The 57,671-nt window shown below is 57.6% G+C and carries 45 protein-coding genes; 35 read left to right on the plus strand and 10 right to left on the minus strand.

Annotation, left to right across the window (positions count from 1 at the left end):
* Positions 1–10: 10 nt before the first annotated feature.
* From J7413_RS10260 to J7413_RS10275, 4 genes are all read left to right on the plus strand, one after another.
* Positions 11–1,006 (plus strand): ABC transporter substrate-binding protein, encoded by a 996-nt coding sequence (locus J7413_RS10260; protein WP_209097983.1) that lies wholly within the window; start codon positions 11–13, stop codon positions 1,004–1,006.
* A gap of 109 nt (positions 1,007–1,115) precedes the next feature.
* Positions 1,116–1,922, plus strand: a complete 807-nt coding sequence (locus tag J7413_RS10265) for an ABC transporter ATP-binding protein (RefSeq protein WP_209097984.1) — start codon at positions 1,116–1,118, stop codon at positions 1,920–1,922.
* A gap of 1 nt (position 1,923) precedes the next feature.
* Complete coding sequence (locus J7413_RS10270) at positions 1,924–3,261, plus strand: ABC transporter permease subunit (RefSeq protein WP_209097985.1); 1,338 nt, start codon at positions 1,924–1,926, stop codon at positions 3,259–3,261.
* A gap of 60 nt (positions 3,262–3,321) precedes the next feature.
* Positions 3,322–3,969 (plus strand): GNAT family N-acetyltransferase, encoded by a 648-nt coding sequence (locus J7413_RS10275; protein WP_209097986.1) that lies wholly within the window; start codon positions 3,322–3,324, stop codon positions 3,967–3,969.
* On the opposite strand, the gene J7413_RS10280 is transcribed toward J7413_RS10275, so the two are convergent.
* On the minus strand, positions 3,955–4,845 hold the full coding sequence (locus J7413_RS10280; protein ID WP_209097987.1) for a helix-turn-helix domain-containing protein: 891 nt from the start codon (positions 4,843–4,845) through the stop codon (positions 3,955–3,957). The two genes, J7413_RS10275 and J7413_RS10280, sit on opposite strands and share 15 nt — an antisense overlap.
* 95 nt (positions 4,846–4,940) lie before the next feature.
* Between J7413_RS10280 and J7413_RS10285 the strand changes: the two genes are divergently transcribed.
* Together J7413_RS10285 and J7413_RS10290 are read left to right on the plus strand one after the other, a co-directional pair.
* Positions 4,941–5,741 (plus strand): MBL fold metallo-hydrolase, encoded by an 801-nt coding sequence (locus J7413_RS10285; protein ID WP_209097988.1) that lies wholly within the window; start codon positions 4,941–4,943, stop codon positions 5,739–5,741.
* Between the two features lie 139 nt (positions 5,742–5,880).
* Positions 5,881–6,432 (plus strand): TetR/AcrR family transcriptional regulator, encoded by a 552-nt coding sequence (locus J7413_RS10290; protein WP_209097989.1) that lies wholly within the window; start codon positions 5,881–5,883, stop codon positions 6,430–6,432.
* Positions 6,433–6,460: 28 nt separating this feature from the next.
* Here J7413_RS10290 and J7413_RS10295 read toward each other — a convergent pair whose 3' ends face one another.
* Positions 6,461–9,913, minus strand: coding sequence for a translocation/assembly module TamB domain-containing protein (locus J7413_RS10295; RefSeq protein WP_209097990.1), 3,453 nt, complete (start codon positions 9,911–9,913; stop codon positions 6,461–6,463).
* The gene (locus J7413_RS10300) at positions 9,913–11,646 is read right to left on the minus strand and encodes a BamA/TamA family outer membrane protein (RefSeq protein WP_209097991.1); all 1,734 of its coding nucleotides are present in this window, start codon (positions 11,644–11,646) and stop codon (positions 9,913–9,915) included. Before J7413_RS10300 ends, J7413_RS10295 begins: the two co-directional genes overlap by 1 nt.
* A 208-nt stretch (positions 11,647–11,854) precedes the next feature.
* On the opposite strand from J7413_RS10300, the gene J7413_RS10305 reads away from it, so the two are divergent.
* The 7 genes from J7413_RS10305 to J7413_RS10335 all read left to right on the plus strand — a co-directional run bounded on the left by J7413_RS10305 (position 11,855) and on the right by J7413_RS10335 (position 19,486).
* Positions 11,855–12,598: a lysophospholipid acyltransferase family protein gene (locus tag J7413_RS10305; RefSeq protein ID WP_209097992.1), complete on the plus strand. Its 744-nt coding sequence runs from the start codon at positions 11,855–11,857 to the stop codon at positions 12,596–12,598.
* 111 nt (positions 12,599–12,709) lie between these two features.
* Positions 12,710–13,555: a flagellar motor protein MotB gene (locus J7413_RS10310; protein WP_209097993.1), complete on the plus strand. Its 846-nt coding sequence runs from the start codon at positions 12,710–12,712 to the stop codon at positions 13,553–13,555.
* Positions 13,556–13,649: 94 nt separating this feature from the next.
* On the plus strand, positions 13,650–14,954 hold the full coding sequence (locus J7413_RS10315; RefSeq protein ID WP_209097994.1) for a flagellar hook-basal body complex protein: 1,305 nt from the start codon (positions 13,650–13,652) through the stop codon (positions 14,952–14,954).
* Positions 14,955–14,994: 40 nt separating this feature from the next.
* The gene (gene flgK / locus J7413_RS10320; protein ID WP_209097995.1) at positions 14,995–16,449 is read left to right on the plus strand and encodes a flagellar hook-associated protein FlgK; all 1,455 of its coding nucleotides are present in this window, start codon (positions 14,995–14,997) and stop codon (positions 16,447–16,449) included.
* 2 nt (positions 16,450–16,451) lie between these two features.
* Complete coding sequence (locus tag J7413_RS10325; protein ID WP_209097996.1) at positions 16,452–17,462, plus strand: flagellin; 1,011 nt, start codon at positions 16,452–16,454, stop codon at positions 17,460–17,462.
* Positions 17,463–17,470: 8 nt separating this feature from the next.
* Positions 17,471–18,571, plus strand: coding sequence for a flagellar basal body P-ring protein FlgI (locus tag J7413_RS10330; RefSeq protein WP_247743441.1), 1,101 nt, complete (start codon positions 17,471–17,473; stop codon positions 18,569–18,571).
* A 204-nt stretch (positions 18,572–18,775) separates the two neighbouring features.
* The gene (locus tag J7413_RS10335; protein WP_209097998.1) at positions 18,776–19,486 is read left to right on the plus strand and encodes a porin; all 711 of its coding nucleotides are present in this window, start codon (positions 18,776–18,778) and stop codon (positions 19,484–19,486) included.
* 69 nt (positions 19,487–19,555) lie between these two features.
* On the opposite strand, the gene J7413_RS10340 is transcribed toward J7413_RS10335, so the two are convergent.
* A complete protein-coding gene (locus tag J7413_RS10340; RefSeq protein ID WP_209097999.1) occupies positions 19,556–21,826 on the minus strand; it encodes an ATP-binding protein in 2,271 nt (756 codons plus the stop codon).
* 287 nt (positions 21,827–22,113) lie between these two features.
* On the opposite strand from J7413_RS10340, the gene J7413_RS10345 reads away from it, so the two are divergent.
* The 4 genes from J7413_RS10345 to J7413_RS10360 all read left to right on the plus strand — a co-directional run bounded on the left by J7413_RS10345 (position 22,114) and on the right by J7413_RS10360 (position 27,479).
* On the plus strand, positions 22,114–22,584 hold the full coding sequence (locus J7413_RS10345) for a MarR family transcriptional regulator (protein WP_247743442.1): 471 nt from the start codon (positions 22,114–22,116) through the stop codon (positions 22,582–22,584).
* On the plus strand, positions 22,581–23,651 hold the full coding sequence (locus J7413_RS10350; RefSeq protein WP_247743443.1) for an efflux RND transporter periplasmic adaptor subunit: 1,071 nt from the start codon (positions 22,581–22,583) through the stop codon (positions 23,649–23,651). Before J7413_RS10345 ends, J7413_RS10350 begins: the two co-directional genes overlap by 4 nt.
* A gap of 8 nt (positions 23,652–23,659) precedes the next feature.
* On the plus strand, positions 23,660–26,722 hold the full coding sequence (locus J7413_RS10355; RefSeq protein ID WP_247743444.1) for an efflux RND transporter permease subunit: 3,063 nt from the start codon (positions 23,660–23,662) through the stop codon (positions 26,720–26,722).
* 157 nt (positions 26,723–26,879) lie between these two features.
* Positions 26,880–27,479 carry an exonuclease domain-containing protein gene (locus J7413_RS10360; protein WP_209098000.1) on the plus strand — a complete coding sequence of 200 codons (600 nt, stop codon included), beginning with the start codon at positions 26,880–26,882 and terminating at the stop codon, positions 27,477–27,479.
* Between the two features lie 53 nt (positions 27,480–27,532).
* On the opposite strand, the gene gyrB is transcribed toward J7413_RS10360, so the two are convergent.
* From gyrB to dnaA, 4 genes are all read right to left on the minus strand, one after another.
* Positions 27,533–29,950 (minus strand): DNA topoisomerase (ATP-hydrolyzing) subunit B, encoded by a 2,418-nt coding sequence (gene gyrB / locus J7413_RS10365; protein WP_209098001.1) that lies wholly within the window; start codon positions 29,948–29,950, stop codon positions 27,533–27,535.
* 94 nt (positions 29,951–30,044) lie between these two features.
* Positions 30,045–31,151, minus strand: a complete 1,107-nt coding sequence (gene recF / locus J7413_RS10370; RefSeq protein WP_209098002.1) for a DNA replication/repair protein RecF — start codon at positions 31,149–31,151, stop codon at positions 30,045–30,047.
* Between the two features lie 57 nt (positions 31,152–31,208).
* Positions 31,209–32,327 (minus strand): DNA polymerase III subunit beta, encoded by a 1,119-nt coding sequence (dnaN, locus tag J7413_RS10375; protein WP_209098003.1) that lies wholly within the window; start codon positions 32,325–32,327, stop codon positions 31,209–31,211.
* A 183-nt stretch (positions 32,328–32,510) separates the two neighbouring features.
* Positions 32,511–33,905, minus strand: coding sequence for a chromosomal replication initiator protein DnaA (dnaA, locus tag J7413_RS10380; protein ID WP_209098004.1), 1,395 nt, complete (start codon positions 33,903–33,905; stop codon positions 32,511–32,513).
* Positions 33,906–34,666: 761 nt separating this feature from the next.
* On the opposite strand from dnaA, the gene nth reads away from it, so the two are divergent.
* The 10 genes from nth to J7413_RS10430 all read left to right on the plus strand — a co-directional run bounded on the left by nth (position 34,667) and on the right by J7413_RS10430 (position 45,590).
* Positions 34,667–35,311, plus strand: a complete 645-nt coding sequence (gene nth, locus J7413_RS10385) for an endonuclease III (protein WP_209098005.1) — start codon at positions 34,667–34,669, stop codon at positions 35,309–35,311.
* Positions 35,308–36,294 carry an adenosine kinase gene (locus J7413_RS10390; protein ID WP_209098006.1) on the plus strand — a complete coding sequence of 329 codons (987 nt, stop codon included), beginning with the start codon at positions 35,308–35,310 and terminating at the stop codon, positions 36,292–36,294. Before nth ends, J7413_RS10390 begins: the two co-directional genes overlap by 4 nt.
* Positions 36,295–36,529: 235 nt before the next feature.
* On the plus strand, positions 36,530–37,711 hold the full coding sequence (locus J7413_RS10395; RefSeq protein WP_209098007.1) for an acyl-CoA dehydrogenase family protein: 1,182 nt from the start codon (positions 36,530–36,532) through the stop codon (positions 37,709–37,711).
* Between the two features lie 10 nt (positions 37,712–37,721).
* The gene (locus tag J7413_RS10400; RefSeq protein WP_209098008.1) at positions 37,722–38,837 is read left to right on the plus strand and encodes an acyl-CoA dehydrogenase; all 1,116 of its coding nucleotides are present in this window, start codon (positions 37,722–37,724) and stop codon (positions 38,835–38,837) included.
* A gap of 159 nt (positions 38,838–38,996) precedes the next feature.
* Positions 38,997–39,872, plus strand: a complete 876-nt coding sequence (locus J7413_RS10405; RefSeq protein WP_209098053.1) for a branched-chain amino acid ABC transporter permease — start codon at positions 38,997–38,999, stop codon at positions 39,870–39,872.
* 4 nt (positions 39,873–39,876) lie between these two features.
* The gene (locus J7413_RS10410) at positions 39,877–40,962 is read left to right on the plus strand and encodes a branched-chain amino acid ABC transporter permease (protein ID WP_209098009.1); all 1,086 of its coding nucleotides are present in this window, start codon (positions 39,877–39,879) and stop codon (positions 40,960–40,962) included.
* Positions 40,959–41,729, plus strand: coding sequence for an ABC transporter ATP-binding protein (locus J7413_RS10415; RefSeq protein ID WP_209098010.1), 771 nt, complete (start codon positions 40,959–40,961; stop codon positions 41,727–41,729). Before J7413_RS10410 ends, J7413_RS10415 begins: the two co-directional genes overlap by 4 nt.
* The gene (locus J7413_RS10420) at positions 41,729–42,502 is read left to right on the plus strand and encodes an ABC transporter ATP-binding protein (RefSeq protein WP_209098011.1); all 774 of its coding nucleotides are present in this window, start codon (positions 41,729–41,731) and stop codon (positions 42,500–42,502) included. Before J7413_RS10415 ends, J7413_RS10420 begins: the two co-directional genes overlap by 1 nt.
* A 13-nt stretch (positions 42,503–42,515) precedes the next feature.
* Positions 42,516–44,408, plus strand: a complete 1,893-nt coding sequence (locus tag J7413_RS10425) for a long-chain fatty acid--CoA ligase (RefSeq protein ID WP_209098012.1) — start codon at positions 42,516–42,518, stop codon at positions 44,406–44,408.
* 27 nt (positions 44,409–44,435) lie between these two features.
* Positions 44,436–45,590: an ABC transporter substrate-binding protein gene (locus tag J7413_RS10430; RefSeq protein WP_209098013.1), complete on the plus strand. Its 1,155-nt coding sequence runs from the start codon at positions 44,436–44,438 to the stop codon at positions 45,588–45,590.
* Between the two features lie 300 nt (positions 45,591–45,890).
* Here J7413_RS10430 and J7413_RS10435 read toward each other — a convergent pair whose 3' ends face one another.
* Together J7413_RS10435 and J7413_RS10440 are read right to left on the minus strand one after the other, a co-directional pair.
* Positions 45,891–46,595 carry a response regulator transcription factor gene (locus tag J7413_RS10435; protein ID WP_209098014.1) on the minus strand — a complete coding sequence of 235 codons (705 nt, stop codon included), beginning with the start codon at positions 46,593–46,595 and terminating at the stop codon, positions 45,891–45,893.
* Positions 46,596–46,605: 10 nt separating this feature from the next.
* Positions 46,606–48,519 carry a PAS-domain containing protein gene (locus tag J7413_RS10440; RefSeq protein WP_209098015.1) on the minus strand — a complete coding sequence of 638 codons (1,914 nt, stop codon included), beginning with the start codon at positions 48,517–48,519 and terminating at the stop codon, positions 46,606–46,608.
* Between the two features lie 210 nt (positions 48,520–48,729).
* Here J7413_RS10440 and J7413_RS10445 point away from each other — a divergent pair, with 210 nt between their 5' ends.
* The 8 genes from J7413_RS10445 (at position 48,730) to J7413_RS10480 (ending at position 57,519) form a co-directional block, all read left to right on the plus strand.
* Complete coding sequence (locus tag J7413_RS10445; protein WP_209098016.1) at positions 48,730–50,700, plus strand: AMP-binding protein; 1,971 nt, start codon at positions 48,730–48,732, stop codon at positions 50,698–50,700.
* Positions 50,697–51,518: an ABC transporter ATP-binding protein gene (locus tag J7413_RS10450; protein ID WP_209098017.1), complete on the plus strand. Its 822-nt coding sequence runs from the start codon at positions 50,697–50,699 to the stop codon at positions 51,516–51,518. The genes J7413_RS10445 and J7413_RS10450 overlap by 4 nt, the downstream gene beginning before the upstream one ends.
* Positions 51,519–51,559: 41 nt before the next feature.
* The gene (locus J7413_RS10455) at positions 51,560–52,561 is read left to right on the plus strand and encodes a branched-chain amino acid ABC transporter permease (protein WP_209098018.1); all 1,002 of its coding nucleotides are present in this window, start codon (positions 51,560–51,562) and stop codon (positions 52,559–52,561) included.
* 20 nt (positions 52,562–52,581) lie between these two features.
* Positions 52,582–52,839, plus strand: coding sequence for a hypothetical protein (locus J7413_RS10460; protein WP_209098019.1), 258 nt, complete (start codon positions 52,582–52,584; stop codon positions 52,837–52,839).
* Entirely contained in the window at positions 52,839–53,915 is a 1,077-nt protein-coding gene (locus J7413_RS10465; RefSeq protein WP_209098020.1) for a branched-chain amino acid ABC transporter permease, read from the plus strand. The genes J7413_RS10460 and J7413_RS10465 overlap by 1 nt, the downstream gene beginning before the upstream one ends.
* Positions 53,916–53,994: 79 nt before the next feature.
* A complete protein-coding gene (locus J7413_RS10470) occupies positions 53,995–55,278 on the plus strand; it encodes an ABC transporter substrate-binding protein (protein ID WP_209098021.1) in 1,284 nt (427 codons plus the stop codon).
* 75 nt (positions 55,279–55,353) lie between these two features.
* The gene (locus J7413_RS10475; protein WP_209098022.1) at positions 55,354–56,172 is read left to right on the plus strand and encodes an ABC transporter ATP-binding protein; all 819 of its coding nucleotides are present in this window, start codon (positions 55,354–55,356) and stop codon (positions 56,170–56,172) included.
* Positions 56,173–56,298: 126 nt separating this feature from the next.
* The gene (locus J7413_RS10480) at positions 56,299–57,519 is read left to right on the plus strand and encodes an AMP-binding protein (RefSeq protein ID WP_209098023.1); all 1,221 of its coding nucleotides are present in this window, start codon (positions 56,299–56,301) and stop codon (positions 57,517–57,519) included.
* Positions 57,520–57,671 lie beyond the last annotated feature (152 nt).

A 57,671-nucleotide genomic window follows, 5' to 3' on the forward strand; every position in this document is an offset into this window, starting at 1 on the left:
AGAAATAACGATGAGCTTGAAGAAGACGCTTTTGGGCGCCACAGCCGCCACTGCGATGCTGATGGGGGCCCAGGCTGCGACCGCAGAGATTACTGTTGCCTACTTCTTAGAATGGCCGATGCCGTTCCAATACGCAAAACAGATGGGCACCTATGAAGAAGCGCTGGGCACAGAGATCAACTGGGTCAGCTTCGATACGGGTACGGCCATGAGTGCTGCGATGGCGTCCGGGGATGTGCAGATTTCTGTCAGCCAGGGTGTGCCGCCGTTTGTTGTCGCCGCGTCCGCAGGTCAGGACATTCAGATTGTCGACGTTGCCGTGTCTTATTCAGACAACGACAACTGTGTGGTGGCGTCCGGTCTAGAAATTGACAAAGACAGCGCGGCAGAGTTGGCAGGTAAGAAAGTGGCTGTGCCGCTGGGCACCGCAGCGCACTATGGCTTCCTCAGCCAGATGAACCACTTTGGCGTCGATGTCGGCGGCATGGAAGTTGTGGATATGGCCCCTGCAGAAGGGGCAGCTGCGTTGGCGCAGGGCTCGCTGGACATGGCTTGCGGCTGGGGTGGTGCGCTGCGCCGTATGAAAGAGCATGGCAATGTACTGCTGACGGGGGCTGAGAAAGAAGAGCTGGGCATCCTGGTTTTTGACGCCACAACCGCGCCTGCATCCTTCATTGCCGAAGAAAGCGAAATGCTCGCGAAGTTCCTCAAAGTGACAGCAGATGCAAATGCGATGTGGGCGGATGAAGCCAATCACGCCAAGATGCTTCCCGTGATCGCGAAAGATGCAGGTATGGACGAAGAAGCCACCGCCGCGACGCTGGCGACTTTCAAATTCCCAACCGTTGATGAGCAATTGGGTGATGCTTGGTTCGGTGGCACTGCTCAGAACTTCATGAAGGGTGTCGCAGGTGTCTTTGTGGACGCAGGCTCCATTCCGAGTGCGCTTGACAGCTATGCTGGCACGGTGAATACCGGCCCTCTCGAAGCCGCTAAGGGTATGTAAAGACTACCAAAGAAGGCCCGCTGTCAGGCGGGCCTTTGACTTAGAGCCAGACAAGAGGTGGGCCAACCACCGCGGCCCATAGACATGGGCGAACAAGCAGTTGGGAAACATGACTGGATTATCGATCGAAAACCTGTCCATGCGCTTTGATTTGCCAAACGGGGGGCATGTTCAGGCACTAAAGGACGTGAGCCTTGATCTCAAACAGGGTGAATTGCTGAGCGTGCTGGGGCCTTCGGGCTGCGGCAAGACCACATTGTTGAACATTGTCGCCGGTTTCTTGGCCCCAACCGAGGGGCAGATCGTGATGAATGGCCACAAGGTCATGGGGCCAGACGCAGAGCGCGGTATGGTGTTTCAGCAGGGCGCGCTTTTTGAATGGATGAGCGTGCGCGACAACGTGAGCTTTGGTCCTGACATGAAGGGTATGCCTAAGTCGGAAAGCGCAGACATCGTTGACCACCTCCTCGAAGTGGTTGGTCTTCAGGACTTCAAAGAAAAGATGGTTTATGAATTGTCCGGCGGGATGCAGCAGCGCGTGGCCTTGGCCCGCTGTTTGGCGAACGATCCGGATGTGATCCTGATGGACGAACCGCTGGGCGCGCTTGATGCGCTCACGCGAGAAAAGATGCAGAGCCTTGTGCTCAAATTGTGGAAAGAGACTGGCAAAACGATCATTCTGATCACCCACTCGGTGGAAGAGGCGCTCTTGCTCGGCGAACGCCTCCTTGTGATGGCACCGCGTCCGGGACGCATTCACAAAGAATACCGTCTGCCTTTTGCCGATCTTGGTGTGGGGGCAGACCTGCGCGAGGTAAAGAAACATCCCGATTATGCGCCAACGCGCGAAGAGATCCTCAACATGATCTGGAACATGGAAGAAGAGATCATGGGCCGCACAGAGGGGGACGCATAAGATGGGGCAGATTTTAGCGGATCTTGGTGGTGAACTGGCCACATTGTTTCTGTCGGTCCTGGGGGCGCTGCCTTATTTGGCGCTTTACGTCGGGCTGATCCTGTTTGCGCTGTTTGTTTTCACGCAAGTGAAACAACGGCTTTCTTCTCTACAAGATTATACCTCGCTGAAAACCGTGACTTTTGGCGATGAGAGCGCGGTGATCTCCAACAAAGCAGCGTCGGTGATTTCCGTTGTGCTGATCTTTGTGATCTGGGGGGCGTTCACGGGCTCCAAATGGTTGCCGGGTTTCCTGCACGCGCCGGGGCCGTTTCTTGGCGAAGCGAGTTTTACCTACACGCTTGAAGCAGAGGATGGCAGCACGGATGATGCCACAGTCAGCGTCATTGTACATGAGGCGGGCCAAGTTCCGGATGCACCAGAGGTCGCACCGGGTGAAGGTGTTGCAAAAGATGATGTACTGGTCGTGCAGGCCTATCGCAGTAAGCTTTTGCGCTGGGATGCCAATGATGAGGTGACCCGCAAGGATGGTGCGAAGATTGTTGCGGTTGATGGCGAACCGATCAGCCGGGACGCGGATGTAGAAGTGGGCTTTGGTCGTGTCGCACTGACAGACAAAGGCACGCTGAACTTTGAGCCTGCAAAAGGCATGCAGATGGAGTCAATCTGGCTGCCCGCACCCGAAAGCGTGTGGCAACGTTTGATATCTGTGAGCCGGGATGGCTATCAGAATGTCACTTTGGCAGAGCATCTGAGCTATTCCCTGTTCCGCGTGATTGTGGGGTTTGCCTTGGGGGCGGCCGTTGGTATTCCGCTTGGCTATGCCATGGGCCTGTCCAATTGGTTCCGCGGCTGGTTTGATCCGATCGTCGAATTCATGCGCCCTGTGCCGCCTCTGGCGCTGATCCCGCTGGTGATCATCTGGGCGGGGATTGGTGAGCAGGGCAAGATCATCCTGCTGTTCCTTGCAGCCCTTTGGATTATGGCGATTGGCGCGCGCTCGGGTGTGTCTGGCGTGAAGATATCCAAAGTGCATGCGGCCTATTCTCTGGGGGCAAACAAACGCCAAATCCTGCGCCATGTGATCATTCCAAACTCTCTGCCGGAGATATTCACGGCGGCACGCGTCGCTATGGGGGTCTGTTGGGGCACCGTGGTTGCCGCAGAACTTGTAGCGGCGGAAAAAGGTGTGGGTAAAATGATTGTTGCCGCATCGAAATTCCAGGACACCGACATCGTACTGATGGGGATCATCCTGATCGGAATCATCGGTTTTGGCATCGATATGCTGATGCGTTGGGGTGAAAAGTACTTGGTGCCTTGGAAAGGCAAAGGCTGATAAGCAGCGAGGTGAGGATACCCACGCCTCACCTCATTTCCCCCGAAAGACAGGGCGCCTGTGCAAGATGGACTGGGCATCGTGATCACCATTAGACCAGCACGCGCGTCTGATCAGGGCGCGCTTTATGACATTGTTCTGAAGACAGGGTTGTCAGGCGCGGATGCATCGCATTTGTACAATGATCCAAAGATGTTGGGGCATATTTACACCGCCCCTTATGTGGCACTCGTCCCTGCGCTTGCCTTTGTTGCTGAACGCGAGGGTCGGGTTGTTGGGTATGTTTGCGGCGTGGCGCATACACGTGCATTTGAAGCATTGCAGGAGGCCGCTTGGTGGCCTGCGCTGCGCAATCAGTATGCGTGTCCGAAGGAAGCCAGCCGAACCGAATGGACGGCTGACCAAATCCGCGCGGCATGGATACATCATCCGACGCCGACGCCTGCCTATGTGGCGGGTCCCTTTCCGGCGCATTTGCATATGAATCTCAGCCCAGAGGTCCGTGGTGCTGGGCTGGGGCGGCGCTTGTTTGAAACATGGTGCGCGGCAGCAAAGCTGCGTGGCGTGCACGCCATGCACATCGGTGCGAACCCTGCGAATGCAGGTGGCATCGCGTTCTGGGCGCGCATGGGGTTTGAGCGGCTTGGGACACCTGCGGGGGAGGAGCCTTCTTCGGCCGCATGGATGGGGCGCTCAAGTGCCTTGTGACCACACAGATTTTCGAAAACTTGTGGGCGTCATGCCGGTGATGCGCGAAAACACACGATGAAATGCAGGCAGATCACGATAGCCTGATTGTGCCGCAACCTGGGCAACAGGCAGGCGACTGTCTGCAAGCAAAGACTTGGCGCGCTCTATGCGGAGTTTCTGCATATACTGCGTGAGCGTGAAACCCGTCGCGGCAGTAAACCGCCGTTGTAGACTGCGCGGGGACACCCCCGCGACTTCAGCCAATTGCGCCACAGATAGGGTTTCTTGCAGGGCGCGCTCAAGCTCATGTTGGGCACGCAAGATCTGCTGGTCTCCATGGTCCATGTTGGGATGAAACCGCTGAAACCGCCTCTGGTCGCGCCTTACTGGTTCGACGATGAAATGGCGCGCGGTGTTGAGCATGACCTCGTGCCCAGCGAGGCGCTCAATCACGATCAACGCAAGATCGACCCAGGCCATCATCCCGCCTGCGGTGACAAGGTTCTGATGCTCGATGACCAATCTGTCTGTGTCGATCTGAAGGTGGGGCCAGGTCTTGCGCAACTGTGGCGCGACGCCCCAGTGCGTGGTCACTGCACGTCCCCCATCAATACCCGCCGCGGCAATCCAGCTGACCCCAACACACGCCGAGCAAATAAGACTGCCTGCCGCCGCACTGCGCTGGAGATAGCTGACAAGCTCTGGATGGGCCTCGGGTGCCACTTGCTCTGCCGCCGGTGGCAGCAGAATAGCGGCGGGAGATCGGGGCAGATCGTCCCCGTTAGATACGATTTTTGGGTGCAGATTCGTATGCGTGAAAAAGTCATTTAATCCCAATACAGCAGACTGCAGGGCGCCGGGGTAGGCGAGGATCATTGTCGGGGCATTGGGCATGGCGTGGCATAATTGGCAAATTATTTGTCATTTACGACAATAGCACCGCCGCGCTGATCTGCCATATGATTTGTGCAACAGACATGGAGCATATCATGACAGAGATCCCCTTTGGCCTGCAGATTGGCGATATAGAGCTGACAACCTTCAACGATGGCGGCTTTGCGTTGCCGGCCGCCTATTTTGCCAATGTACCCGCAGATGTGGCATTGGCCGAGCAAGTGAATATCGGAGCCAACCTTTGGCTGGTGCGCGCAGGGGATCGTGTGATCCTTGTGGACACGGGCTCTGCTGAGGCGCTCAAGGCGCGCTTTCCGGAGACAGGGCAGGCATGGGGCGCACTGCAGGCGCTTGCGCCAACCGACATTGTGCTCACCCATATGCACGCAGATCATCTGGGCGGTTTTCTGGACGGGGCCGCGTTTTCAGAGGCAACAATCCACGTGGCGCAGGCTGAATGGGCGTTCTGGACCAATCCGGGGCTTCCGGACGCTGTCGACGAAGACACCCGCCCGATGGTGCAAATGATTCAGAGCATCGCGACAGGCATCGCAGATCGTGTGAAACTCTTTGAATCGGGGGAGAGCCTTGTGGAGGGGGTGCAATTTGTCTCTCTTCCGGGCCACACGCCCGGCCACTCTGGCCTGCACCTGCAAAGCGGTGATGACGCACTTCTGATTATTGGTGACGCGGTGATCTCAGAGGCGCTTCAGTTTGCCAATCCAGAGATTTCCTATGCGCTGGATGGCGATGCCGCGCAGGCGGTTGAAACCCGGCGTGCCTTATTGGCCAAGGCGGCTGCGCAGGGCACCACAATTGCGGCGACACATTTCGCCTTCCCCGGTCTTGGCAAAGTCGAGATGGACGGGGACGTTTTTCGCTTTCTGCCACTTTAAGGCGATCAAACGTTCGGGTCTTATGGTTGGTGATCAGAGACCCCTTGTTTGAAAACCGCCCTGCGCGTAGGCTCGGTTCCCAAGTGAGCGCAAGTTCATTGGGGACTGGGACTAAACGAGCGCAGGGACACGACACAGAATGCGTGAAAAGATACTGGAAGCCACTGCGGCGATGCTGGTGGCCCATGGAACACAGGCTTCCATGTCCAAGATTGCGCAGCGCGCAGGGGTGGCGACAGGCTCGCTTTATAATCATTTCGCAAACAAAGATGTGCTGATCCGCGCAGTTTATGATGACCTTGCTACGGTGATGGCACATGCGCTCACCGCTGGTGATGATCCGAGTGACCCCGCCCTTGTTCGGTTGGAACGCTATATCGACAATCACATTGATTTCATGTGGCAGGATGCGGATCGTGCGGTTCTGTTTGAATATCTGTCAAACGTACCCTTGATGCCGGGGGCAGACGTCATGGCCAGTTTTCAAAAATCGTCCTCCTTTATTGCCAGTGTATTGCAGCAACTTCAGGATGAAGGCGGCTGTATTGCCGGTGATGCCGGTGTGATGGGCGGCTTTATCGGGGGCGCAATCCGCAACACGTTGAAATGGCAACGCGCGCAGGGAACCCCGTTGAGTGACGAAACCCGCGCACAGCTGCGAGAGATGTGTTTGCGCAGTGTATGCGTATAAACACGGTGCTGCGCGCAGCTTTTGCGCATCAGTAGTCGCGCTGAAAGAAGACCCCGATCGCGCTCTCATCGTCTGACCCAACGGTGCCTTTGACCGTCAGATTCTCGTTCACATCCAGGTTGATACTGATGTTGCTTTTGCCTTCGCTGTCGACACCAACCTCAGTGTAAATGTTTTCGCTGATGTATTTGCCCGCGCGCACGCCGGGCGCGCCATTTTCATCAAATGTCAGGCCAAAGTCATCAAGCCCAACATTTTTGCCCAAAGCTGGCCCGCGTGCGCCCGAACCGGAGAGCGTTGCCAGCGCGGCAGCAAGTTGAGCGGCCTGCAGCGGAGAAATACTGGAGAGATCACGTCCAAACAGCAGCTGTGACAGCACTTCGTCATCCGGCAACTCAGGATCGCTTTCCAATTTGATTTCCGGATCATCCATCCGACCGTCAATAATGATGAAGATGGTCGCATCCGGTTGTTCCGCTGTGGCTTGAACCCGCATCGTCGGGATGAAATCTCCCAGCAGAGAGATGGTTCCTTCATCCAGCTCAAATGGGTTTGAAAGGAAGTCTAGTCGTCCCCGAATGAGGTCAAGCTCACCGTTAGGCACGATGTTGTTTGTGGTCCCGGTGACCTGCATGGCACCGTTAAAGTCTGCGTTCAGTCCGAGGCCGCGTACGGCAATACGATCCCCGATACTGACCGTAACATCCAGCCCGAAAGGCGGCGCGGCAGGGCCTGCAGCGGCTTCGTCACGGGCAATCAACCCAGCACGATCCCGCGTGGTGAACACGGCACCGGGTTCGGCCAGATGGGTGATATCAGGCACCGCCCCCCCACCTGACAAACCGACGGGAGAAATGCGGATATTGGTCTGCGTGAGGTTGATATCCCCCGCAATCTGTCCACCGCCTGTGGCTGGACCAGACAGCGTGATGGTGCCATTGGCTGTTGTCTCAAACAGCTGGCCCTGTTGGTATTGCAGGTTGCGCAAGCTCACAGGCAGGTTGGCATTAAACGGAGGCGCCAAACCAAGCGAGCCTGCAACGCCAATCTCACCGCCACCTGAAAACTGAGTGGTGATGTTGATTTGCGCTGCCGTGTTGGCCAGACCAATCGTGCCAGAGATATCCTCCAATGCGATCCGCAGATCTGGCAGAGCAAAGCGTGCACCAGACAGGGAAACCGTGCCTGTGACGCTGGCAGGCTCCAGGGCGCCGCGCATCCGCAGGTCATATTGAGCAAGCCCTTGAATGGCATTTGGTTGCAAAAATGGATTGGCGGCTGCCAAAGGAAGCGTGCCTGACACGGTAAAATCTGTGCCGTCCCCCTGCGGGTCGATCACGCCTTGTCCGCTGCCTTTGCTGTCAAACGGGGCGCCCAAATCGAAATCCAGCGCCCAGCCTGTGTCTGTTTCCGCTGCGGTGCCTTTGATGCTCGCTGCGCCGGGCAGGCTCGGAATGAAGCTGTCGACCTTGCCGATTTCAAAGTCGTACTCTGCCGAAGGTTTCCCAGCTTTGGGCAAGGCGGCCTTAATGGTTGCGCGGGTCTCGGCGGGTGCTGTTGCAGAAAGATCAAAAGCCCAGTCCGCGCCGGTTTGCTTGGCGCTGCCTGCCACAGTCGCGGGGCCGTTGAGCCCCTCTAGTTGCACAAGCGCTGCGACCTCTGCCAGTGCCGCCTCAAATTGAAGGTCGCTGTTCTCGCTGGCCAATGTGCCTTTGCCCGAGGCGGTGAGCTGAGAGGTTTCGATATCCCCCTTGCGCAAAGTCAGGCCCGTTTCATCACGCTTTGCGGAGAGCGCAAGGCTGCTCTCTCCCGTCAGAAGCGCATCCACCTGCGCCTCGCCGATCGCAAGATCTGTTGCATTGGCTGTCAAATCCAGATCAAAGCCAGCGCTGAGTGGGGCAATGTCCCCGGTCAGCTGCGCCGCGATCGCGCCTCCAAGTTCCCGCCCGACAAGCCCTGCAAATCGCGCCAGATCGGGTACGGAAAGATCCGCGTTTGTGGCAATGCGCATATCTTGACCTTGGCCGGTCAGATGGGCGTCCCCTTTAAAAGACGCCTGCGCAGCATCGACTGACAGATTGGTGAGCCGCACACCGTCGCCATCTGTCCAGTCGACGTTCGCCGTCAGGCTGGCGCTGTCCCCCACAGCATCGGTCAGGGCGGGGTCTGGCAGCGCGAGCCCCGTCATATTGAGTGCAATATCTGCCGTCACACGGCGTTTGGGGGTGGTGACAATGTCTCCACGTCCATCAAGCTGCACACGCTCAAGCGTGACGTCTTCAGTTTCAATACCTGATACGTTGCCCTTTAGCGTCCAGACCTGCCCTTTTCCAGCATCAAATACCGCCTTCAGTGCGGCGCTCTGAACATAGTTTTTGGGGCCGCTCACCGGCAGCAAAACCCGCGCGCCTGTGTCGTCGCGCAAGAGAATGTCGAGGTCAAACCGCTCAGGCAAATTTGCCGCACTGAGCGCGAGTTCGCCGTTCAGATTGAGACTGCGAGACGTCAGGCTGAGGGTGTCCAGTGTCGTGCGCCCATCCCCAAAACGGCGCAACAATGTTTGAAGCGCGATGCTTTCGCCAAAGAAATCTTTGTAATCGGGCGCAAACAATGGCGCCATGTTGCCCGCGATGTCCGCGCGTATGACTTGCGTGGGTTTGCTCGCCTCTTGTGCGGTCTCTGTGGTGGATGCCGGGGCAGGCTCGGTGGACAGCTCCACCTGACCGGCCAGGCGTTCTTCACCATCACTTGTCAGGCGCAGATCTGCAGTAAAATCGCTCAAAGGACCTTCGCCGAGCACAGTCAGCCCAAGCGCTGGCGCATCGGGGAGCTGTGCCAGTGTGGCCACCAACCCACCGGGGTCTTCAGCAGCCTGAAGATCCAGCCGCAGCATGCCCGTCTCATTGGCGTAGGCCCCGTCCACTGAGAACTGGCCTGCAGGCCCGCCCATGCGCGTGGCGCTGAGCAGCACTTCACCTGCGCCGCTTTCCAAAATCAGGCGCGCGTTCAGTGAGAAATCTACGGCTTCTCCCAAGATCGGTGCGCCCAGTGAAATGCGATCCGCCTTCAGGGACTTGATATTGATGCTGACGGGCAGCTCTGGCAACGCAAAAGGCTTGGTTTCGGCGGTTGTCGGGCTTGGGTCCGTTTTGGGAATGCGCGCCAGGTTGATTTCCGCCGCACTCAGCTCATTCACATTCACATTGCCGCGCAGAACCGCGAGCCTGTTCCAATCAAGCGACAGCCCCTTGAGTGACAGCCAAGGCCCGTCCACATCTGAAATGCGCAATTCTTCGATTGTGGCAGTGGAGCTGATCGCCCCGCGCAGACCGATGACCTCCACCTCGCGGCCCGCGCCCGACAGGGAATCTTCCAAAAACCGCGTCAGCATGCCTTTGTCTTCGTCACTGGCGTCTTCGTTGTCTTGCGCGAAGGCCGCGAAGGGCAAAAAACAGAACAGAATGAGAGCAAGCCAGCGCATCAGAAAGCGTGTCCTATACCAATATAGAGCTGAACACCTTCGCCGGTGTTGCCAGAAACAGGCAGGCCCAAATCCGCGCGAATAGGTCCAAACCCTGTGTTGTAGCGCACGCCGAGACCCGCACCAGAATGGAAGCTGCCATCTCCAAAGATGTTGGAGGTTTCGCCGACAAAGCCGCCATCAAAAAAGGCGACCGTGGTGAAAGTGTCGTTGATCTTAATGCGCGCTTCGGTGGACACACCCAGGAAGGACAAACCCCCGCTGTCGATGCCATTTACCGTCACAAAGCCGGATTGATAGGGTTGACCACGCACCGTGCCACCGCCGCCAGAATAAAACAGCAGATCCGGCGGGGTGCCGCGAATGCTGGGGCCAAGGATGCTGCCCACTTGGATGCGCCCCGCTGCAATCAGCCGATCGTCTGCGCCAAAACTCAGGTACCCGCGCACGTCCCCCTCAAGAAACAGCGCGGGTTCTGTGTCGGAAAAACCCGCATAGGGAAAGGCCGTCGCCTGTATGAAATAGCCGCTGGTTGGATTGACGATCACGTCGCGCCGATCGAGCTTTGCATAGGCCCGCACCCCAAGGGCTTGAAACTCACGTTCCCCAAAGTTGTCATCAACATCCGAATGAAACCCGGTCAGCGCAGCGCTGGTCTCCAGCCGCTCAGACACAATGCGCTTATAGCCCACACTGGCCCCAAATTGACGCAGAAAATACAGATCTTCGTCTTCTTGCTTAATCTCAGCTCCGATCACGAGGGCCGTGTCTGAATTGAACGTCGCTGGCCGGGAATAAAGTGTACCCAAGCGATAGTTCAAACCGGCGCTGTCGCCACCGATGTTCTCAATCTCCGCATCAAAACGCAGGTTTTCTGCGCCACCGCGCAGGTTGCGGTGCATCCAAAAGGCCGACAGTGAGAGCCCTTCGGTGCTTTCCAATTCTGCACCAAACCCAAAGCGACGCGGCGGGCTGTCGACCAGCGCGAGCTCCATGTCCAAAGTGCCATCAGGATTGGCTTCTTCAGCCTCCCGCAAGTCCACTGTGCGGAAGGTATCTGTCCGACGCAGGCGCGCAGTGACTTGGCGTGTGGTTTCAGGGCTGAACGTGCTGCCGGTAGGCAGATCGGCAATTTCCACGACGCGTTCAGTGCGCACATTGGATTGGCCTTTGTAGATCAGGTTGCCATACTTCAATTTCGGGCCAGGATCGACAGTGACCGCCACATCCAGCTCCGAGGCACGATGGTCTGCACTGATTTGTTGGTTTGATATCTTGGCTTTGGCATGCCCTTCATCGCGCCAACCGCTGATGGCCACGCGGGCTGCGTTTTCAACGGCGGCAAGATCGGCAGGGGCCGTGGGGGCAAATTCCTCGGGCAGTTCAGTTTTCGGTGTGACTGGCGCGATTTGTGTTTGGCCAAAGCGAAAGCGCGGACCCGTTGTCACGGTCACGCTTGCACGTGATACTGTGTTGATCTGGGCGAACGGAGAGATGTTCGCGGCTTCTTGCCCGTTCACCTTAATGGAGATCGACGGCCCAAAATAGCCAGCGCGATACAACACCCCCAACAGGCGTCTGTAGTCCGATTGCGCCGCCGCTACGATGTCCTGGCCCTCTGTGGTGCCATCGTTTTTGGCGGCTGTCAGCAAGGACGAAGATTGCAATCTCTCAGAGAGCCCTTCTTCCCCGCCCGACATGCGGAAGTCGATTTCAAATGCATTTGCGGTCAAACTTGAAAGGCAAAATGCCGCCACAAAGATACATGGCGCTACGCTGAGTTCGCGGACCCATCTTGTGCGTCGTCGCAACCTAATCCCCCAATGCGTCAAAACAACACTCTATAAAAATCATGGTGATGAAACACTTGCTCCACACGCTGTGGCTAGAGTAGCTCAAGTCGGACTCGCTGGCTATATGGCAAAGTAAGGAAGCACCACAGTGCCGCAGCTGACTCACAATGAAAGCACCAAGGTTTTGAGACCCAGGAAACACTCATGGCTGGCCCTGATCGCGTTGCGCAGCGTGCTGTTTTATGTTGGGGCAAGTCTGGCGGCAGTGCCGTTTTTGCTTTTGTGGCCAGGGATCTGCCTGTCACGGGATACGGTCTACGCCGTGACGGATCGCTATTTGCGGATTCAGTTGTGGCTGCTGCGTGTGATGTGTGGCGTGCGCTACGAGGTGCGTGGACAAGAAAATTTGCCCGATACGCCTGTTTTGATGGCGTCACAGCATGAAAGCACATGGGAGACGCTGTTTTTTCAGCTCCTTCTCAAACGACCCGTCATGTACGCCAAGCAACCGATTTTTTCGTATCCGATTTTTGGGCCATTGATGCGCAAGCTCGGGCATGTCCCTGTGGCGACAAGCGCAACTGGGGACACGATGCGTGATGGGTTTCGGGCTGGTGCGGCTGCGGTCAAAGAGGGGCGGAACCTGCTTATTTTCCCAAGCGGTACGCGCCGCTTGTCGCAGGATGGGCAGGTGCAGGCAGGCGTTGGCGTTCTTTATCAGCTGGCTGGTGTGCCGGCCGTGCCGATCCGTCTGAATTCCGGGGCCTGCTGGCCGTATGGGACATTTTTTAAATATCCAGGCACTATTATAGTGGAAATCGGTGCGCCGATTGAAGCAGGTCTGGATCGTCGCAGCTTTATGGCGCAGCTGTCAGCAGCTTTGCACGGTTAACGGTAGAGGCTTTCGGAAACTCTGTAGAATGCTTCTAAAACCCTGTTTGTTAAGCTCAGGGTAAGACGTCGTGGATAACTGTCATCTTGGGTGAGAAAAAGGTGACGTGCGATGGCAGATAATTCCAACGCGCCGGTGATCATTAAACGAAAGAAAGTGGTCGGCGGTGACGGACATCATGGTGGGGCGTGGAAAATCGCCTATGCGGACTTTGTGACCGCAATGATGGCGTTCTTTCTGTTGATGTGGCTGATTAATGCGACAACAGAACAACAAAGGCTGGGTATTGCGGAGTTCTTCAATCCGACTGTGCCGCTAAACAAGATGTCCGGTGGGGGCAGTGCGATGTTTGGTGGGGACAGCGTTTTGACGGAACGCATTCTGGCTCAGCAAGGCACAGGTGGTTTGCCAACCTCGGTGGAGGGGCAGCCTGATCCAGTTGAATTTGATACCGGAAATCCAAGCGCAGAAGAGGGCGCCTCTGATACTGAGGACGGTTTGTCTGATGTGCAGGATCTTTTGATTGGCGGAGGCGGTGAAAGCTTCCTGTCTGACAATCTGATGAAGCACGTGGTGACACGGCTGACCGATGAAGGCTTGGTAATTGAGCTCTTTGACGCGCCAAATCAGCGACTGTTTGTTGAAGGATCGGCGCAACCTATGCCGCTGCTTCTCGATCTGGCAGAGGTCTTGTCCGAGGTTTCCAATCTTGTGAGCAACAAAGTTGCCGTTGAAGGACATGTGCGTTCAGAGCCGGTGACGGTGCGCAACACACAAGCTTGGCCTTTGTCATCGATTCGCGCAGATGCCATGAGGCAGCTGATGGAGACCTATGGTCTTGATCCCGAACGCATTGCGCGTGTGACAGGGCATGCAGACCGTGAATTGGTGTCAAACATCCCAAGAGACCTGCGAAATAACCGCATTGAGATCATTCTGCTCAGATCTGATCAGTGAGGTAGGGGGATTCTTTTTGGCGCGTTAGTGCGCTGTTAAGTTGGAGCGTCGTAACAGGGAAATCGAACAATAGGTTACAGCAGAAAGGCGTACCATGTCGATTTCCTCTTCGCTTAATGCCGGTGTGGCCGGGTTGTCGTCAAATGCGACGCGCCTGGCGGCAATCTCCGACAACATTGCGAACTCAGCCACCTACGGATACCGTCGTGTGGAGACCGATTTCCAATCCATGGTGACCGGCTCCCGGGGCGGGAAATACACTGCGGGTGGTGTTCAGGCCAGCAGCCGCCGTGTGATTGACACCGGTGGATCACTGATCCCGACAACCAATCCAACGGATCTTGCTGTACGTGGTCGTGGGTTCCTACCGGTGGCCTCTGCGAACGCGATCAACGCAGGCGACCAGAACCCGCAGATGATGCTGGCGACAACGGGATCTTTCCGTGCGGATGAAAACGGATATTTGGTATCCGAAGCTGGCTTGGCATTGATGGGCTGGCCAGCAAATGCTGATGGAACTTTTCCAAACGTTCCACGTGACAGTAACACCGCGCTGCGCCCCATCCGCTTGTTGACCACAGAACTGGCAGGATCACCAACCACAGCCGTTGAACTGGGTGTGAACCTGCCTTCCACCTCAACGGTTGCGGGCGCCACATCCGGTGCGGAAGTGCTTGGCATTGAGTATTTTGGCAACCTCGGTCAGTCAGAGAAACTGGACGTGACATTCACGCCGACCGTACCAGCCTCCGGCTCTTCAAATGAATGGCGCATGGTCATTCGTGACTCCGCATCCGGTAATGCGATTGTAGGGGACTACACTTTCACCTTCAACGATGCGCGTGCCACTGCTGGTACATTGGCCAGCGTGACCACCAACTCTGGCGGCGCCTACGATCCGGCCACGGGTAAAGCGATGTTGACTGTGGGCGGCGGCCCAATCGAGATTGATATCGGTCTCATCGGTCAGACCGGCGGCATGAGCCAGCTTGGCGATACCTACGCGCCGCTGAAAGTGAGCAAAGACGGTGCACCTGTGGGCACGATGAATGAGATCAATGTCGACGGCAATGGCATCGTGACTGCAAAATACAGCAGCGGCGTGACGCGCACGATCTTCAAGATCCCTATGGTGGATGTGCCGAACCCGAATGGTCTTGATATCCAGCTCGATTTCCAAACCTACGTGCCGTCCAACGAAAGTGGATCCTACTTCCTCTGGGATGCAGGCAGCGGTCCGACAGGTGAAATCCTCTCCTTCATGCGGGAAGAATCGGCCACCGATGTGGCGGCTGAATTGACCGACATGATCAAGACACAGCGGGCCTACAGCACCAACGCAAAGATCGTTCAGACCGTGGACGAGATGCTGCAGGAAACCACCAACATCAAGCGCTGATAATCGCGAGAGGCCGTTTGACGGTCGGAAAGGATAATTCATGAGTATTTCAAATGCTCTGACAAACGCTCTGAGCGGTCTTACGGCCTCCGCGCGTTCAGCGCAGGTTGTGTCTTCAAACATTGCGAACGCCAGCACCGACGGGTATGCGCGGCGTTCGCTGAGCCAGTCGGCCTCGGTCTATGGCTTTTCTGGTGGCGTGCGGCTGGATGGGGTGACGCGTCATGCAAACCCTGTTGCCGTTGCAGAGCGGCGCCTCGCGGATGCGGGCAGTCAATTTGCGACGGGGACGAACTCGTTTTATTCGCGTCTTGAGCGGGTGCTTGGCACACCAGACTCAGCGGACAGTTTGTCCGGTGTGATGGCAACTTTCGAAAGCACGCTCGCCACAGCGACGGGGGCACCAGACAGCGACATTCGCCTTAAGAATGTGGCGCTGGACGCAGAAAACATCGTTGAGAAATTCAACACCGCTTCGGACGATATTCAGACCATGCGGTCTGAAGCAGATTCAAACATCAGCAAGATGATTGATGACCTGAACGGGCTGCTGCAGCAAACGCAGGACATGAACCGCAAAATTTTCAGCGCAATGAGCAGCGGTCAGGAAACAGCGGGCTTAGAAGATGCGCGCGGTGTGTTGATCGACCAGATCGGCGAGCTGGTGCCGTTGCGTATTGCACCGCGTGACAACGGTGCGGTTGCACTCTACACGACTACGGGCGCAACATTGCTTGATGGCACAGCTGTCGAAGTTTCCTTCAATGAAAGCCCCATTATTGAGCCGCACATGACCCATGCGGCAGGCATGCTTTCAGGCGTTGAAATCAATGGCCGCCCGGTGCGCATTGATTCAGAACGCGGGGCGCTGGCTGGCGGTGCTATTGGCGCACAATTTGCCATTCGTGATGAACTCGGCGTGGAGGCACAGGCCGATCTTGATGCGGCAGCCCGCAGTCTGGTGGAGCGCTTTCAGAACACCACGACGGATCCGACACTGACCGCAGGCGATCCTGGTCTCTTCACCGATGCTGGTGCCGCATTTGCAACAGCGGACGAAGTTGGCTTGGCCGGTCGTCTGGAGCTCAATAATCTTGTGGATCTGGACGGTGCCGGGGAAACGTGGCGTTTGCGCGACGGTCTGGGGGCGACGGCTCCCGGTGACGCAGGTGACGCGACACAGCTTAATCGCATGCTGGATGTGATGCAGGAACAACTTGCACCACCATCTGGAAGCTTCGGCCCCAAAACCGTTTCTATGACGGAGCTGAGCGGCAAACTTCTTTCAAATGTGTCTGGCGCACGGGTGACCAGCGACCGCGACCTCGCCTTTGCGAATTCTCAGCTCGCGAGCTTGGAAAATCTAGAACTTCAGGATGGTGTAGACACCGACCAGGAACTGCAGCGGTTGATGCTGATTGAACAGGCCTACGCGGCCAATGCCCGCCTCATTCAGGCGGCGGATGAAATGCTAGACGCATTGATGAGGTTGTAACGATGCCAATTACTTCTGTTGGAGATATGGCGCAGCATTTGATGATGTCGCGCAGAAACACGGACGTTAAGAACAATTTGAACCGATTGGCCAATGAGCTTGGATCCGGTCGCAAATCAGATGTTGCCGCCTCCTTGAAGGGCGACTTCAACATGCTGGCCAGCGTTGAGCGGCAACTGACCGTGTTGGAAGGCTACGGCGTGGCGATCTCGGACGCTGCGGTGTTCAGCGAAGTGGCGCAAGCGTCGCTTAAACAAGTTCAGGCGCTGTCTGGTGATCTGGCGCGCGATGCGCTCTCAAGTCAGAACTCTGGTGTTGAACAGACTATAGACACCGTGGCACGCAGTGCGGCAAATGATTTCGAAAGCATCGTTACCACCCTGAATGGGCGAGCTTCTGACCGAAACCTCTTCGCGGGTACCGGTACGGATGGGGCGGCCTTGGTCTCTGCTGATGACATGATGACGCAAATTCGCGCAGCGGTCGCGGGTGCGACGTCTGTGTCTGATATTGAGGCACGTCTGGAAACCTACTTCATGACAGCCGGCGGCGGGTTTGAAACCGGCGCCTATGAAGGCACGACAACGAATTTGGCCCCCTTTCGTTTGAATGACACCCAGACCGCAGATTTCAATGTTCGTGCGGATGACCCAGCCTTGCGCGCGGTTATGCGCGACACGGCAATGGTGGCTTTGGCCGATGATCCGGGTTTGAATCTGTCTCTTGTTGAAAAACAAGACTTGATGGGGCGAGCGGGTGAACGTCTGCTGGGAAACCAAGACGATGTGATCTCTTTACAAGCAGACATTGGCTTCAACCAAGAACGCATTGAGAACGCCAAAACCAACAACTCGGCTCAGACCAGCGCGTTGAAAATTACGCAGAATGATCTGCTGTCAGCGGATGCAACGCAGGTGGCCGGCGAACTTCAAAAAGTACAAGTACAGCTGGAGATGGTCTACACCATCACTGCGCGTCTTTCTCAACTGACACTGGCGAATTATGTAAGATGACAAATCTCATGAGCTTAGCAAGAATGCTGATGCTCCTCGTACTGATGCCGGTGATGGCATCAGCAACGCCGATACGGATCAAAGATCTGGTAGAATTTGACGGTGTACGGGGCAATGATCTGGTTGGCTACGGTCTTGTGGTCGGCCTGAACGGAACCGGAGACGGGCTGCGGAACGCACCCTTCACCGAAGAAATAATGACCAATATTCTGGAACGCCTGGGTGTGAACATCACCGGCGAACAGATGCGGCCTAAGAACGTGGCAGCGGTTTTCGTAACAGCGACCCTGCCACCCTTTGCCCGTGCAGGCGGCACGGTGGATGTGACCATTTCGGCTATTGGCGATGCCAGCAGCCTGTTGGGCGGAACCTTGGTGATGACACCATTGAACGCCGCGGATGGTGAGATCTACGCAGTCGCGCAGGGCACGGTGATCGCAGGGGGCGTGGCTGCCGAAGGGGACGCCGGTGGCGTCGTCAAGGGCGTGCCAACGTCGGGTGTGATCCCATCCGGCGCCCGCGTAGAACGAGAGATCGAGTTTGATTTCTCATCGCTGACCAATATGCGTCTGGCGTTGCGGGAGCCGGATTTCACAACAGCTGGCCGCATTGAGCAGGCCATCAACCGCAACTACGGACGCCGCGTCGCCTTGATGCTGGATGCCGGCACCGTTCAGGTGGACATCAACCGCACCAACCAATTGTCGCCAGCCCACGCCCTAAGCCAGATTGAAAACATTTCGGTCCAACCAGAGCGTAAAGCGCGCGTGGTTGTCGATCAGCGCTCAGGCACGATTGTCATGGGGGAAGATGTGCGTATTTCGCGTGTCGCGGTCTCTCAGGGTGGTCTTACGCTGCGTGTGACCGAAGAGCCATTAGTCGTGCAACCAAACCCCTTCGCGGATGGCGAAACAGTGGTGGTGCCGCGCACCGAGGCTGCGATCGAAGAAGATCCAGGCATCGGTTTGGCAGAAGTTCCAACCACGACCTCGCTTAGCGAAGTCATTGCTGGCCTAAATGCGCTGGGCGTCGCGCCCCGCGACATGATCGATATTCTCAAGAGCATCAAAGCCGCCGGCGCGCTTCATGCGGAATTCATCGTGCGGTAAAGTGGTCAACATTGACGGAAAACAAGTGACGGCGTTCAACTTCGGGCGCCGTTCTTTTATTTAAATCAGCGCCTTAGGGCCGATGTGTTTCATTTGTGAAACCCGTTTTGGCTGAATTTGAAGTCTGTTTTACAATCATAATGGGATTCTAGATACGGGCGCACGCAGCTCCTGGCTGCATTGTGACTATTCTGGAGAATAAAAATGAAAACAGCTCTGTCTCTTATTGTTGGTTTGAGCACTCTCGCGGGCACCGCACAGGCATTCGAATTCAAAGGCGCAGAAATCGGCCTGAGCTATTCCAGCTTCTTTGACGAAGTCAACAACGAGTCGGTGGCCACCTCGACCCTTGATGGCTCTGCGGAATTTGCGTTCTCCCAGCGCTTTGGCGTTCAGTTGGATCTGGCGCGCCATGATTTCAGCCTGCTCAGCGAAAGTGGCAACACAGTTGCTCTGCACGGTATCTTCAACGCCAATGAGCAACTGGCTCTGGGTGTTTACTATGAACGCGCCGACGTGAACAACGACATCCAGTCTTTCGGTATCGAAGGCCATTATGACTATGGTCTGGGCTATGCTGAGGCCTATTTTCAGAAAGACAACGAAGACAATGTGGACCTGACCCTTCTGGGCGTCATGGGCGGCTGGGATGTCAGCGAGACTCTGGTGTTGACCGCTGCGTATGACTACGTGGACGTTGGCGGCCTGAACGCGGCAGCGGATGCAAACCTCTTCACCTTTGGGGTGCGCTACAACTTGATTGAAAACACCACTCTGACCGCCGATCTGGGCCTGATTGACGGTGATGGAGACTCCGAAGGTTTCTTTGGTCTGGGCATCGAATACAACTTCGGTCCAAACCGCGGCACCACCTTTGGCAAGCGCGGCTTGCTCAACGTGTTCCCGGGCTTCTGATCCCAGTCGAAAAAGATGGAAAAGCCGCACTCAATGGGTGCGGCTTTTTCAGTGCGTGTCACAGAGTGCTCAGCCTTCAACCGCTGTGTAGTTCGCCACATTCGATTCATTTTTGTGGGCCAAATGCTGGCGCAAGCAATCCACTATCTGCTGGCGGCGGATCGGTTTGGTCAGGAAGTCATTCATTCCAGCCACAAGGCAGGCTTCTCGCTCACCGTCAAGAACATGGGCGGTCAATGCCACAATGCATGGCTGCTGCTCCGCATTTGCGCGGATGGTTTCCGTGGCTTCAAGGCCGCTCATGATTGGCATCGAAATGTCCATAAAAACCAGGTCGGGTTTGTGTTCAAGCGCAGCTTCTACAGCGTCGTAGCCATTTTCCACAAAGTGTAGCGTGAGTGGCAGGGGCTCCATATATTTGCGCATCAGGAAGCGATTGGTCTTGTTGTCGTCCGCCACCAGAATTGTGAAGCCCTCAAGATCAGTCAGGTCGCCTCCACCCATGGCGGGGGCTGTTGCGTCGGCGTCTCCAGCTGACGCAGGAACCTTCACAGGCAGGGATATGCGAACGCTTGTGCCTGCGCCAACAGTGGACTGCAGGTCGATCTTTCCGCCCATTTCCGCCACAAGCTTGCGACAGATTGCCAACCCGAGCCCTGTCCCGCCAAACCGGCGAGAGGTCGATCCATCCGCTTGAGAAAACTCATCAAAAATACTCTGAAGTCGGTCTGCAGGGATCCCAATACCTGTGTCCTCGACTGAAACGTACAGCATTGGCTCATGTGATACCGTTTCTGCTGCATCAGCGTTGGTCCAGACGCGGACATCAATGCATCCGCCTTCGGTAAATTTGGTCGCATTTCCAACGATGTTGGTTGTGATTTGTCTAAGACGCACGTCGTCAGAAAACAGATGTGCCGGCACGCCGTCGTCAATCCAAAGCTTGAGCGCGTTGCCTTTTTCTTGCGCCGCAGGGGTCAGAAGGCGGATCACATCGCCAAAGCAGGATCGCGTTTCAAAGCGGGTGTCAGACAAGGCCAGCTTGCCTGCGTCAAGCTTTGAAAGGTCCAAGATATCATTGATGATCGTCAGGAGGCTTCGCGACGAACTCACAATCGTTTGCGTGAACGTGTGTTGTTCCGGGCTTTGATCGGTTTCCGTCAAGAGATCCGCCATGCCAATGATACCGGTCAGAGGTGTTCGAATTTCGTGGCTCATATTGGCCAGGAAACTCGATTTCGCCTTTGCAACCTCTTCTGCGGCCTCGCGAGCTTGACGCAAAGACTCACTGTGCTCTTTCACTGCGGTGATATCGCGCGCGATTGTGACGAAAAACTCAATGTCTCCCGCAGCACTTTTGATCGGCAGCAGCTGAAAGTCGATCCACAGATCACGACCGTTGTTTTGGCGATTGTGCAGTTCTGTGCGCAAAGGAGTACCACGCCTTGCGGCAGCGGCAATCTCGTCGAAGTCATCTGCATTGCTGTCGGTAAGTCTTATCAGGTCATAGATATTGCGCCCGACTGCTTCCTGAAACGATACGCCCGACAATTCTGTGAACGCCTCATTGACCCATTCCACAGTTCGATCAGCCGACATTAAGATGACAGTGTCGTTAGAGCTGCGCGCCACCATCGAGAGTTTGCGCAACTGATCTTGCTGCCCGCGCAGCTTGGAGTTCGCAGCGGAGAGTGCCTGTTCGTTCTTTCTCAGGTCTTCGGTTTTTTGCGCATTTTCATAAGAGGAGCGAGAGAAGGAGTAGCACATATACCCCATACACATCAGCGCCATCAGGCTGTGTGCGCTCAAGTGCATGAGCGCATGGCGGTCATCTGCCAGCAGGAGCTCTACGACCAACAAGAGTATCGGCGTGATGGCGCAGATCGCCAATTTGGTGATCGCGATTTTTCGATTGGTTGGGAGCAGCAAAGTCGCGTTTAAGGCTTCCATCCCCAAAACGGCGGCGACCCCCAAAATCGTGCCTTCCTGCCCCCAGATCAGAACATAGGCCGCCACCGCCACCGTAAGTGACAGGCATTGGAACATCCCGCCAAAGGTTGCGAGACGCATCAATCGGCTAAGGTGCGCGCCTTGCGACATATGTCTATGAAGTCTGCGCAAGCACAGGCAATCCACCACATCCCCAGCCACGACAAGACCGGTGAGCCCAAGGCCAACAGGTAAAGACGTCGCCCACACGGCAAACAGACACCCGAAAATATATACCACAAACCTACGGCGCAGCGTTGCGAGGCGTTCAGTCGCATACTGCGATAGCAGGGCACGTTGTGCGGCCTCGTTGCTTGGCAGGGTTGCCTCAATCTTGGAGTATGCGTTCATAGGTGTGTCTCATTGCCCCATTGCCTTCAGGCATAGGGAGGGCGGGTTAAACAATCATTTCTCAAAGGGCTGTATTGTCCATTTTTGCCCCCGAGGAGCGTTTGGTTTTCGCGCTTGATCCAGGGGATTCTGCTCTGGCTGGTGCCTGCTGAAATCACTTCGCTTTTGGCCTGAAAACTCGATCGAATTTTATCCGACCCCTCGTTTTTTGAAGGATAACTATTGCAGAAAATGCATGGTTCTCTACATGGATATTTCTGTAAATGAAGTATCTAAGGGATTCGCGCTTGCCTGAAGAGTTATTTGCCAACACCGATTTGCCACCGGAGTTTCAGGCATTGATCGGTGTGTTTGCATTGTTCAACCAGATCGAGGCAGAGATCATGGACATCAATGTCTCGCCCCCTCTGGCCAAGCTTGAGCGGAAGATATTGGTCTATCTGGATCGTCCAAAGCGCATGGGCGCGCTGGCAGAAGTGGCTTTCTGTGTCCCTTCGGCTGTGACACCGGCCGCAGACGCTTTGGAGCGTTGTGGCTTGGTACGGCGGATCGCGGATCCACAAGACCGCCGCGCGATGCTGCTTGAATTGACAGAGGAAGGTGCGCAGGCGCGCGCCGCGCTTCTTGAGCAGGTCGTGACCCGGTTTCGGGAAATTTCCGGCATGCAGCCCGAAGAGATCAAAACATTTGCCGCATTGGCAATAAAATCCATGCCCGGTGCCGTTAAGGCGGGATTGATGAAGGACAGAGACGAATGAAACGTGCAGGGTTGTTTTCCGCGCTGGCAATGGCGCTTTCATTGGGGGCCGCCGGTGGTGGTGGCGCACAAGAGGCGGCTGTGCAAGCAGAGACTGCGTTGAAGCCAGTGAAGCTCTTGCAAGTCACCGAAGCCCCGGTGGCGTTTGAGCGCCAGTTCTTTGGCCGCGTGAAAGCGCGCCAGAGCGTCGATTTGGCGTTTCAGGTGGCAGGCCAGATTGTTGAGTTTCCCGTGACCGAGGGCCTCAATATCAAGAAAGGCGAGATGATCGCCCGCCTTGATCTGGAAATCTTTGAACTGAATCTCGCACAGGCGCGACTTCAGAAAGAGCAAGCGGATCGCACGGTGGACCGCCTGAAAAAACTGCGCGGCAATACGGTCAGTCAAGTGGCTTTGGATGATGCAGAAACCCAGGCGAGCCTGGCAGAAATTGCCGTACGCAATGCCGAGTGGTCCCTCAGACACGCCACATTGCCCGCCCCGTTTGATGCCTTGATTTCAAGCCGCAATGTGGAGCTGTTCTCAACTGTTGCTAACGGTGCGCCTGTTGTGCGCATCCACGATCTGAGCGAGTTGCGTATTGAGGTCGACGTGCCGGAAATTCTGTTCCAGCGCGCGGGCGAAGAAGAAGATGTCCAGATCCGCGCCAAATTCCCAGGCAGTGACGTGGAGCATCCGTTGGAAATTCGCGAATATGATGCGGAAACTTCGGAAATCGGCCAAACCTTCCGCCTGAACTTTGGCATGGCGCCCCCAGAAGGACGCACGATATTGCCGGGCTCCTCGGTCACCGTGAACGTCACAGCCACAGAACCTTTCACCGGCATTATGGTGCCGGCCACGGCCATCGTGATCAACGAAGCAGGCGCCATTGGGGTCATGCGCTTTGATCCGGTCGGGGCGTCCGAAGGCGCGGTCACATGGACTGCGATTGAAACCACACCTGCAGAAAACGGTATGTTGCGCGTGTTGTCCGGTCTGAAAGACGGCGATGAAGTTGTCTTGGCTGGCGGGGCGAGTCTGAAAGATGGCCAAGCCGTCCGCCGCTTTGTCGGCTTTGGGAACTGAGGTCCGCCATGATGCCCAATATTGCACGCGGTTCCATTGACCGCCCGATTTACACATGGCTGATCATTCTGATTTTCCTGTTTGGGGGCGCTGCGGCCTTTCTTAACTTGGGACGGCTGGAAGATCCGGCTTTCACCATCAAACAGGCGGTGGTGGTCACAAGCTATCCCGGTGCCACAGCTGAGCAGGTGGCCACCGAAGTTTCGGAGCCGCTGGAATCCGCCATCCAGAAGATGGAGGAGATCGACTTTATCACCTCCACAAACCAACCCGGCCGCTCGCGCATTGATGTGCACATCAAATCCACCTATGGCGGAGATGAGTTGAAAGACATCTGGACACGGCTAAGGGCGCGCATCCGCGATGCGGGACGCAACTTGCCTGCAGGTGTTGCAGACCCGTTGGTCAATGACACCTTTGGGGATGTGTTCGGGATTTTCTTCGCGGTCACCGCCGAAGGTTTCTCTGACGCTGAAAAACATGATCTGTCGACCTTCCTTCGGCGCGAATTGCTAACCGTTGACGGGGTGGCAGACGTCGAAATTCAGGGCCTGCCTCAAGAAGCCATCTTTGTTGAGCCAGATCTGGCGCTGTCGGTGAACCAGAACATTTCTCTGACGGCGATTGCCAATGCGATTGCCAATTCGGATGCGGTCACTGACGCAGGCTCCGTCACCACAGACACCTCCAAAACACGGATCATCCGACCGGATGGGTCCGACACCGTAAATGAAATTGCAGGCTTGTCGCTCGGCCAAAGTGGCCATGTGGTGAACCTCGTGGATATGGCCAATGTGTTTCGTGACCGGGTCAACGACCCCAACATTGTGATCCGCTTCAACGGGGATGAGGCCTTCACCCTTGGTGTTGCGGGCATCGCCACAGAAAACATCGTTGAGGTTGGCAACCGTGTGGATGCCAAACTGGCAACCATGGCCGGTGATATCCCTGCCGGTGTTCAGCTGCATCCAATCTATCAGCAGCATCTGGTGGTGGACAAAGCCTCCAACGACTTTCTTGTTAACCTCGCCATGTCGGTCGCCATCGTTGTGGCTGTTTTGGCCGTGTTCATGGGCTGGCGCGCTGCCGTTGTGGTGGGGGTGACGCTGTTTTTGACAGTTGTGGGTACTTTCCTCTTCATGGGGCTTTTCTCGATTGAGATGGAGCGTATCTCTCTTGGGGCGCTGATCATTGCCATGGGCATGCTGGTGGACAACGCGATTGTGGTGGCCGAGGGCATGCAGATTGCGATGCACAAAGGCAAAAACTCGCGTGAAGCCGCGGATGAAGCCTCCGGCAAAACCCAGATTCCGCTTTTGGGGGCAACCATCATCGGGATCATGGCCTTTGCTGGGATCGGGCTCAGCCCGGATGCAACGGGTGAATTCCTGTTTTCACTGTTTGCTGTGATCGGGATCTCTCTGTTGCTTAGCTGGTTGCTCGCGCTGACCGTCACACCACTGCTTGGGCACTACCTGTTTAAACAGGGCGATGGCGAAAGTGATGACGCTTACAGTGGGTTCCTTTTCCGCACCTACGGCTGGTCCTTGCGCATGGCGCTCAAGCTGCGCTGGCTCGTCATTCCGGGGCTGCTTGCGGTGACTGTGGTGTGCTATGCTGGCTTTGGCCTGGTCAAGCAACAGTTCTTCCCCGACAGCAACACGCCCCTGTTCTTTGTGCACTACAAACTGCCGCAGGGTGCGCCCATCGGCACCACCTCAGCGCATATGAAGCAGGTCGAGGATTGGCTGTCAGAGCGCGATGACGTGGTGAATTTCACCACCGTTGTCGGGCAGGGCGCAACGCGGTTCCTGCTGACCTACAACTCAGAACCCGAAAATCCGAGCTATGGCCATTTGATCGTACGCACGGAAACCATCGACGCGATTCCTCCGCTGCAGAAAGATCTCGAAGCCTTTGCCGCGGCGCATCTTCCCGAAGGGGAGTTCCGCACCAAACGTTTGATCTTTGGCCCAGGGGGTGGAGATCCCATTCAGGTGCGTTTGTCCGGAACCGACCCTGCCGTGCTGCGTGCATTGGCAACGCAAGCGGAGCAGGTGCTGAAGGAGGCGTCTGAAAACATCCTGAGTGTGCGTACCGACTGGCGTGAGCAGGAAGTGGTGATCAAACCCCTTTATGCCACCGAGCGGGCGCAAACAGCGGGGGTCAATCGCGAAGATCTGGCCGGCATGCTGCAGTTCTCAACCGATGGCATAGCCACGGGGGTGTTCCGCGAAGAGGACCGCCTGATCCCGATCATTCTGCGCCGTCCTGCGGAAGGGGACTTCGGGCTGATGGACCAACTCGTGTATTCCCCGACCTCCAACTCCTTCCTGCCAGTTGAGCAGATGGTGGATGGCTTTGTACATGAGACGGAAAACACGCTGATCCAGCGCCGTGACCGGGTGCCAACCATCACGGTTGGTGCAGACATTCCTTCCGGTCTCACTGCGGCACAAGTGCAGGCAGAAGTCACCGCAGCCATCGAAGCCATGCCCATTCCGGTAGGGTATAAAATGGAATGGGGCGGTGAGCTGGAAGCCTCCGGCGATGCGCAGGCCAGCCTCGGCGCGCAGCTCCCGCTCAGCTTGCTGATCATGGTTTTGATTTCGGTGCTTCTGTTTAACGCGGTGCGTCAGCCAATCATCATCTGGCTGCTTGTGCCGATGTCCGTAAACGGCGTGGCGATTGGGCTCTTGGGCACCAATATGCCTTTCACCTTCACAGCTCTTCTGGGTCTTTTGAGCCTGTCGGGCATGCTGATCAAAAACGGCATCGTGCTGGTGGAAGAGATCGATTTTGTGCGTGATGAACGGGTGCCCTTGCGAGAGGCCATCGTGAAAGCCAGCGTATCCCGTCTGCGCCCTGTGATGCTCGCTGCGGTCACGACCATCCTTGGCATGGCGCCCTTGCTGACCGATGCCTTCTTTGTCTCCATGGCGATCACCATCATGGGCGGTCTGGCGTTTGCCACGATCCTCACGCTGATTGCGGCACCTGTGTTTTATCTGGTGTTCTTCCGAGGCGATGAACGGCGGGAACTGGCAGCGGCCAAAGCGGTCCCGGCTTAAAAGCCAAACAAGACAATCAATGAAAGCCGCCCCACTGGGCGGCTTTTTCTTTTGAAGTCGCACCAACACTGCACTTGAACGTCGATCGATACGGGTGCATCTGTGTTCACCTTGCCCTATAACAAGGCAAAACACCCCAGCAGCTTGGAACCAGTACATGACAGCATTTTCGCCGGATCAGCCCATGCTCGACGGCCTCTTTCGCTTCATTGCGCTGGATGTAGAAACGGCAAACGCCCATCGCAGCAGCATCAGCCAGATCGGCCTTGCCGGGGTGCGTATGGACGGTTCCATCGAAACCTTTGCCACCTACATTGACCCTGAAGAGCCCTTTGCGCCGTTTAACACAGAGCTCACGGGGATCAGCGCTGCCACTGTGCGGGGCGCGCCTACGTTTGCGCAGGCTTGGCCTGTGATGGCTTCGGTGCTGTCGCGCCATTTGTTGGTGCAGCACAGCGGGTTTGACGAAAAGGCCATCACCGCCGCCTGCCTCACAGCGGGGCTTGGCAAGTCAAAGCTTCATTGGGCCGACAGCGTGAAAATCGCGCGCAAAGCCTGGCCTGAGTTTCGTGGTAATGGCGGGCATGGTCTCGGCCATCTGAAAGAGGCGCTGGGTCTGCAGTTTCACCACCATGACGCGGGCGAAGACGCGCGTGCTGCGGCCGAAGTCGTGCTGAAAGCAGAGCGACGTTTGGGTAAAACCATTGAAGAAATCACTGGCAAAACCGCGCATTTGCAGATGTCGTTTGCCTTCTGAAACGCAAAACGCGGAGCAAAGGCTCCGCGTTTCAACATCCCATGTAACAGCACTCAGAAGTCGAGGTTCTCCACGCTCAGCGCGTTCTTCTGAATGAATTCACGACGCGGCTCCACCACATCGCCCATCAGCTTGGTGAAGAGGTCATCGGCTTCCGCCATATCTTCCACCTTCACCTGCAACAGGGTGCGGGCATCCGGGTCCAGCGTGGTTTCCCACAGCTGATCGGGGTTCATTTCCCCCAGACCTTTGTAGCGCTGCAGCGTCAGACCCTTTTCGCCTTCTGCCAGAATGGCTTTCAGCAGGGCCAGTGGCCCGTGGATGATCTGGCTGCGGTCTTTGCGCACCAGCGTCGCAGAGGTGCCGTAAACTTCCTGCAGGCTCTCGGTGAAACTGCCAGACTTGCGTGCCTCGCCAGAGCGCAGCATCGGGCCATCCAGTGTGCGCACCTCTTCCACACCGCGCAGAATACGCGCTAGACGGATGCCGTGATCCTGTGTGATACGCCCAGTCCAGCCACGCTCATATTCCAGCGCGATCAGGTCCAGACGTTGCGCGACTTTGTCGGCCACGCCTTGCAGATCGCTGTCCACCGCACCGGGCACAAAGGCACCTGCAATGGCCGCCTGCTCCAGAATGTGGCGTGGGTAATGCGTTGGAAACGCTTCCAGAACCTGCTTCAGCTGGCGCGCCTCGGTCACAACGCGCGCCAGATCCTGACCAGTCATTTCCATGCCGTTGCCGAGCTTCAGCACCGCGCCTTCAATGCCTTGGTTCACCAGATAATCATCCAGCGCCCCCTGATCTTTCAGGTAAACCTCAGACTTGCCGCGCGCCACTTTGTAAAGCGGTGGTTGCGCAATATAGAGGTGCCCTTTCTCGATCAGCTCTGGCATCTGACGATAGAAGAAGGTCAGCAGCAGCGTCCGAATGTGCGCCCCGTCCACGTCCGCATCGGTCATGATCACGACCTTGTGGTAACGCAGCTTGTCGACGTTGAATTCATCGCGCCCAATGCCAGTGCCAAGCGCCATCACCAGGTTGCCGATCTCCTGCGAGCTCAACATCCGGTCAAAGCGCGCGCGCTCCACGTTCAGGATTTTCCCGCGCAGCGGCAGGATTGCCTGTGTCATCCGGTCCCGACCAGTCTGTGCAGATCCGCCAGCGGAGTCCCCCTCCACGAGGAAGACTTCGGTCTTCGATGGGTCTTTCTCCGCACAATCCTTGAGTTTGCCTGCGAGGAAGTTCACATCCATCGCTGTTTTGCGCCGCGTCAGCTCGCGCGCCTTGCGCGCCGCTTCCCGGGCATGGGCCGCCTCAAGGATCTTGGACACGATCATCTTCGCGGTCTGCGGGTTTTCCTCAAACCATTCGGTCAGCTTCTCGTTCATCAGCCCTTCAACCGCAGGGCGCACTTCCGAGCTCACCAGCTTGTCTTTGGTCTGCGAGCTGAATTTCGGATCCGGCACTTTCACGGACAGCACGCAGGTCAGGCCCTCGCGCGCATCGTCCCCGGTGAAGGTGATCTTCTCTTTTTTCGCAACACCGCTTTCCTGTGCGTATTTCTGCAAGGTGCGGGTCAGCGCGCCACGGAAGCCCGCGATATGCGTGCCGCCATCGCGCTGTGGAATGTTGTTGGTAAAGGGCAGTACGTTTTCGTGGTAGCTGTCATTCCACCACATCGCGACCTCAACACCGATGTCGTCTTTCTCGCCCTTCACATAGATCGGCGCTTCCATCAGCGATGTCTTGTGGCGGTCGATGTATTTGACGAACTCATTCACACCACCTTCGTAGTAAAGCTCGGTGCGCAGCGGCTCTGCCGGGCGTTCGTCTTCCAGAATGATGCGCACACCGGAGTTCAGGAAAGCCAGCTCGCGCAGGCGCTTTTCCAGCGTGTCAAAAGAGTAGTCGATGTTGGAAAACGTGTCAGTGGACGCCATAAAGCGCACTTCGGTACCGGTCTCATCGCCGCACTCTGCCACTTCGCGCAGGTGCTCGGTACAATCGCCGTGCTCAAACTTGGCGTAGTGCTCTTTGCCGTTGCGCCAGATGCGCAGCTCAAGCCACACTGACAGCGCGTTCACAACTGAAACTCCAACCCCGTGCAGACCGCCCGACACCTTGTAGGAGTTGCTGTCAAACTTACCGCCAGCGTGCAGCTGGGTCATAATCACCTCTGCCGCAGAAACGCCTTCTTCGGGGTGAATATCCACCGGAATACCGCGTCCGTTATCATAGACAGAGACCGAGCTGTCGGCGTGAATTTTCACCCGAACATGGTCTGCGTGGTTGGCCAACGCCTCGTCGATGCCGTTGTCCACAACCTCATAAACCATATGGTGCAGACCCGAGCCATCGTCGGTGTCGCCAATATACATCCCTGGCCGTTTCCGGACCGCTTCCAAGCCTTTGAGAACTTTGATGGAATCCGCGCCATATTGCTCGGGATTTTGCGCGTTGTCAGACATTCATGTCGCCCTTTTTGGTTTCCCGATTTTATATCGGATCTGGGCGGGGTTGTCACGCAAATGGCCAAATTTTCCGCAATGAAAGCGGTGTGGGCTAGGCTTGCTCAGAAAGCGCCGAAATCCCATCGGTGTCAGTGACTTCAAAGTACTGGGCGCGTGCGCCCATCGCATCAAACAGGCTGCGCTCCGTTCCGGTCATCCAGGCTTGCGCCCCAAGCGCGCAAATCTCGTCATACAGCGCGGCACGGCGGTCAGGGTCAAGGTGGGCAGCGACCTCATCCAGCAGCAGCAGAGGTGGCGCGCCAAGGTCCTCGGCCAGTGCCCGCGCATTGGCGAGAATGAGCGACACCAACAGCGCTTTTTGCTCCCCAGTAGAGCAATCTTTTGCAGGCACCGCCTTGCTCAGAAACGTGCCCAGCATGTCGGTGCGATGAGGCCCAACAAGCGAGCGGCCCGCCGCAATGTCGCGAAACCGGCTTTCTGCCAGAGCTTCAGCCAGATCCGCTTGGCTGTCAGGCATGCTGCCTTCGGACTGGATCAACTCAAGTTCTGCGGCGGGGAATGCGGTTTCCGCCTGAGTTTGCGCTGTGCTCAGGCGCTCCACCGTGCGGGTGCGTGCCGCATGAATGCGCGCCCCGCTGTCTGCCATTTGCCGTTCCAGCGCGACATACCAATGGGCATCGTTAAGCTGCTCTTTCAGCAGACGATTGCGCTGCCGCATGGCCTTTTCATAGGCCAGCGAATGCTCCGCATGATCCGGGAAAAAGCTCAGCGTCATCCGATCCAAAAATCGCCGACGTCCTTCTGCGCCTTCAATCCACAGCCGATCCATCGACGGGATCAGCCACAGCACCCGCGCGAGGCGCCCCAACTGTACCTGTGGCGCGGCTTTGCCATCCACTTGCACCTGCCGCGCGGCCCCGTTCTCAGATCGAATGTCGATTTCATATGAGGTGCCCCGCGCCCGCAAAAGTCCGGAAAGCTTCCAGCCAATCGCCTCCGGGCGGCGAGTCATCTCTTCGGCGCTGGCGCGGCGAATACCCCGGCCGGGTGAAAACAGCGACACCGCCTCAAGAATGTTGGTTTTGCCCGCCCCATTGGGGCCAAATAACGCAACAGGGCGCCCATCACACTGAAGGGCGCCTTTTTTATGAGACCTGAAATGAGACAGGTGGAGAGATGTCAGCACCAATTCAGACATGTGTCCGACTTCTTACAGTGACAAACCACCTCTGCCAGTGGCATCGGCGCAAGCCCGTTACACCCGCATCGGCATCACAACATAGACGGCGGAGGTGTCATTGCCTTCGCGCATCAGAGTTGGGTCGCCTGCAGAGTTGAACATGAACACCGCGTTTTCGCGATCCACCTGGCTCGCGATTTCCAGCAGGTATTTCGCGTTGAAGCCGATCTCCAAGCGCTCGTCGTTATAGGCCACGACCAGCTCTTCTTCCGCTGCGCCGCTGTCTGGAGAGTTCACAGACAGCACCAGCCGGTCTTCGTCCAGTTGCAGTTTCACTGCACGGGAGCGTTCCGAGGAAACGGTCGCCACACGGTCCACCGCCTTGGCAAATTCCGCCGCATCCACTTCCAGTTTGCGGGTGTTGCCCTGCGGGATCACACGGCTGTAGTCGGGGAAGGTGCCATCAATCACTTTGGAAGTCAGGGTGATGTCAGGTGTCGCAAAGCGCACTTTGGTTTCACTGACAGAGACCGCGATTTCCATTTCATCGTCGTCCAGCAGTTTGCGCAGCTCGCCCACGGTTTTGCGTGGCACAATCACACCGGGCATATCTGCTGCACCAGCAGGCACATCCGTGTCGATGCGTGCCAAGCGGTGGCCATCGGTTGCGACCGCGCGCAGCGCCTTGCCGCCATCTGCATCCGCAACATGCATATAAACGCCGTTCAGATAATAGCGGGTCTCCTCGGTGGAGATTGCAAATTTTGACTTGTCAAACAGCCGCCTCAGCGCCGGGGCAGGGGCGGAGAAGTTTGAAGTGTATTCAGAGGTCGCCATCACCGGGAAGTCTTCGCGTGGCAGCGTGGCCAGCGAGAAGTTGGAGCGGCCTGCTTCCACTGTCAAACGGCCAGCGGCGCTGTCGTCCGTTAGTGTGACAAGCGCACCATCAGGCAGCTTGCGCACAATCTCATGCAGAGTGGTTGCCGCAACGGTTGTCGCGCCTGCGCGCTCCACCATGGCGTTGGCCTTGTCCACAACCTCAATGTCAAGGTCGGTCGCCCGGAACTGGACTGTGTCCCCTTCCGCTTCGATCAGGACATTGGCCAGGATCGGAATTGTATTGCGCCGCTCAACGACAGACTGTGCTTGCGACACTGCCTTCAGCAGTACGGCGCGTTCGATACTGATTTTCATCCCATCGTCCTCCGATTGCCGGGAAGGGCAAATTAGCGACATCCCTTGCCGACACAAGTGTTTTGTTGGTTTTGTCGGCCACTTCTGAGGGGCCGTCAAGCGTATAGGGGTATGGAAAACGCCGCAGCCCTTGTGGGCGCGGCGTTTTGGTAACGTATTTGGCGTTTGATGCGGATTTGTCGCTTAGGCTTCCAGCGCCCGGCGCAGCATTTCCAGATCTTCTGCGATTTGCCCGTCAGAGCTGCGCAGCTCTTCGATGCGTTTTACACCGTGCATGACTGTTGTGTGGTCGCGCCCACCAAAACGGCGACCGATCTCCGGCAGCGAACGGGAGGTCAGCTGTTTGCACAGATACATCGCCACCTGACGCGGGCGGGCAAAAGTACGCACACGCTTGGGACCGATCATATCCGACAGGCGAATGTTGTAGTGCTCTGCCACCTTCCGCTGGATTTCCTCAACAGAGATCTTGCGCTCTGAGGCGCGCAGCACGTCAGACAGACAGTCCTGCGTCAGCTCCATGGTGATCTCACGACCCACCAGAGAGGCAAAGGCAAACAGACGGGTCATCGCGCCTTCCAGCACGCGCACGTTGGTGGAAATGCGATGGGCCAGGAATTCCAGCACACCCTCAGCCAGCTGAAGCTCAGGGTATTGCTCACGGTAGCTGTCGACTTTGTTCTGCAGAATGCCAAGGCGCAGCTCATAGTCTGTGGGGTGCAGGTCAACGACCAGACCACATTGCAGGCGGCTCTTGATGCGGTCTTCCAGATCCTTGATTTCGCCCGGCGCGCGGTCAGCAGAAATGATGATCTGCTTGTTCTGATCCACCAGTGCGTTGAAGGTGTGGAAGAATTCTTCCTGTGTGCTGTCCTTGCCCGCGATGAATTGAACGTCATCCACCATCAGAACGTCAACAGAGCGGAACAGCTCTTTGAAGTCCATCATCTTGCGGTCACGCAGCGCTTGCACAAAACGGTACATGAACTGCTCTGCAGAAAGATACAGCACGTTCAAATCGGGGCGGTGTGCCTGCAACTCCCAGGCGATTGCGTGCATCAAGTGTGTCTTACCCAGACCCACACCACCATAGAGGAACAGCGGGTTGAAAGTTACAGGGCCACCTTCGGCCACACGGCGTGCCGCAGCATTGGCCAGCTCGTTCGGTTTGCCGACAACGAAGCTGTCAAACGTGAAGCGCGCGTCCAGCGGGGCACCTGTCATTTCGGTTTCAGAGTGCGACGCAGTCTTTGCCGCAGCACCCGCGCTCACAGCTGCACCTGCTGGTGTCGCAGTCGCCGTTGCGGCGCCTGTGCTCACTGCGCGGCGCGGTTGCTGTGATGCAACTTTGAATTGCATTCTCTGCACGTCAGCGCCAGCCTGGTTCAGCTGGTGCAAGATCAAATCACCGTAGTTTTGCGACACGTAGTTGCCGATGAAGTTGGTCGGCACATGGAAGGTGGCCACACCCTCGTTCAGCTCCGCTAGATCGACCGGCTCGATCCAGGTTTTAAAATTGTTCTGGCCAACCGTCTTGAGAAGGTCTTGCTGTATGTCGCCCCATTTTTCGTCGGTCATCTGTTCCCGTGTTCCTTCAAACGTTCCGTCGCGCCGGGCTTTGCCCAGTCTTAGTCTTGTCCCATGATCACGTCGTCTGAAGGCCTTAACGGCAACAAATTAGACATAGCCCTACCGTTCCGGGAGTCCCAGATCCCAGGTAGAGTGCGTCTAACGCGCAAGCGCAGATTTGTCGGAACAGCATACACCCCACCAACTGATAAAGTTACATCCATGATGTAACCGGATCAGCTGGCTGGCATGGCAAAGCCATAGCGTGTCAGCGTCTGTCCCCCCCAAGGCGATGTGAATCGCTGTCAGAACCTAGCAAGCTGGTGCTCACGCGAGCAACTGAACTTCGATCTTGACTCAGAGGATTCAGAAAAAGAATCTATCCACAGGTGGGTAAGTTGTTGTGGGAAAATAGAAATTGCCATCTGGTCAAAAGGTGCGCGAATTTACCTTCTCTTAATGCGTGTATTTTATGAAAACTTTCGGCGCACACTATGTGGTGGCACGAAAGCACCGTTTTTTTATTGTTTCGGGGTCAGTTGCTCATCAGGCGCTGTGGCGTCCCTGCCACATGGGATGTGGATCGCAGCGATTCCCAAAAGGAATCGTTGGGAAGTTTGGCTTATGCACAGGGCACAATCCTGCCCCCGCAGAATTGCCGCAGCCTCATCCTTGGCAGGGGAACTTCTGACATAATGCAACCCTGAGCCGCAGTTACGGGACCTCTGCGGGGTTGTTTCACTGCGCGGCCCGGTGCAAAACAGGCAGCGATGGCAAAGCAACTTGATTACCACACGATCCGTGAGATCTTCACGCGGTTTGAGGCAGCTGAAGCCCACCCCAAAGGCGAGCTTGATCACGTCAACGCTTATACTTTGGTGGTGGCGGTTGCCCTGTCCGCACAAGCGACCGACGCCGGTGTAAACCGCGCCACCAAAGAGCTTTTCAAACTGGCGGATACGCCGCAGAAAATGCTCGATTTGGGCGAAGAGGAGGTCATAAACCACATCAAGACCATTGGGCTTTACCGCAACAAAGCCAAGAACGTGATCAAACTATCGCGCATTCTGGTCGACCAATACGGCGGTGAAGTGCCCAACTCCCGCGCCGCATTGGAAAGCCTGCCTGGTGTCGGCCGCAAAACCGCAAATGTGGTTTTGAACATGTGGTGGCAGTACCCGGCACAGGCTGTGGACACCCACATCTACCGCTTCGGCAATCGCTCCGGCGTCTGTCCCGGCAAAGACGTGGTCGCCGTGGAACGCGCTATCGAAGACCAAATTCCCGTGGATTTTCAACTCCACGCCCATCACTGGATGATCCTGCACGGCCGCTATGTGTGCAAAGCACGCAAGCCACTTTGTGGCACCTGTCTCATCCGCGATCTCTGCCTTTTTGAGGACAAAAACCTATGAAAAACTATCAAGTTGTCGGCATCGGCAACGCCATTGTTGATGTGATCAGCCAGTCTGATGACAGCTTTCTGGATCTTATGGGGATCGAGAAAGGCATCATGCAGCTTGTGGAAAAAGAGCGGGGCGAAATGCTCTATGCGGCGATGACCAACCGCACACAGGCACCGGGTGGCTCGGTGGCGAACACGCTCGCGGGCCTCGGTGCGCTGGGCCTCTCCACCGCCTTCATTGGCCGTGTGCATGATGACGCGCTTGGCCAGTTTTATGCGCAATCCATGGAGATCGGCGGCACCGATTTTGTGAACCCGCCGGTGCCAGGCGGCGAGCTGCCCACCTCGCGCTCGATGATCTTTGTCTCCCCGGATGGCGAGCGTTCCATGAACACTTATCTGGGCATCTCCTCTGAGGTTGGCCCGGATGACGTTTCTGATGATGTGGCCGGTCAGGCACAGCTCCTGTTCCTTGAGGGCTACCTCTATGACAAACCCAAAGGCAAAGAAGCCTTTGAGCGCGCCGCCAAACTCTGCCGCGACGGCGGCGGCAAGGCGGGCATTGCCCTGTCTGATCCTTTCTGCGTAGAGCGCCACCGCGACGATTTCCGCCGTTTGGTGAAAGAACTGGATTTCGTGATTGGCAATGAACACGAATGGGCCTCGCTCTATCAGACCGACCTCAGCACCGCGCTTGAACAGGCCGCTCAGGACGCTGGCATGGTGGTTTGCACCCGCTCAGGCAAAGACGTGGTGCTGCTCAGCGGCGAGGAAGAGGCCACCGTTGCGGTGAATGAAATTGTGCCAGTGGACGCCACCGGCGCCGGGGATCAGTTTGCCTGTGGCTTCCTCTATGGTGTGGCCACCGGACAGTCGCTGGAAACCTCCGGCAAAATGGGCTGCATCGCGGCGGCAGAAGTGATCAGCCACTACGGGGCGCGCCCGGAGAATGATGTGAAAGCTCTGTTCCAAAAGGCCGGTCTGCTCGGCTGACGGAACGTTTTGACTGACTCGCTGGTGGCACCTGAGAGGGGGGCACCGGCGGCAATACTTGAAAAATGAGAAGGGGTCTCACTGTTGCCGCCGGTCGTTTCACGCGATGCTTGCGGGACTGTTAGGCCCCTTCTCTTCTTTTTCTGACGTCGCGTAGATACCGGGGCGTAGAATTGACAGCGCGCTGGCCTCCGTGCTCGCATCTGCACCAAAGCAGGTGCAGGGATAGGGTACGATGACAGAGCTGGAACAGTTTCGCCAGGATACGCGGCAGTGGCTGAACACCCATTGCCCACAAGAAATGCGTCAACCTATGGGGGAGTCGGATATTTGTTGGGGCGGGCGAAACTACGTGTTTCAGTCTTCGGCTCAAAAAGAGTGGCTCGACGTGATGGCCGCCCGTGGCTGGACCGTGCCGGCCTGGCCCAAGGCCTACGGCGGTGGCGGATTGTCAGGGCCAGAGCAGAAAATCCTGTCCGAAGAAATGGCGCGGATCAATGCCCGCCCGCCTTTGCAGAGCTTTGGCATCTGGATGCTGGGGCCAGCGCTGCTGGAATTCGGCACCGAAGCCCAGAAACGCAAGTATTTGCCGCAAATTGCGCGCGGCGAAATACGCTGGTGTCAGGGCTATTCCGAGCCGGGCGCAGGCTCTGATCTGGCCAGCCTGCAGACCAAAGGCGAGGACAAGGGTGATTTCTTCGAGGTGAGCGGCCAGAAGGTCTGGACCTCTTATGCCGATAAGGCGGATTGGATTTTCTGCCTGGTGCGCACCGAGCCTGAGGCCAAGAAACACACCGGGATTTCTTTCCTGATGTTTGACATGGCGAGCGCAGGGGTGACCACCAAACCGATCAAGCTGATCTCCGGCGCATCGCCGTTTTGTGAGACTTTCTTTGATGCTGTGCAGGTGCCCAAGGATCAGATCGTCGGCGCGCGGGGGCAGGGCTGGACCATCGCCAAATATCTGCTGACCCATGAACGCGAGATGATTGGCGGCTCCGATGCCGCGATCTTTGCCAAAACCGATCTGATCGCTGATGCGTCACAGGCCATTGGGCTCGATGACGCCGGGCGGCTGGAGGATCCGATGTTGCGCGCAGAGCTCGGGCGCTTTCTGGTGGATGAACTGGCCTTTGACGCCCATGTGGAGATGACCCGCGCCTACATGCGGGCGGGCCATGAGTTGGGCGCGCGCTCTGCGGAGTTGAAATACCTCGGCACCGAGCTCAACAAGCGCCGTCAAAGCCTGCGCGTGGCGGCGGGAGGCGCTGAGGATCTGGTCTGGGAAGGCCCTGCCAATGACGCGGGGCGGGCGGCGCAGGATTGGCTGCGCTCCAAGGGCAACAGCATCGAAGGCGGCACTTCCGAGGTGATGCTGGGCATCCTGTCCAAAGCCATTTTGAATTTGCCAAGCTAAGGGGGCGGAGATGGAAATCTTAAATGACGATAACCAGATGGTGGCCGATGCCGCCACGGCCTATCTCAGCAAATCCCACCCGATCGCGGCGTTTCGGGCCTTGCGCGAACACGACGCTGCGCACGGCGACAACCGCGCGATCCTTTCCGAGTTCGCAGAGCTGGGATGGATGGGCATCCTGTTGCCCGAAGAGGTCGATGGCGCGGATTTTGGCGCGCGGGCAGCGGGCGTGATCGCAGAGGAGATTGGGCGCAACCTGACGGTGGCGCCGTTTCTCTCCACGGCGGTTCTGTCAGCGTCCCTCCTGCGTCAGACCGGCGGCACGGCGCTTGCAGAATGGGGTGCAAAGATTGCGCAGGGATCCGCCATTGTTGCGCTGGCGCTGGAGGAGGGCGCCAAACACCGCCCTGGCCGGATCACAACCACATTGAGCCAAACGGGCAACAGTCTGGCCCTGACGGGCCGCAAGAGTTTTGTGGTGGATGGCAGCGGCGCAGACCGCTTGATTGTAGCGGCGCAGTCAGCGGAAGGGCTGGCGCTGGTTCTGGTGGATCCGGCGGCCGAAGGGGTTTTGATCACGTCGCAGCGGCTGCTGGATGATCGCAATGCGGCGCTGGTGCACTTTGATGAGGTATCTGTGCCCAAGGCGGCGGTTCTCGCCACGGGCGCAGAAGCGCAAAAGGCCTTGGATCACGCGCTCTGTCTGGGCCGTGCGGTGGCCGCCGCAGAGCAACTCGGCGTGGCCAAGGCCGCCGCAGAACAGACCTTTGAATACCTTCGCACCCGTAAGCAATTTGGTGTGACCATTGGCCAGTTTCAGGCGCTTCAGCACCGCGCGGCGGATCTGTACTGTGAATTGGAACAGGTGGGCTCGCTCGTTGCCACTGCGCTCAACGCCATTGATGCCGGCAGCGCTGAGGCCGAGGCGCTCAGCCGCGCTGCCAAAGCCAAGATGGCCCATGTGGGGCAGCAGGCCACGGAAGAGGGGGTGCAGATGCACGGTGGCATCGGCATGACCGACGAGATGGACCTCGGGCTTTTCATGAAACGGGACCGCGCTTTGACGGAGTTTCTCGGTGACGCAGGCTGTCACACCGAATGGCTTTTGCGGCACCGCGGCATCTAGCAAGGGTTGAAGAGGCGCTAACCTACGGAGGCGTATGTTAAATCGGGGTGACGTAACGGAGCTTTCCAAGAATTTGTCAGGTGTTAGGCTTGACGCAACAATATTACCTCCAGACACTGATCCCGGAAAGCTGACAAAATGTCGGCAAGGGAGGAAACATTGGAAGTTGTGCAATTGCTCGTCAGCGGGCTTGCGAACGGCTGTGTCTATGGTCTCATCGCGCTTGGCTTCGTGCTGATCTATAAGGCGACCGAACAGGTGAATTTCGCCCAAGGCGATTTCATGATGCTCGGCGCCTTTATTACTTTGGGCCTCACGAATGCGCATTACATGGGGCTGCCCTTCTGGGTGGCGGCCCCGCTGGCCATCGCCATCATGGCAGTGCTGGGCTATCTGCTTGATTTCTTTGTGCTGCGCCATCTCTTTGGGCAAAGTCAGGTCGCCGTGGTGATCCTCACGATCGCGCTGGGCTTTGTCATCCGCTTTGTCGCCGGTGCGATCTGGAGCCACGAGCCGCAGACATTGGAAAGCCCGCTTGCGGTGGGCGATTTCAACGTTGGCGGTGTGGTGCTGGGCATGGCCGACATCGCAGTGATTGTCGTCACCGTGCTGCTGACCTTCTTCCTCTATCAGTTCTTTCAGCGCACAAAACTGGGGCTCGCCATGCAGGCGGCCAGCCAGAACCAGATGGCGGCCTATTTCATGGGCATACCAGTGAAACGGGTGCAGGGCATGATCTGGGGATTGTCCGGTGCAACCGCAGCGGTGGCTGGCATCCTATTTGCCTCAAAAGGTGCGATTGATCCCAACGCCGGTCTTTTGGGCATCAAGGCTTTTGCCGCTGCCGTTATCGGCGGCTTTGGCAGCCTGCCCGGCGCGCTTATGGGGGGGCTGATTGTGGGTGTGATCGAGCCTTTCGCTGCACGCTATCTCGCCGCCGGTTACAGCCAGATCGCGCCTTATGCGCTCCTGCTGTTTGTGCTCGTCTTCCGACCCCACGGCCTGTTCTCGCAGGTCCGCACCAAGAAGGTCTGAGCCGATGCGGATCCATTTCAAGACCTCTTATGACCATGACATCCGCCTCTTTCCCGATCGCTGGAGTTTCTGCGTCTATGCCGCGCTGATTGTCATCGCCGTGCTGCTGCCCTGGCTGATTGATGAATTTTACCTTGGCGAAGTCACCAACGTGCTGATCTGGGCCATCGCCGGTCTTGGGCTTATGCTGCTCACCGGACAGACCGGACAGGCCAGCCTCGGCCATGCGGCGTTCTTGGCGCTGGGCTGTTACTCTTGCGTAATCTTCATGGAACAGGGCTGGCCGTTCCTGATCGCCTTCCCCGCCGCAGGCATCCTCACCGGTGTTGTTGGCACCCTCATTGCCATCCCCGCCATCCGCCTGCACGGCATCTATCTCGCCATTGCCACCATCGCGCTGTCTATTCTGGCCGATGACATCATCGTGCTGCTGGACCCGATCACCGATGGGGTGTCCGGCAAATTTGCCCCGATGATCACCATCTTCGGTATCGAGATTGAGCGCTGGACCACACCGGATCGGTTTTACTGGCTGGTGCTTGCGGTCACGATCCTTTGCACGCTGGGCTATCGCAATCTCCTACGCGCGCCGCTGGGCCGCGCCTTTGCCGCGGTGCGCGACAGCGAGGTCTCCGCCACCGCCATGGGGGTACACATCGCCCGCACCAAGGCCGCCGCTTTCGGGATTTCTTGCGCCATCACCGGGCTCGCGGGCGCTTTGATGGGCTTTTATGCCGGGGCTTTTAACAACGAGACCTTCTCCATTGTGATCTCCATCACGCTCCTGATGATGATTGTGATCGGTGGGTTGGGTTCGATCCACGGCGCTTTCTTTGGCGCGGTGGTGGTCGCCTTCCTGCCGCAGTTCCTGTCAATCACCAAAGACCTGATCGGCGGCAGCTCGGTGGCCATTCCGGGGCTGGAAACCGGCGTCTTTGGTATGATCCTCATCCTCTTCATCCTGTTTGAACCTATGGGCATCTACGGCCGCTGGATGAAAATCCGCATCTGGTTCGAGCTCTTCCCGTTCGCGCGCAAAGACATGTTCAAACGCCAGAAAAGCTACCTCAAAACGGAGCGCCTGAGATGAGCGCGCTTCTGGATATCACCAACGCCACGCTCAAGTTCGGCGGTGTGGTTGCGGTCAACGATCTGACCTTTTCGGTGGAAGAAGGCGAGGTCTACGCCATTGTCGGCCCCAACGGCGCAGGCAAATCCACGGTCTTCAATCTGATCTCGCGGTTTTATGATCCTTATGCCGGATCGATCACCTTTGACGGCAACGACCTGCTGGCGCGCAACGCAGATGCGGTGGCCGATTTGGGCATCGCGCGCACCTTCCAGAACATCGAGCTGTTTGATCACGCCACGGTGCTGCAGAACCTTCTGGTGGGGCGGCACCGCCACCGCCAGACCAATATGGTGCAGGAAATGCTCTTCACCCCCAAAGCGCGACGCGAGGAGAAACGCCATCGCGAGGCGGTGGAGGAGGTCATCGACTTCCTCGATCTCCAACCCTACCGCGACAAGATGATCGCCGGTCTGCCTTACGGCGTGCGCAAAGTGGTCGAGCTGGGCCGCGCGCTTGCTTCCGGCCCGCGTCTCTTGCTGCTGGATGAGCCTGCATCCGGCCTGTCGGTCGAAGAAACCCAGGACATGCGCTGGTGGATTGATGACATCCGCAAACAGATGGGCATCACCGTTCTGATGGTGGAGCACGATATGGGGTTGGTCTCCGGCGTCTCCGACCGGGTGCTGGCGCTGGCCGATGGGGCCAAACTGGCCGAAGGCACGCCCGCGCAGGTGCAATCTGATCCGGCGGTGATTGAGGCCTATCTGGGCGCGGGGGCGGCGTGATGGGCGAAACAGTGCTTGATATCAAAAACATCGAGAGTTTCTACGGCCCGATCATGGCGATCCGTGGCGTCTCTCTTCAGGTGCAGCAAGGGCAGGTGGTCACCGTGCTTGGCGCCAATGGCGCAGGCAAATCCACGCTTCTGAAAACCATCTCCGGCATCATGGATCCTGAAAAAGGACAGGTGGTCTTTGAGGGCCGCGAAATTCAGGGCATGGAGCCGCACAAAGTGGTGCAGCAAGGCATCGTGCATGTGCCCGAGGGCCGCGAAGTCTTCCCGCTGCTGACGGTGGATGAAAACCTCTCGCTGGGGGCCTACACCCGGTCTGACAAGGCGGAGATCGAAAAAGACCGGCAGATGGTCTTTGACTATTTCCCCATCCTCGCCGAACGCCGCCATCAGGAGGCGGGCACGCTATCGGGTGGTCAGCAACAGATGCTCGCCATCGGCCGTGGCCTGATGCTGCGGCCCAAGATCATGCTTCTGGACGAGCCCTCCCTCGGCCTGTCTCCGCTGCTGGTGCAGGAGATTTTTGCAATTCTGCGTCGCCTGAACAAAGATGAAGGCGTGACCATGATGCTGGTGGAGCAAAACGCCAAAGTCGCCCTGGAGCTCGCGGATGTGGGCTACGTCATGGAGGTGGGCCGCATCGTGATGGACGACACCGCCGACCGGCTGATGGAAAGCGAAGACATCAAAGCCTTCTATCTTGGCCATCAGGAAGAAGGCGCGCGCGGAGAACGCCGCTGGAAACGCAAGAAAACATGGCGCTGAGGGAGGATTGGACATGAACATTCACAACACATCCCGCCCGCCGGAGCAGGTTGAAATCAACGGTGTGATTGTCTCCGCCATTCCCGGTCAGCGCCCCGCGTTGGTGGACGGCTGCGATACTATGGTCAGCCTGTTTCAGAAACGCTGCGAACAGCTGGGCGCCCGCACGGCGCACCGCGAGAAAGACCTCGGGATCTGGCAAAGCTACTCCTGGCACGACTATTGGGAGCACGCCAAATGGATCGGCATGGGCCTGCGCGCGCTGGGCCTTGAGCGCGGCGAGGTGGTCTCGATCCTGTCCGAGGACCGCAAGGAATGGCTCTATGCCGACATGGGCATTCAGTGTGTCGGCGGCATCGCCTCAGGCGTCTACACCACCGACAGCGCCAGCCAGCTGGAATACCTACTGCGCGACAGCGGCAGCCGCTTCCTATTTGTGGAAAACGACGAGCAGCTCGACAAGTTTCTGGAGATTGAGGATCAGGCCAGCCATGTGGTGAAGGTCATCATTTTGGATCAGGACGGGCTGCACGACCTGCGCCACGAAAAATGCGTCTTCATCGAAGACCTCTATGACACCGGGCGCGCCTTTGCGGCTGAAAACCCCGGTATGTTTGAGGCTGAGATCACCAAGGCCAAACCCGATGACACGGGGCTTTTGATCTACACCTCCGGCACCACAGGCATGCCCAAAGGGGCCATGCTGTCTCAGGAAAACATCATCTCCGCCTGTGTCTCAGGTGCACACGCTTTGCCGACCTCTGACAAAGATGAACAGCTCTGCTTCCTGCCGCTGTGTCACATTCTGGAGCGTAACGTGTCGGCCTATTTCCCGATTGCCGGGAAGGCCACGGTGAACTTTGCCGAAAGCCCCGAGACGGTGTTTGACAACCTGCGCGAGGTCTCGCCCGCGCATTTCACCGCCGTGCCGCGCGTGTGGGAAAAGATCTATTCCCGCGTTCTGGTGATGGCGCAGGAGGCCACGCCGATTGGTCGTTTTGCCTTTTCCATGGCGGTCAAGGCGGGGCTCAAACGCGCAGACTATCTGCTGGAGCGCAAACCCGTGCCCATGGGAACACAGATCAACTATGCGGTCTGGGATTTTCTGGTGCTGCGCAACCTGCGCCGGATGCTTGGCATGGACAAAATGCGCCGCGGCGGCACTGGGGCTGCGCCGATTTCACCAGAGCTGATCCGCTGGTATTGGGCGATCGGCGTGACCCTGCTTGAGGGCTACGGCATGACCGAAAACGCCGGGCTCTGCTCCATCAACCTGCCTGATGAGAACAAAATCGGCACCGTGGGCAAATCCTGCCCCGGCTTTCAGGTGCGCATTGCCGAGGATGGCGAAATCCAGACCATGGGGCTCAACAACTTTCAGGGTTACTGGCGCAACAATGAAAAAACCGCAGAGACCTTCACCGCTGACGGCTGGCTGCGCACCGGCGATGTGGGCCGCGTCGATGAGGACGGCTTTGTCACCATCACCGGGCGTTTGAAAGACATCATCATCACCGCCGGCGGCAAGAACATCACCCCCGCCGAAATCGAAAGCCGCCTGAAGTTCAGCCACTACATTTCCGATGCGGTGGTGATTGGCGACGCGCGCAAATACCTCAGCTGTCTGATCATGATTGATCAGGAAAACGTGGAGAAATACGCTCAGGACCGCAAAGTGCCCTTCTCCGATTTTGCCTCACTCTGTGCGGCGCAGGATGTGGTCGACCTGATCAAAGGAGAGGTGGATGCGGTCAACAAGGAGTTCGCCCGCGTCGAGCAGATCAAGGATTTCCGTCTGATCAACGTGCTGCTCACCGCAGAGGACGAAGAACTGACAGCCACCATGAAGCTCAAGCGCAGCTTTGTGGAAAAGAAACACGCAAGCCTGATTGAGGAAATGTACTAAGCTGAAAGCAGCAAACGGGAGGAAACTATGAAACATCTGACGACGGCACTGGCGGTTGGCGCGGTGGCGCTGGCCTCTCAGGTCGCTGCGGACACGCAGGGCGTGAGCGACAGCGAAGTGGTGATTGGCTCGGTCAATGACCTCAGCGGGATTTTTGCAGCCGTCGGTGTTCCGGCGGTGAACGGGGCCAATCTGCGCTTTGAAGAAGCCAACAGCGCGGGCGGCGTGCACGGGCGTCAGATCCGCTTTGTTGTGGAGGACAACGGCTATCAGATCCCGCGCGCGATGCAGGGCTACAACAAGCTGCTCAACCGCGACAAAGTCTTTGCCATGCTGCTCAGCCTTGGCACGCCGATGAACACCGCAGGCTTCAAATTGCTCGATCCCAAAGGCATTCCCAACATCGGTCCGCTCTCTGCGGCGCGTCAGATGCTTCAGGAACCGATGGACAATAAATTCATCGGCTTCTCAAGCTATTACGATCAGGTGCAGGTCGGCGTGACCTATCTGGCCGAGGAATTTGGCGCCCAAGAAGTCTGCGCCATGTATATCCCGTCTGACTTCGGCAAAGAGATCGCGGAATCCACTGCCGATGCGGCCGATACGCTGGGCCTCACCATGGCGGGGGAAACCACCCACAAGCCTGACGAGTTGGATTTTGTCGGCTCTCTGACCAAACTCAAGGCAGCGGAATGTGACATCATCACCATGGCGCTGGGCGTGCGTCAGGGCATCACCGTGGTCGGCACCGCCAAGAAACTTGGCTGGACGGATGTGAAATTTCTCAACACTTCCGCAGGCTTTCTGGAACCGGTCGCTCAGGTGCCCGGTGGCGTGACCGAAGGGCTTTATGCGGCGGCAGGTTGGCGCGATCTCTACGAACGCGCGGCAGATCCCGTGCCTGCCAAGTTCATCGCGGATTACAAAGCCAAGTTTGATCAGCCTGCCTCTGGTTTTGCCATGCTTGGCTATTCAGCGGCCGACACAGTCGTGCGCGCGCTTGAGGCCGCCGGGCCAGATCTCAGTCACGAAAGCTTCCTCGCGGCGATGGAAACGCTCGACTACATGGACGACGTAACGGATTCGCGCATCACTTACGGCCCTGATGATCATCGCGGCGCAGATGAGGTGGTGATTTCCGTGGTCGAAAACGGCGGCTGGAAAACTCTTGTGGTCAAATAACCGGACACTCTAGAGTCCACTGTTTGCACAAAAATTCCCCGCAGCCGGTGGTTTGGTCTGCGGGGAAGGCGGGAGTGATCGTTTTTGTTTCTTGTCCCCGCGATGGTGCCGCGCCCGATGTGTCGCGGCGGTCCCGTGTGTGGCTTTGCACGTCCCCAAACGTACAGCTGCCTGCCCCATTCTGCATCACAGCCAGCGCTCAGGGGATCTGCTCGACGCTACTGAAGACAGACTACACTATATCGGGGTAAAAATCTACATTTGGTTTTTGGTGTGACCAAATTCACTAAATATGCGCACCTAGCGCCACTCCACATCCCCAAGAAAAATATACCCAGCACCATATATGGTTTTGATCAGGCGTGGGTTTTTCGGGTCTTCCTGCAGCTTGGTGCGCAGCCGCGAAATGCGCACATCCATCGCCCTGTCAAAGCTCTCACCAGCAGCGCCGCCCAATGTTTCCTGCATTTGCGCGCGGCTGATCAGGCGTTTGGGACTGTCCAGAAACAAGCGCAACACTTCGCCTTCGGCATGGCTGAAAGGAGTCTCAACGCCCGCTTCATCCTCCAGCACATAGCGGTCAAAATACGCCGTCCAACCGTTAAACTGCGCTGTGTTGGCAACAACTGGCGCTGCGCCGCGCTCCTTGCGCAGCCGAGCGCGCACGCGGGCCACCACTTCGGTCGGGTCAAAGGGCTTGATGATATAGTCATCCGCCCCCAGCTCCAGCCCGGTGATCCTGTCCTGCACCTGCGCGCGCCCGGAAATGATGATCACCGCCGCGCCGACCTCCAGCGCCAGCCGATGCACCAGCGTCAGCCCGTCTTTGTCCGGCAGTCCCAGATCCACAAGACACACATCCGGCGTGGTGGATTTCAGCGCCGCTTCAAATTCTGTGGCCCGCGAAAATGCCATGGTGCGAAAGCCCGCATCCTCCAGCGCATCCGCAAGGATCATGCGGATATCCGGTTCATCGTCCAGAATGGTGACAAGCGGGGCGGTCATGGCAGGGCTCTCACTTCGGGTGCAAGAATTGATCTAACTGTTTGGCAGTAAACGGTTTGGGCAGCACCGGCGCCCGTGCCGCCCCTTCGATATAGAGCGTGTGGCTCTGGGGCAAGCTGGTCATCAGGTAAGTTGGCACACGCTCGCGCCGCACCTCGCGGATCAGATCCACACCGGTGGCCTCGCCTTCCAAGGAAATATCTGAAAGCACCAGCTTGATCTCCGGCACCTGATCCAGCAGCACCCGTGCCTCATCTACGCTGGCGGCTTCAATCACCGTGTGTTTCATATCGGTCAGCATGTCACGGATCAGCCCGCGCAGATCGGGATTGTCCTCTACCAGAAGCGCCAGCCCGGGTGTCGCATCCTGCACAGCGCGGCGCAGCGGCAGCCGCAGGATCACCTGCCCACCGCTCACCGCATTGCCGATTTTGATGTCGCCGCCCACCAGCTTTGTCATGTCATAAACCATCGCCAGTCCAAGGCCCGATCCATCCGCGCCCTTGGTGGTGAAGAAAGGATCCAGCGCACGGCTCAACGCCTCGTCAGAGAATCCCGGTCCGGTGTCACGCACCGTGAATTGCACCCAAGTGTCTTGCACCAGCTCCGCAATCAACAGAATGGTGCCGCCCGCACCACAGGCATGTGCTGCGTTCAACAGCAGGTTCACAAGCGAATCCTGCAGCATCGACGGATCCACCATCAACGCGCCTTCGGGGATGTTGTTTTCGATGATCAGTGCAACGTTTTTGCCCACCGTCGGGCGGGCCAAAGTGTCCAGCTCTGACAGAAAACCTGCCATATCCGTGGCTGCCAGTTTGGGCACCCGTGGCCCGGTCACATTGGCCAGATTGTCCAGCAACGTGCCGCCACGCCGTGCCGCGCCCAATGTGGCCTCGATCAGTGATTGCGCCTCATCCGGCAGGCCCATCTTTTGCAATTTACGCTGTGTGCCCAGAATGATGGTCAGCAGGTTGGAGAAATCATGCGCCAGCCCACTGGTCATTTGGGCGGCAATCTCGCGCCGCCGGGTTTGTTGCAGGGCAACGCGGGTTTGGGTTTCCTCGGTGATGTCCATCGACAGCACATAGACCCCGCGCGCCGCTCCCTCGCTGTCATCCGGCGTAAAGGCCACACGGATGCGCCGCGTGCTGGGATGTTCGTTAAACTCAAACACAGAGGCGCGCCCCGCAAACGCACCCTCAAGATAGGGTCGGATCGCCCGAAACGCGCTGTCGCCAAGCGCGTCTTCGGCACGCATGCCCACAATATCTGAAGGGCGCCCGGGGATCACCGCGCTCAGGCGGCGGTTGGAATAGGTGTAGATCCAGTCTGGTCCCACATGGGCGATATGGGCAGGCATCATTTCTGCCGTCAGGCGCATCCGCGCTTCGCTCTCGGTCAGCTGGCGCTTGACCTCCTCAAGTGTATTGACCGTGCTTTCCATTTCCCGGTTGGCTGCGGAAAGCTCTTCGGCGTATTGCAGCACCTGATCTGACAGCTCTTCAGAGCGCGCCCGCAGCAGCGCTTCCTGTCGTTTTGTGGCGGTGATGTCGGTGTAAACAGCCACCCAGCCCCCCTGCGGCAGTGGAGAGCCTTCCACACTGATCCAGCGGCCATCGGCGCGTTGACGCTCAAAATAGTGCGGCTCAAAAGCCAGGGCCCGTTTCACCCGATCCTGAATGAACGCCTGCTTCTCTGCGATGGGGATGACGCCATATTCCCCGTTCTCAATGAGAAACGCGATGGTGTCGGCAAAGGTCGCGCCGGGCTGCATCAAGTGCTTGGGAATGGAGAACATTTCGCGAAAGCGCGCATTGGCCACCACCAACTTCAGGTCACTGTCATAAATCGACAGGGCCTGCTTGATCAGGTTCAGCCCGGCGACGGTCATCGCCTGCGTTTCCCCTTTCACATGCGCCATTCAGCTCTCCTTTCCACTACCGCTAACACCGGTTTTAGGGGCAGCGAAAGCCTGAAATGCGCCTTGTTACAATTCGTAAGGATTGGGAAATGTTCAGGAAAAAGTTGACCCACAGCCTGTTCTGAGCCCCACTATGGGGGGAGGAATCGTTTCGGCGATTTTGGCTTGCTCAAATACAACATTAGGGCGAGTTCTAGGGAGGAAAGAAAATTGGCACAGTCGTCACAGGCGACCGGTGGACTTGCGTCCATCCCGGCGCTGTTGCAGCGGAACGCCACCCAATTTGCGGACAAAGACGCTTATCGGGAAAAAGAGTTTGGGATCTGGCAGACCTGGACTTGGGCAGAGACAGCAAATGAAATCGAAGCGCTCGCGCTTGGCCTGATCAATTTGGGCGTGTCTGAGGGCGATTTTGTCGCCATCATCGGGCGCAACCGCCCTTATTTTTACTGGTCCATGGTTGCCGCGCAATGCGTTGGTGCGGTGCCCGTGCCTGTTTATCAGGACAGCGCGGCGGATGAGATGGAATACATCCTCGGCCACTGCGGCGCGAAATACGCCATCGTCGAAGACCAGGAACAGGTCGACAAGATCATCGACATTCAGGACAGCCTGCATCAGTTCGAACATATGATCTACATCGACCCCCGAGGGCTGCGGAAATATGATCACCATCAGCTGCATGAATTCAGCCATATTCAGGCACAGGGGCGCGCGGCGCGGGATGAATGGATCACGGATCTTGAGGCGCGTCGTGGCAAGCTGACTTATGACAGCACCTGTGTGATGCTCTACACCTCAGGCACCACCGGCAAACCCAAAGGCGTGGTTCTTTCCAATCGCAACGTGATCGAAAGCGCAAAAAACTCTGCCGAGTTTGACGGTCTGACCGCCGGCGAAGAGATCCTAGCCTACCTGCCTATGGCCTGGGTCGGTGATTTCATCTTCTCGGTGGGGCAGGCTTATTGGACAGGTTTCTGCGTGAACTGCCCTGAGTCCGCGGACACCATGATGACCGACCTGCGTGAAATCGGGCCGACCTACTATTTTGCCCCACCACGCGTGTTTGAGACCCAGCTCACCAATGTGATGATCCGCATGGAAGACGCCGGCAATCTCAAGCGCCGGATGTTCCACAGATTTATGGAACACGCCAAAAAAGTGGGGGGCGACATTCTGGACGGCAATCCGGTTTCCTTCATGGACCGTCTGAAATACCGCCTTGGCGATATGCTGGTCTATGGCCCGCTGAAGGATACGCTTGGCTTTGGCCGCGTGCGCGTCGGCTACACCGCAGGTGAAGCGATTGGGCCTGAGATTTTTGAGTTCTATCGCTCCCTCGGCATCAACCTCAAACAGCTCTACGGCCAGACCGAAGCAACGGTGTTTATCACCGCACAGCCGGATGGTCAGGTGCGCGCCGATACGGTGGGTGTGCCTGCACCGGACGTGGAAATCAAAATCGACGACAACGGCGAGATTCACTATCGCAGCCCTGGTGTGTTTGTGGAGTATTTCAACAACCCGGAAAGCACCGCCTCGACCAAAGACGCCGAAGGCTGGGTCGCCACCGGCGACGCGGGGTTCTTTGAAAAAGACAGCGGCCATCTGCGCATCATCGACCGCGCCAAAGACGTGGGCAAAATGGCCGATGGGGCCATGTTCGCGCCGAAATATGTCGAGAACAAACTGAAGTTCTATCCCGACATTCTGGAGGCCGTACTCTTTGGCAACGGCAAGGACCGCTGCGTGGCCTTCATCAACATCGACCTGACGGCGGTGGGCAACTGGGCAGAGCGCAACAACATCCCCTATGCCTCCTATCAGGAGCTGGCGGGCCACCCGAAGGTGCTTGAGACCATTCAGGGCCACGTGGAAACTGTCAACAAATCTGTGGCCGATGACCCAATGCTGGCGGGCTGTCAGATCCACCGCTTCCTTGTGCTGCATAAGGAGCTGGATGCTGATGACGGCGAAATGACCCGCACCCGCAAAGTGCGCCGTGTGATTGTGGCGGACAAATACAGCGATCTGGTGGAGGCGCTCTATGGCGGCGCCAGCTCGGTCTCCACAGAAACCGAAGTGACCTATGAGGACGGCCGCAAAGGCAGCATCCGCGCCACGCTTGAATTGCGCGACGCCGCAGTGGTGCCCGTAGCCAGCAAGGTGGCAGCAGAATGAACGATATGAGCAACGACAGTTTCGTCACCGACGATGGCCGCACCATTGGCGGTGTGGTGATGGAAATGAAAAACATCACGCTGCGCTTTGGCGGGGTGAAGGCGATCACCGACATCAGCTTTGACATCCGCGAAGGCGAGATCCGCGCGATCATCGGCCCGAACGGGGCAGGCAAATCCTCAATGCTGAACGTGATTTCCGGCTTCTACGTGCCGCAGGAAGGCGAAGTCTGGTACAAAGGTGCCAAGCGTCCGCCGATGAAACCTTATCAGGTGGCGCAACAGGGCATTGCCCGTACGTTTCAGAACATCGCGCTGTTTGAAGGCATGTCTGTGCTTGATAACGTGATGACCGGCCGTCTGCGCCAGATGAACGCCAATCTGATCCAACAGGCGCTCTGGAAAGGCAAAGCCGAGAAAGAAGAAGTGGAAAACCGCGCCTTTGTGGAGCGGATCATCGACTTCCTCGAAATCCAGCACATCCGCAAAACACCGGTGGGCCGTCTGCCTTATGGCCTGAAGAAACGGGTCGAGCTTGCGCGCGCACTGGCGGCGGAACCTTCCATCCTGCTTCTGGATGAGCCCATGGCCGGGATGAACGTTGAGGAGAAAGAGGACATGTCCCGCTTTATCCTTGATATGAATGATGAATTTGGCACCACAATCGCGCTGATCGAGCACGATATGGGCGTGGTCATGGACCTGTCCGATCGCGTGGTGGTGATGGATTACGGCAAAAAGATCGGCGATGGCACACCAGATGAGGTGCGCAACAACCAGGATGTGATCGACGCCTATCTGGGGGTGGCTCATGACTAAGCAAATCCCTGACTTTAAAGTAAAATTCGGAGGCGTTTGTGATGCCTGAAAGTCTTCTCTACGGCACTGAGGTTGTGCTTAACGGCCTGATGGCAGGGGTGCTTTATGCCCTCGTCGCGCTGGGCTTCGTTCTGATCTACAAAGCCTCCGGTATCTTCAACTACGCCCAGGGTGTGATGGCGCTGTTTTCTGCGGCGACACTGGTGGGGATTATGAAAGGGCAGGTGCCTTTTGCCCATCTAATCAACGCAGCACTCGGCACGGAAATCCACCATTTCGGCTGGCACGTTCCTGCAGTGCTGGCGATCCTTTTGACTATGGGTGTTATGGTGCTCCTCGCCTGGGCGGTGCAGAAATTTGTGTTCCGCCATCTGGTCAATCAGGAACCGATCATCCTGTTCATGGCCACCATCGGTCTCGCCTACTTCCTCGAAGGCTTTGGCGACCTGATGTGGGGCTCTGACATCAAGACACTGGATGTGGGCCTGCCCCAGGGCGGTAGTTTCTGGATCGAAGAAAACACCCAGTGGCTCGGCATGGGCAATGAAAACTTCTATGGCTTCTTCCTCGATCAATTGGATCTGGTCGCCACGGTGATCGCCGCTATCCTCGTGGTCGCATTGGTGCTGTTTTCACAATACACCAAGCAGGGCCGCGCCATGCGCGCTGTCGCAGATGATCACCAGGCCGCGTTGTCTGTGGGCATCTCGCTCAATTTCATCTGGGTCATGGTCTGGTCCGTTGCAGGCTTTGTGGCGCTGGTCGCCGGCATCATGTGGGGTGCCAAATCCGGTGTGCAGTTCTCGCTCTCGCTGATCGCGCTGAAAGCACTGCCGGTGCTGATGCTGGGCGGCTTCACGTCGATCCCGGGCGCCATTGTTGGCGGGTTAATCATCGGTGTTGGCGAAAAGCTGTTTGAATTCACTGTCGGCCCGCTGGTGGGTGGCGCGACCGAAAACTGGTTCGCCTATGTGCTGGCACTCGTCTTCCTCGTCTTCCGGCCTCAGGGCCTCTTCGGCGAGAAGATTATCGAGAGGGTCTAAAACGAAAGGTCTCACAGGATATGCCAAAGTTACTAGCCATCCTGAACGTTATCGCCTGGTCCGGCTTCTGGGCCTTCGGCTACCTCGCCATCTCGGCGGACCCAGCTGACACAGGGCAAATGACCATCGCCGCGATCCTCGCGGCAACAGGAGGAGCACTGGGACTTTGGTGTTACTTCAAGCTTGTGCGCCACTCAGAGGCGACAGGCTATGCGAAAAAAGGGCTCCGGGCGGACCGGTCCCATCTTGAAAGAGAATATAACGAGGAGAACAGCTGATGTTCTATCGTGAAGCGGGCGACTTCAAAACGAACTACGCCGACGACAACCAAACCTTCCCGATCAGATTTGATCGCTATCGGTATTATGCGGTGATGCTCTTTGCCTTTGGTGCAGTGCCGTTTCTGATCAACGACTATTGGGTCAACGCGATCTTCCTGCCGTTCCTGATCTATGCGATCGCGGCGATTGGTCTGAACATCCTTGTGGGCTACTGCGGGCAGGTCAGCCTAGGCACCGGGGGCTTCATGGCTGTGGGGGCCTACGCCTGCTACAAACTCATGACCGCCTTCCCGGAGATCAGCATCTTTATCCACGTGCTGCTGGCAGGGGGCGTGACTGCGCTGGTGGGGGTGCTCTTTGGTCTGCCTTCGCTGCGCATCAAAGGGTTTTATCTCGCGGTGGCCACACTGGCGGCGCAGTTCTTTCTGGTCTGGCTCTTCAACCGGGTGCCGTGGTTTTACAACTACTCCGCCTCCGGTCAGATCTCCGCACCAGAACGCACCGTGTTTGGCATCGCTGTAACGGGCCCAAACACCACTGCTTGGGCGCCATACCTCTTCTGCCTTGTGATCCTCACGCTGCTCGCCCTCGTGGCGCGTAACCTGACCCGTGGCATGCAGGGGCGCAAATGGATGGCGATCCGCGACATGGACATTGCCGCTGAAATCATCGGTGTGAACCCGCTGAAAGCCAAGCTCTCTGCTTTTGCTGTCAGCTCTTTCTTCATCGGTGTTGCTGGCGCGCTGTTCTTCTCGGTCTATCTGGGCGCGGTGGAAGTGGGCGAAGCCTTTGGCATCAACCAGTCGTTCCTTGTGCTCTTCATGATCATCATCGGCGGTCTGGGCTCGATCTTTGGCTCCTTTGCTGGCGCGGCCTTCTTGGTTCTGATGCCGGTCCTGCTGAAAAACGTGCTGGTGGGGGGGCTTGGCTGGCCAACCGACATCGCCGCACACCTCGAATTCCTGATCGTGGGGGCGTTGATCATCGTCTTCCTGATCGCAGAACCTCATGGTCTTGCGCAACTCTGGCGCGTGGCCAAGGAGAAGCTGAGGTTGTGGCCCTTCCCGCATTGACGGCGGGGCCATGACCACCGTGCGCGGCGGGGAGGCGCTGCGCGCACCATCGGACAAAAACCAAGGGAGGAGAAACCCGATGAAATTGAAATTCGCATCCATGGCGCTCGGCGCGGTGATGGCGGCAGCCCCGGCAATGGCCGATCTGGTGTTCCCATCACTCAGCTACCGCACAGGCCCTTATGCTGCAGGTGGCATTCCGTTTGCAGATGGCTATGCAGACTACTTTACGCTGCTCAACGAACGTGACGGCGGTATTGGCGGCGTGCCTGCGCGTCTGCTGGAATGTGAAACGGGCTACAACACGCAAAAAGGCGTGGAATGCTATGAATCCACCAAAGGCGAAGGCGCGCTGGTCTATCAGCCGCTCTCCACGGGCATCACCTATCAGCTGATCCCCAAAGCAACCGCAGATGACATCCCGATCCACTCCATGGGCTATGGCCGGACCTCAGCTGCCAACGGCGAAGTGTTCAGCCACGTCTTCAACTATCCAGGCAACTACTGGAATGGTGCCTCCGGGGCGATCAACTACCTGCTGGAAGCCAACGGTGGCGACTTGTCCGGCAAAAAAATCGCGCTGGTCTACCACAACTCCGCTTACGGCAAAGAGCCGATCCGCACGCTCGAAGAGCTGCAGAAAAAGCACGGCTATGAGCTGAGCCTGCTGCCGGTGGATCACCCCGGTCAGGAACAAAAGTCACAGTGGCTGCAAATCCGTCGTGAAAAGCCTGACTTTGTGCTGATGTGGGGCTGGGGCGTGATGAACCAGGTTGCGGTTCAGGAAGCCGCCAACATCCGCTTCCCGATGGAAAACTTCATTGGCATCTGGTGGTCTGGCGCAGAGCATGATGTGCTGCCAGCTGGCGACAAAGCCAATGGCTACAAGGCGCTGACCTTCCACAATGTGGGCCGTGACTTCCCGATCTTTGATGACATCCAGAAATATGTTGTCGACACGGGCAAAGCCGCAGGCGCAGGCGATCAGATTGGCAACGTGCTTTATAACCGTGGCATGTATGCCGCCATGCTCGCAGCCGAAGCCGCCAAAACCGCGCAGGAAATTCATGGCACCGGTGAAATCACCGCAAGCCAGATGCGCGACGGCATGGAAGCCCTGCAGATCGATGAGGCCAAAATGGCGGCACTTGGCATGCCAAACTTCGGCCCAGCCTTTGATGTCTCCTGTCAAAACCACGGTGGCCCGGGCCTCGTGGGTGTGACCCAGTGGGACGCAGCCAACAAAACCTGGTCGCTGATCTCTGACTTTGCCGCGACAGATGGCGAGGTGATCGGCGCGCTGGTGGCAGAAGACTCCGCTGCCTACGCTGCTGAAAACAACATCGAAGCGGGCTGCAAGTAAGCCGCGCAAACACATCAGCCCCGGCCGCCAGCGGCTGGCCGGGGCATCCTGATCCAGACACGAAAGACAACGCATATGCTTGACGCTGGCCGCACCGAAGAGACCCTTTTGGAGGTCAACAACATCGAGGTGATCTACAACCACGTGATCCTTGTTTTGAAAGGCGTGAGCCTTTCGGTCCCCAAGGGCGGCATCACCGCTTTGTTGGGGGGCAATGGCGCAGGCAAAACCACCACGCTGAAAGCCATTTCAAACCTGCTGCACTCCGAGCGCGGCGAGGTCACCAAGGGCTCGATCAACTATCGCGGCGAACCGGTGGCCGATCTTGACCCGGCCGCGCTGGTGAAAAAGGGCGTCATTCAGGTGATGGAAGGCCGCCATTGCTTTGAACACCTCACCGTCGAGGAAAACCTGCTGACCGGGGCCTACACCCGCAGCGGTGGCGAAGTCGCCGCAGATCTCGAGATGGTCTATAATTACTTCCCACGCCTCAAAGAACGCCGCAAATCGCAGGCGGGCTATACCTCCGGCGGGGAGCAGCAGATGGTTGCTATTGGCCGCGCCCTGATGAGCCGCCCGGAGTGCATCCTGCTGGATGAGCCCTCAATGGGCCTCGCACCGCAGTTGGTCGAAGAGATTTTCACCATTGTGAAAGACCTCAACGAAAAAGAAGGCGCAACCTTCCTTCTGGCAGAGCAAAACACCAACGTCGCCCTGCGCTTCGCACACTATGGCTATATTCTGGAATCCGGCCGGGTGGTGATGGATGGCCCCGCCGCCGATCTGCGCGAAAACCCGGATGTGAAAGAATTCTACCTTGGCATGTCTGAGGAAGGCCGCAAATCCTTCCGCGATGTGCGCTCCTACCGCCGTCGCAAACGCTGGCTGAGCTAACCTCAGCTTTCCCTCTCGCCCGGTCTTTGGGCATTCACTCCCCCCTCTCGCGCTGCGCCTACACCGCGCGCGTACAAGAAATCTTTGGCCGCATGACAAGCGGCAGAGCACATAAAGGATGGCACCATGAGCCGCTTTTTTGATGAGTTGGAAACCCGCAGCGCCGATCAGCGCGCCGCAGACCTGAGCGTCGCCCTGCCAGCGCAGCTGGCCCGGGCCAAAGCGCTGCCGGGCTTCGCGGCCAGTCTTGCCAATGTCGATCCGGCAGCGATTTCTTCAGCTGCCGCGCTCGCAGACCTTCCCGTGTTGCGCAAATCCGAGCTTGGCGCGGCGCAGAAAGCCGCAGGCCCACTGGGTGGTTTTGCCGATCTCAGCAATCCCAATATTGCCCATGTGTTCCAATCTCCGGGTCCGATCTATGAACCCGGCGGCACCAGCCACGACTGGTTCCGCTTTGGCCGGGTGCTGCACGCGGTGGGCATTGGGGCAAACGACATTGTGCAGAACTGCTTTTCTTATCACCTGACTCCGGCGGGCATGATGTTTGAAAGTGGCGCACGCGCTGTGGGCGCAAAGGTGCTGCCTGCAGGTGTCGGCCAGACCGAAATGCAGGTCCGCGCCGCTGTGGATATCGGCACCACCGCCTATGCCGGCACACCTGACTATCTGAAGATCATTCTCGATAAAGCCGAGGAGATGGGCGAAAAACTCCAGATCACCAAAGCCACAGTGGGCGGCGGTGCGCTCTTCCCATCGCTGCGTCAGGAATATGCGGATCGTGGCATCACCTGCCTGCAAGGCTACGGCACGGCGGATCTTGGCTCGATTGCTTATGAGTCTGACGCCATGGAAGGCATGATCATCGACGAAGGCGTGATTGTCGAAATCGTCACCCCCGGCACCGGCACCCCTGTGGCGCCGGGTGAGGTCGGTGAGGTTGTGGTGACCACGCTCAACCCTGATTACCCGCTGATCCGTTTTGCCACCGGCGATCTCTCCGCAATCCTGCCGGGCGAAAGCCCCTGTGGCCGCACCAATATGCGCATCAAAGGCTGGATGGGCCGGGCCGACCAGACCGCCAAGATCAAAGGCATGTTTGTGCGCCCTGAACAGGTCGCCGCGCTGGTCGCCAAACATGACGAGATCGCCAAAGCGCGCGTCATCGCCACGCGTGCGGGTGAGATGGATGTGATGACAGTGCAGATTGAATCCCCCGGTGGCGATGCGGCGGCTTATGGGGCCTCCGTCGTGGATGCGCTGAAGCTCAAAGGCACCGTGGAAATCGTCGCGCCGGGCAGCCTGCCCAAAGATGGCATCGTCATCGAAGACCAACGCAAATACGATTGATCCAAAACCAGCGCCCGTGTCGCTTGCGGCACGGGCTGCACCTGCCTGCCCCCCGGCAGGCGCATGCGCACCTCCCCAGGCAGGCACAGCCCTTGTTAGCTTCGCCCGGCAACAAGGCGCATCGCGCCGCCGGGCAGCGCCCGTCCGCCCCC

It is taken from the genome of Shimia sp. R10_1 (genome assembly GCF_017744095.1).
GTDB lineage: Bacteria > Pseudomonadota > Alphaproteobacteria > Rhodobacterales > Rhodobacteraceae > Shimia.

What these genes read in the sequence shown, in the direction of transcription:
- J7413_RS10280 (WP_209097987.1), bottom strand. Translation starts at nt 4,845, where the DNA reads ATGCCCAATGCCCCGACAATGATCCTCGCCTACCCCGGCGCCCTGCAG.
- recF (WP_209098002.1), bottom strand. Translation starts at nt 31,151, where the DNA reads ATGTCTGAATTGGTGCTGACATCTCTCCACCTGTCTCATTTCAGGTCT.
- J7413_RS10420 (WP_209098011.1), top strand. Translation starts at nt 41,729, where the DNA reads ATGGGCGAAACAGTGCTTGATATCAAAAACATCGAGAGTTTCTACGGC.
- J7413_RS10270 (WP_209097985.1), top strand. Translation starts at nt 1,924, where the DNA reads ATGGGGCAGATTTTAGCGGATCTTGGTGGTGAACTGGCCACATTGTTT.
- J7413_RS10460 (WP_209098019.1), top strand. Translation starts at nt 52,582, where the DNA reads ATGCCAAAGTTACTAGCCATCCTGAACGTTATCGCCTGGTCCGGCTTC.
- J7413_RS10330 (WP_247743441.1), top strand. Translation starts at nt 17,471, where the DNA reads ATGAGCTTAGCAAGAATGCTGATGCTCCTCGTACTGATGCCGGTGATG.
- J7413_RS10480 (WP_209098023.1), top strand. Translation starts at nt 56,299, where the DNA reads ATGAGCCGCTTTTTTGATGAGTTGGAAACCCGCAGCGCCGATCAGCGC.
- J7413_RS10475 (WP_209098022.1), top strand. Translation starts at nt 55,354, where the DNA reads ATGCTTGACGCTGGCCGCACCGAAGAGACCCTTTTGGAGGTCAACAAC.
- flgK (WP_209097995.1), top strand. Translation starts at nt 14,995, where the DNA reads ATGAGTATTTCAAATGCTCTGACAAACGCTCTGAGCGGTCTTACGGCC.
- nth (WP_209098005.1), top strand. Translation starts at nt 34,667, where the DNA reads ATGGCAAAGCAACTTGATTACCACACGATCCGTGAGATCTTCACGCGG.
- J7413_RS10440 (WP_209098015.1), bottom strand. Translation starts at nt 48,519, where the DNA reads ATGGCGCATGTGAAAGGGGAAACGCAGGCGATGACCGTCGCCGGGCTG.
- J7413_RS10335 (WP_209097998.1), top strand. Translation starts at nt 18,776, where the DNA reads ATGAAAACAGCTCTGTCTCTTATTGTTGGTTTGAGCACTCTCGCGGGC.
- J7413_RS10290 (WP_209097989.1), top strand. Translation starts at nt 5,881, where the DNA reads ATGCGTGAAAAGATACTGGAAGCCACTGCGGCGATGCTGGTGGCCCAT.
- J7413_RS10265 (WP_209097984.1), top strand. Translation starts at nt 1,116, where the DNA reads ATGACTGGATTATCGATCGAAAACCTGTCCATGCGCTTTGATTTGCCA.
- J7413_RS10395 (WP_209098007.1), top strand. Translation starts at nt 36,530, where the DNA reads ATGACAGAGCTGGAACAGTTTCGCCAGGATACGCGGCAGTGGCTGAAC.
- J7413_RS10360 (WP_209098000.1), top strand. Translation starts at nt 26,880, where the DNA reads ATGACAGCATTTTCGCCGGATCAGCCCATGCTCGACGGCCTCTTTCGC.
- J7413_RS10435 (WP_209098014.1), bottom strand. Translation starts at nt 46,595, where the DNA reads ATGACCGCCCCGCTTGTCACCATTCTGGACGATGAACCGGATATCCGC.
- J7413_RS10410 (WP_209098009.1), top strand. Translation starts at nt 39,877, where the DNA reads ATGCGGATCCATTTCAAGACCTCTTATGACCATGACATCCGCCTCTTT.
- J7413_RS10450 (WP_209098017.1), top strand. Translation starts at nt 50,697, where the DNA reads ATGAACGATATGAGCAACGACAGTTTCGTCACCGACGATGGCCGCACC.
- J7413_RS10400 (WP_209098008.1), top strand. Translation starts at nt 37,722, where the DNA reads ATGGAAATCTTAAATGACGATAACCAGATGGTGGCCGATGCCGCCACG.
- J7413_RS10355 (WP_247743444.1), top strand. Translation starts at nt 23,660, where the DNA reads ATGATGCCCAATATTGCACGCGGTTCCATTGACCGCCCGATTTACACA.
- gyrB (WP_209098001.1), bottom strand. Translation starts at nt 29,950, where the DNA reads ATGTCTGACAACGCGCAAAATCCCGAGCAATATGGCGCGGATTCCATC.
- J7413_RS10430 (WP_209098013.1), top strand. Translation starts at nt 44,436, where the DNA reads ATGAAACATCTGACGACGGCACTGGCGGTTGGCGCGGTGGCGCTGGCC.
- J7413_RS10285 (WP_209097988.1), top strand. Translation starts at nt 4,941, where the DNA reads ATGACAGAGATCCCCTTTGGCCTGCAGATTGGCGATATAGAGCTGACA.
- J7413_RS10295 (WP_209097990.1), bottom strand. Translation starts at nt 9,913, where the DNA reads ATGCGCTGGCTTGCTCTCATTCTGTTCTGTTTTTTGCCCTTCGCGGCC.
- J7413_RS10470 (WP_209098021.1), top strand. Translation starts at nt 53,995, where the DNA reads ATGAAATTGAAATTCGCATCCATGGCGCTCGGCGCGGTGATGGCGGCA.
- J7413_RS10465 (WP_209098020.1), top strand. Translation starts at nt 52,839, where the DNA reads ATGTTCTATCGTGAAGCGGGCGACTTCAAAACGAACTACGCCGACGAC.
- J7413_RS10455 (WP_209098018.1), top strand. Translation starts at nt 51,560, where the DNA reads ATGCCTGAAAGTCTTCTCTACGGCACTGAGGTTGTGCTTAACGGCCTG.
- J7413_RS10390 (WP_209098006.1), top strand. Translation starts at nt 35,308, where the DNA reads ATGAAAAACTATCAAGTTGTCGGCATCGGCAACGCCATTGTTGATGTG.
- J7413_RS10325 (WP_209097996.1), top strand. Translation starts at nt 16,452, where the DNA reads ATGCCAATTACTTCTGTTGGAGATATGGCGCAGCATTTGATGATGTCG.
- J7413_RS10310 (WP_209097993.1), top strand. Translation starts at nt 12,710, where the DNA reads ATGGCAGATAATTCCAACGCGCCGGTGATCATTAAACGAAAGAAAGTG.
- dnaA (WP_209098004.1), bottom strand. Translation starts at nt 33,905, where the DNA reads ATGACCGACGAAAAATGGGGCGACATACAGCAAGACCTTCTCAAGACG.
- J7413_RS10425 (WP_209098012.1), top strand. Translation starts at nt 42,516, where the DNA reads ATGAACATTCACAACACATCCCGCCCGCCGGAGCAGGTTGAAATCAAC.
- dnaN (WP_209098003.1), bottom strand. Translation starts at nt 32,327, where the DNA reads ATGAAAATCAGTATCGAACGCGCCGTACTGCTGAAGGCAGTGTCGCAA.
- J7413_RS10315 (WP_209097994.1), top strand. Translation starts at nt 13,650, where the DNA reads ATGTCGATTTCCTCTTCGCTTAATGCCGGTGTGGCCGGGTTGTCGTCA.
- J7413_RS10340 (WP_209097999.1), bottom strand. Translation starts at nt 21,826, where the DNA reads ATGAACGCATACTCCAAGATTGAGGCAACCCTGCCAAGCAACGAGGCC.
- J7413_RS10260 (WP_209097983.1), top strand. Translation starts at nt 11, where the DNA reads ATGAGCTTGAAGAAGACGCTTTTGGGCGCCACAGCCGCCACTGCGATG.
- J7413_RS10415 (WP_209098010.1), top strand. Translation starts at nt 40,959, where the DNA reads ATGAGCGCGCTTCTGGATATCACCAACGCCACGCTCAAGTTCGGCGGT.
- J7413_RS10350 (WP_247743443.1), top strand. Translation starts at nt 22,581, where the DNA reads ATGAAACGTGCAGGGTTGTTTTCCGCGCTGGCAATGGCGCTTTCATTG.